Below are 57,671 nucleotides of genomic sequence, written 5' to 3' on the forward strand. Positions count from 1 at the left end.
GGCAATACTGGACCAACCGGAGACACTGGACCAACCGGCAATACTGGACCAACTGGAGACACTGGACCGACTGGCAATACTGGACCGACCGGACCTACTGGGCTACAATCAGCATTTAGAGCTTTTAACAACCAATCACAGCTTATAAGTGATGGAGTCCCTATAAAGGTTCTATTTCCACAAGTAGAATATGATTTAAACAATGAATATAATCCAATTACCTCTACATTTATCCCAGCTCAAGGTGGAGTTTATCTTATTCAAGCTACTATCGCTATGCAAAATCTTCCTAATTCTACGAGCTTAGAAATTCAAGTGGGTGGAGTTACAAGAGCTGTAGAAACAGGATTTTTTCCGGCAACTTCCTCACGTATACTTGTACTTACAGTTTCTGCCATCCTTCAATTACAGGCTGGAGTTCCTGTGGAAATTTTCGCAGCAAATACCCCAATTCAGAATACCGCTACCGGTCTAGGTTCATTTTTTGTTCACTTTGAAGCAGCAAGATTTCCTTCCCCAACTTCTTAATAAAACAAAATTATTTGTCTACTCTCCTATATCACTTACCATATGAATGTAAAGCCTCGAGGTAAATTGAATAGCAAAAAGTGTAGTTATTTCTTAACAAAATTCAAATTTGATTATTTATCAAAAACTTAAAATAGATGAATGTTACGTAAAACACTTGTTAAGATTGCTGTCATTCACACTATTTGTTTCTCCCGCGTTATATAATCAACTTGTAAGGTGTAAGGTGTCAGCTGATACAGAAAATAAGGGTTCTGTCTTACTTTTCATCATTCTAAGTCCTTTTTTGAGTGCTAGGAGCAATCCTAGCATTTTTTTATTTCTTCTTCCCGAGAAAGCGGTAATATACATCTAGCGGCAATATCGGTGCCCAAAAGAGAATAAATAGCGCTATCACAGCAGCAGGTGGAGCTGGTACTTTTTCAATCACTTGATCCAGCCCCTTATTTCTACACCAATAGCTGTAAAACGAACCGGGCATTAAATATATTCCTAATGCAGTTACAATCACTTTGCCACCCCCTGACTTTTCCCGAAAGCGACAGCTCTTTCGTTTATTCGTTTTAATATGCGGCTCACTTACACCTGCGATTTTCCGATTCGCTTACCGATGTTTTCTTGTCTCGAACCTGTCGAGTGCATATCCCATACAATCATTTCTTTATCTTGCAATGTCTGGACAAAGGAATTGACTAACATTTTCTTTTCAACTTCGTCTTCGATATTTTCATTTTCATCTTCTAACATTTTTTTAAAAGTAATATCCTCACCTTCACCGCTTCCCGAAGAGTAAATAATCTTATCTAGAGAAAGCGCTCCTGGTTGATAATCTTTAGCGATTCCAACGAGTTTCGGTTTTATTTCTAATACTTCGCTTATATGTTCCACTGATTCTTCGCCAAATTTATTTTTCAAAATCTTCCCCTTGGCATAATATACTGTCTTTCAATTTTCACCTTTTGCGTTTTATAAATTTCGTGACCAATTTCCCCGATTATTTTTGGCGTAGCAAAAGTAAGGAACTTAAACCCTAATTCCGGTTTGAACTGATCTCTCGCCTTTATAAGTGCAATCATGCCGCACTGTACTAAATCCTCAATTTCAAGCCCTGTATCACTTTTAATTGAATCTAACTTACTGCCGTATCTACATTGAATGAAAAAGTGTAAAAACTGTTCGTACTTCTTCACAAATTCACTATCCGACATCCCTTTCACATCAACAGTCTCAGCCATTTTCCCCACTCCTTTTGATTTCCCACATTAAAAATTGTATTTAATCGCTCTTTCCAAAAAGTATCTAACGCTTCTACTTTCTCGATTTGTTCAGTTACTATAGGTTTTAATTTTGGCGGTTCAGATTTCGTTTTCTCACTGTTTTGAGGTTGTGGTGATTGTTTTGTGTTCTGAGGGTTCTTAGATGTGCCTACACGCTTACTAGATGGTTGTTTTTCTTCGCGTCTTTTAGAAATGTGGTAATATAAATTCCCTTCTGTAACGCCAAACTCTGCCGCGATATTTCCCCAAGTCTATTTCTTTTCAGTAGAAGCACGTAACTTTTCAGCAGTCGCACAAATCTGATCCCAGTTTCTTTGTTCAGCCATTTCCTCATTTCTCCCCTTGTTTAGGCTTTCACCTAAGTTTTTTAACCTTCTCCCAACAGAACAATGTCGATGACAATATTTAATGCGTACATCTTCACTAGCACCTTTTGGAACATCCATCCATACATCCTTCACAGTTGTTATCTAAAAGCGCTAAAATTTCCGCTCTTATTTGCCGTTTCTTCTGTTTATTCAATCCATCACCCCATATGAGATTGAAAGGCAGGTAGTACAACGAAATTGTCATACTACCAACCTAATAAAAAAACTAGTAATAACATCCAAAAATAGTTATATTTAAATTTAAGGAGGTGTAACTTTATGAAAAATTTTATTTCTTTATTTGTAGGCGTAATAATTATTTATGGCATGTTTTTTTCCCAATACCATTTAAGCCCTAATACTGACAAAAGCTACAAAATTTTGTGGGTAGAATACAAATTTGAAGATTCCAAGGATGTCGTAATAAAAGATAACCTAAACTTCGTCGATGGCCTTCAAAATGGAACTACCTTATGGGGTAAATCTATTAAGAGTCTATTTGTAGGTGGTTGGGATTTATATGATTCCTTACGCTTATACGTATCCATGCTTAATATCAACTTTTGGCTTAAACTAGTTCTACATCTTGTAGTAATTTTTGCTAGCTTTGTAATAGCATTTCTTGCAATGTTCGCAGCACTAATAGTATTTTTCTACAAACTTTTATTCTTTAAAGCTTCAATTAGTTATTACATGGGATTTTGCGTATCATTCTTCGGCATAATGGCATTATCACAATTTACAGATGATTCCTCTTCTAAGAAAAGGACCTATGACAAAGCATCCTAATTCTTTTATGAGCTTAGCAGAGTCGTGCTAAGCTCATCTTATTCTTCAACATTATCTTCCTTGGGTTTCTCTTCTGCCTTTGGCTGCTCTGCTACATCCGGTTTCTTCTCTTTCCATTCGTGCCACTTAATCGCTAATGGAGCGACACGCTTACGGTACTCATCAATCACTTCAATAATTTGCCCGGATGACATATCCAATTCATTTGCAAGTTTCAAGTAAGACTCACCTTCAAGACGGCGCTTCACGATTTCGGGTAATTTATTTGGTATTCCCTCAAAACTTGGCGCTAAACCACTGATAATAAATGCATCAACAATATCACGATCCGTTTGCTCTTTTTCTTCGCATGTTTGGATTTTTTCTTATGGGATATCAAAATCAGCTTCCATTTGCTCATACGCTTGTTTCACTTCTTGCACAACGTCTTTGTCATCCACTTCATATTCCGTTAATGGTTTGTTTATTTTTGCATTTAGTAGCACATTATAATTCACGATAAGAAACTCTAACGAAACAGCTACTTTAATATCAATCATTTCAGAAAGTGCATCTAATTTTCCGTTTAATGAGCTATCCGTTACTTCCAAAACGATTTCTTTCTTACCATCAGGTTTAAGATTTACTTTCTGTAAAGTTGGTTTGAATTCGATATTAGATAACTTGCCGTTCTGGTAGCTTCGCACTACATTCCCCTCGTCATCGTAGTAAGCAATTTCCCAATAAGGATCTTTGAAAGTAGCACCGGAATACTAATCTCAATAAGGAACACAAAAGCCACGACACTCACACATCGCGGCTTAATATATACATGTAATTGGTCTTTTCGTCCTTTTGATTCTCCGTCCATTCCGACCGAGTAACGTTTTGATAAAAGGGCTATGATCATCGATTATGAGCGCATAGATACGTTATCCACACATTATTCTTTTTTCAAAGAACTGTATAGGTATAGCGTAATATTGTTTCTGTTTTGAACCCCCCCATTTTATCTCCTTATTTGTCGATAAAACCTCTATTTTACAATTACATATTTGTCTTTCGTGTTAAATTAGAAATTTTATCCGGCCTTTCAGTATTATTTGTATCTGCCATCTCAACATTTAAGATCTTACACAGATTCTCAATATCATTATAGACAGTAAATTGATTTACAATATTCATTGTTAAAAAAGTAACCTTTTTTCCTTTCCCACTAACTCTTTAGTATCTATTCATATTCCCCTTTATTTGCGCATTCATTAGATATGATTAGTAATTTCTTGGAGGTGAAGATGTGTCAAATAAAAAAGATAATAACGAATTAACGTCTAATCAACAATTATCTGCTGCCGCATTTGATCCGAATCTTATTGGGCCTACATTACCACCCATTCCACCATTCCAACTACCAACAGGTCCAACTGGCGACACTGGACCTACCGGCATTACCGGGCCTACAGGACCTCCTGCCCCACCACTCATTTGTGATGTATCTGGCAGTATTGGCGAATGTTCCTTTGAAGGGAGTCCAGTAGAGAATGGAAATTGTTCATTTGCTGAAGGATGTGGTACCACTGCAAATGGAGATTGCTCTCACGCTGAAGGATGTGGAACAGAAGCAAACGGAAATTGTTCTCATGCGGAAGGATGTTGTTCGGTCGCTAATGGCGACTGTTCTCATTCTGAAGGAAGCCAAACACTTGCTAATGCCATTGCCTCTCACTCAGAAGGAAGTGGCACAACAGCTAGTGGTGATTTTTCTCATGCAGAAGGTGAAGGTAACACTGCTAGTGGTAGAGCCGCTCACGTAGAAGGCGGTGGTGCGGATCCACTTTCTGGAAATTTTACTCCCAACCTAGCAAGTGGTGCTAGCTCCCATGCTGAAGGAGCTGGCACCATAGCAAGTGAATTTGCCTCCCATGCCGAAGGGCTTGGAACAATTGCAAGTGGTCTTTTCTCCCATGCGGAAGGAAATAATACGGAAGCAAGTGGGATCGTTTCCCACGCGGAAGGAATTGCAACAACAGCAAGTGAATTTGCCTCCCATGCCGAAGGGAATCTCACGCTTGCCGATGGGGCTCTTTCCCACACAGAAGGATTTAGAACATGTGCAAATGGGTTAACTGGTGTTCATGTTATGGGTCAAAATGGCGGACCTAATCCCGCAGTAGACCCTCCTTACTCATGGTATCTAGTCAATGGAGCAGCTCCATGTGATATCACTGGTGTAGTTGCGAAAATTTTAAGTAATGGATCTGCTTGTTTCGATAGTACCGTAACAGCTAGCTCCTATATAACTTCTGCTGGAGCTTGCGACTATGCTGAAATGTTTGAAACAATTGATGGTCAACCAATTGACGTTGGATATTTTGTTACTTTTGACGGCGCAAGTGATAAAGTAAGAAAAGCCAATACAAATGATGATTATATCGTAGGAATTACAAGTTCTCGCCCTGGAATTTTAGCGGATACTCAAGATCCTACATGTTCTAAATATTTGCTAGATGAATGGAATCGAGAAATATACGAAGAGGTTGTCGTAGAAGCCATAAAAGATAATGAAGGAAATGTAATTATGCCCGAACGCATAGAAACAAAGAAAAAACTCAATCCAGCATGGGACCCTAATATCTCTTGTAGCTCACGACTGGCTAGACCTGAATGGATAGCTGTAGGATTGGTCGGGAAACTACTTGTTCGTGATGATGGTACTTGTCAAGTAGGCAATTATTGCAAATCCAATGATGAGGGAATCGCTACAGCATCAACTAACGGATATCGTGTTATGAAACGTACAGGACCAAATCAAATAATGATTTTAGTTCGATAAAAATTAAAATGCATCTTAATTGTGTAAACTGCAAATTCAGCGATCTATTTTAAACAAATAAGCCCTGCCAGCGAGTAAGATGATTTACACGTATCATATAAAAATCTATCTCAACGGCACAAAAAGACATAATTTCATTTTCACAAGAATAAAACCACGTTCATATAATCCCTAAAGCAGTAGCTATCAAACGGATAGCTACTTTTTTATCCTCATAAAAATTATCACGTCTCATCATTAACTCGTTATAAACATAGGAATCTTTCACCTTCTCATTCCCTAAATACTTTAACTCAATAATCTGTCGCTGATCTTTCGTCCGTTCAATTTGTTTAAAACGTATCTCATGATTCTTATCGTCACCTTTCATTTTAGGAAAAAGAACGATGCCCCCAGCTTGAGCCAGTTCTTCTTGATTTTTCATCCGGACGCACAATGCTTGCTCCCTTAATTAAATACTCAAATTTATCCCCCCGTATATTTTTATAAATTGTATACAGTTCCATATGGAACCGTTGCAAAAGAAATTCCGTATGGGGTAATATGATGCATTGGGTAATAATATTCCGTAGATGAATAGTACGGTTGTATACCTTGCTGCATTTGCTGCTGTACTTGTAACGCTTGTTGAACAGCCTGAATTGCACTTTGTGCTCCGCTATACGTAATACCCGCCGTACCATACGGACGCATTCTAGCTCGGGTATCAAAATATGAATAAAACACTATTATTCAACTCACTTCCATATAAGTTATTACAAAGTATGTTACGATTCTTAATTTCAGTGAGGGTTAAAAACTGGCCCACTAGCCTTTATTCAAATAGCGTTTTTGTTATAGCCTTTTTAACTTGTCTTTTCCTTTAATCTTTACTTTCCAACCCAAGAATTTAATTGATTTAATTGATAGTACTTCCGCTTTTCTATCATTAGGAGCATAAATTTCATCTCCTACTTTAAAATCACCATCTTGTATCATTAACTCAAAATCATAGATCAATTTTTCCATTTAGTTCTCTTCCTTCTCAAATAAAGATTTTGTATTAAATCCACACAACCCTAAGAAGCATATATACGATAACATGTGGTATTCTTTTTCAATATTAATTTTGGTCAGAGAGCGCATTGGAAGCGCTCCTTTATGTTTAAATAAGGATTCTGTTCTGTTTTTTTATTTACGCTGTTTTCGTAAGAATTGTTGCTATCTTGACCATACTGATAAAAGGTTGACTTTCAACTAATGAATTGGGTTTAAAGGAGGGTTAACATGAAAGATGAATTAAGTATAAATATCTATTTAGATGAAACTGATACTCCGTTTTCAAGATATTATAGCTCAGATGATGTTCACCTAAGCTCTGACCTTGAAGATTTTATTTTGTCAAAGCTGCACAGTGGCAAAAGAAAAGAAGTAGAAATATTTTTTTCAGGTCAGAATGATTTTGACGAAAAGTCATTGAAGACTGCCACATTTAACACTTTTTCTAACCTCTTGAACGAAGAGGAATATACATATGCGAGAAATGTCAAAAAGGCTATTGTTTTGTTTGTGCTTGGTATTATTGTTGGGTTAATATTCTTGAAACTTTCAAGCACTCATGCCTATGTTGCAGGAGTATTAAGCATTGTGTGTTGGGTTTTTATTTGGGCAGGTACAGAGGTTTATTTTTTTGAAAATCAGCAAATCAAACGAAATATTAGAAAATGCAGAAATATTCTAAATAGTAATGTGCACAAAAAATAGAATTTTAGTAAATATTTATAAAGCTGATTTTCGGATTCTACCTTGTGCATTTATTTAGGTTATCGTTTGGACTTGGAAATCGTGTTGAAGATTAATATCGCCATACGAAGAAAGCTTTCATAAATACTTAAGACCTGGATTTAATCTAAGGTCTTATTTTCATCGTAAAAAAAACAACAATCTATACGAAAAGGGCCTTTATTTAAAATGCGGCAAGTAATTATCTTGATCATTACGCACGCCCTATCATGTCACCTATACAAAGGGCTCTTTTTTGTTTGTATAATTAATTAATGCTTATTTAAACTACAAATAGTTAGTCCTTTTCAAACACCAGCTTGCTTCCATTGTTGTTTCATTTTCCCTACATAAGAGGGGCTACGATCATCGATTATGAGCGCATAGATACGTTATCCACACATTATTCTTTTTTCAAAGAACTGTATAGGTATAGCGTAATATTGATTCTATTTTGAGAAATCCCCGGAAACGTCCCCTTTTCTCAAAAAAAGACCTGCATAAATGCAGGTCAAATATAAATTAGGGAATGTCCTTAGAAAAAATTACTGATGAAATTTCACATATCACTTATGCTTTTGGAGACGGAAATCTTGCAGCTTCAAAATGCGTACTATTTTCTACATTAGAAATAACTCCAGCTACGCTACTTTGTGCAAAAACCTCGACTAAATCCCCTGCATTCAACTGAATGATTGATGAAACAGCAACGACATTGGCAAAGTTTATTGGACCAAAAAAATCATTATCTATTGCAATTGCTGGATTTCCATTAACACGAATTTCTACCCGCGCTCTATAATTTACGTTTATGTTATTCGGAATAAAAGCAATCGTTCCAATAACAGAATAAACGCCTCTTGTCTTTGGAATAAAAATTGATGTAGCTGGATTATACTCATTCGCTAAATCAAATTGTTCATTTTGGAATAATACTTTAACAAAAGTATCAGCTGGAACATTTTGGTTCCCTGCTTTTATAGCTCTAAAAGCAGACGCTCTTACAAGTTTGTCCCCTTTATCATCACAACAATCCACTTTCACATGAATCCAAGGTTTTTCCTCATGCTTTTTATCACATTTTTTAAAATATCCATCATATTCGTTATAACACTTACTACTTTTACAACAATCATGATATTTCTTTTTGTAATCCTTACAGTGTTCACAATAGTAATAGGACATACTAACATCTCCTTTCAAACTTATTACTACATACTATGTAAGATAGATTTAAAAAGTTTGGACGAGCTGTTACTACTTTTAATAGAATTAAAAAAGCCCCACCATTTGGCCGGGGAAGGAAACAATAAACTATGTAAAGTAGAACAACCTCATCATACTCCAACTAAATTAAAGTACCAAATGTTAAATAAGTTTTTTACTAATACTTACCCTCATTCTAATTAACTTAAACCCTGGTGATTTAATTCAAATTGTACCTGTTGAAGTAATTGGTACAGTAGACATTCGTTCTGCAATTTTAACGGTTGCACAAATTCGTTAATAAAAACACAAAGCTAGCCAATTAACATTTAATTTTTCTTATACATGCCAAAATATATTTTTATAAATTTGACACACATTTAAATCGGACAAGCATATGATATTTTATGAGGTCCCCACTCATAGAAAACTATCTTTCTAATCTAAGAGCACGCATATATGTGTGCTCTTAGATTGTTTACAATGAATATTAATTTTCTCAATTCACTAATGGAAAAGCATTAATAAAAATATCTGCATATTTATCGAATATAGTTTTAAATTCTTATAAAACTATATAATTTTGGAGTTGGTTAATACGTTACAAAAAACTGACCGTGTAATCATTATGGTCCCTCCACTTTCAAAAGTGTTGGTTACATTTTTCTCATCATCAGGAGAACCTATTTCATCACAAGTTTTGTCTAATACATCTTCATACCCTGTATCAATGTTTGCACTTAATGAACTTGAAAGTGAATTATTTGAAGTCGAGTTAAAACCAATACCACTTCATTTAAACCACGAATAATGGAAGTCACTTTACTACTCACATAAGAAACTAAGGTAGTAGTCTTTTTAAAATCACTATTTTATTAAATTCCACATATACAATCGCTTGTCCATTTCGCTTTGCTCTATCATGGCCTTTACTATTAGTAACACGAATTTTTCAGAGGTGAATTATATTGGACAAGTTTTTATCCTCCGCTACATTAAATCCAGGTTCAATCGGACCTACACTCCCACCTATGTAACCCCCAGGTGTTACCAGGTCCACTGGCAACACTGGACCGACTGGCGATACTGGGCCTACCGGAATCACGGGATAGACTGGGCCAAACACAATAGAATCTGCATTTCGAGCTATACAAAACGATATTGATCAAGTTATAGCTACCCTTACCGACGTAATTGTTACCTTTGAAATCGAACCATTTGATTTTGCAAATGAATACAACAATGTTAATAACCTTAATTTTTCCATATAATTCTTACTTTTTTCATTTGTCTTGATCATCAAAAAACTATAAAAAAAGGTATTGTCTATACCTATGTATAGCAATACCTCTACTCTTTATCCAATTACATCTTTTACATCAGTATTCACTGGCCACTTTTCTAATGTATAAGCCATATCCCAAAATGAATATTCATATTGACTACTAATAATAAAATGTTGTTTCATACGATTACGATCTGCCTCTGTTACTGTCTCAGCTATAGCATCTAACCGAGCGATTTGTTCCTCAACTAACGTACGGAACCAATCAGATCCATAAGCAGAAATCCATTCTTGATAAATTGGCTCTTCAGGTTGACACACTTTTAAACGTTCACCAATTTCATAATATAACCAGTAGCAAGGTAAAATAGCTGCAATAATATCCCCTAAATGTCCTTCATATGCAGCACGATACATATGTGAAGTATACGCATATGCAGTTGGCGCAGGAATAAAATGATCTTTTTCTTCTTTTGTAATCCCTAGCTTTTTGGCAAAATTCTCATGTAATGATAATTCCGCCTCATACGTATTTTGAGCATGGTGCGCCATACGGGCAGTCGTTTCTAATTCAAGCGCTTTTGCAGCTCCTAAAGTTTGTACTCTAGCAAAATGACTCAAATAATATGAATCTTGAAGCACATAATAGCGAAAACTAGCTAAATCTAACGTTCCTTCGCCAAGTTTTTTTACAAAAGGATGATTAAAACTAGCTTCCCAAATTGAATCTACTTCTTTACGTAATGATTGTGAAAAAGTCATTTAAATCCCTCCAATAATTTATAAAACATACGTATTTATCCACAATTATTAAATCTATAAAACAAAAAAACTTTCTTTACAGGCGTAAAGAAAGTGAAATTGACAGTATTTATTCATTAAATAGCAACGTCTTTCCCACTTCCCTACGCTGGTATTAACCAGATCAGGTACTAAGAGTCTCAAAATTTCATTTGATCTCAGCCTATAAAAGGCCCCCCTAGTGGATAAATATTTAGTTATCGTATTGTAATTATCATAGCATACTTCGCGGAACTATCAAAAGTTTTAATTACACAATTATTTTAAAAACCTTCTTCTTTCCTTACTTTTAATGAAGTTTCAATTATCATATCTAATAGTTTACTATAATTAATCCCCGCAGCCTCTGCACTTTTTGGTAATAAACTTGATTTCGTCATCCCTGGTAATGTATTAATCTCCATTACATATGGAATTCCGTCCTTCACCATCATATCAACCCTTGCGTAAACACTACATTTTAATGCTTTATAACAAGCCAGTGACGCTTTATTTACACGTTCTTGTATTTCAGCTGGAAGTTCTATAACTTCTTCAATTGTACTAACATCATCATATTTTGCATTGTAGTCAAAAAACTCGGCTGCATGTCGAATTGAAATAATAGGTAACTGTTGCCCATCAAAAATGGAACATGTAATCTCTTCGCCTTTTATATACTTCTCAATTACTACTTCTGAATCCCATTCAAATACAGTTTCCAGCATTGTAATTAATTCATTTTTATCCTTGACGATCTTTACCCCAACACTCGAGCCGCCAGAGTTAGGTTTTACCACTAACGGAAATCCTAACTTCTCTAACTCTTCAAGATTTAGGTCCTCCATTTTTGTAAGTTCAATCCAATCGGGTGTTTCTACTCCTTCATAGCGCAAAATCTTTTTTGAAAGATTTTTGTCCATACAAATACCGCTAGACAACATATTGCTACCGCTATAAGGAATACCTAAACTCTCAAGCGTTCCTTGAACTGTCCCATCTTCTCCGTATTTTCCGTGTAATGCGAGCAGCGCAAAATCAATGTCTTTCGCTTTTTCAATTAAATCCATTTTTTCATTTAATGTAATTGGAACGATTTCATACTTACTTTTATCTAAATGTGCAATCATTTCATTCCCAGTCATAATTGAAACTTGTTTTTCAGAGGATACTCCTCCCATAATAACGCCAATTCTCATTTTCTCATCTCCAAATTTCATTTTTTAGTGTATCACCAATTATGTGAATCCCGCTAACTATTTCCTTTTCTTTCAAACGTGAAAAGCCTAATCTGAATGTATTCGCTCCCCCTCCATCAGAATAAAAAACATCTCCAGGAGAAAACGTTACGCCTTTCTCATAACACTTTTGTAAAAGTGTGCGGGCATTAATTTTTTCTTCTAACTCTATAAATAAATGAAGTCCACCATCTCCAGTCATTCTTTTAAACGGAATGTACTGATTACATGCCTCAACAGCTAACTCATATTTTTTCTTATAAACAGATCTTGCTTTTTTTAAATATTTTTCAAAATACCCTTCATGTAAATATTGATACAGAACAGCTTGATCTAACGTAGAAGTATGAATCGTTCTTGCTCTTTTTACACTTTCTAAATAATGTATCAGTTCTTTATCTGCAATGATCCAACCAACTCGTAAACCAGGGAAAAGTACCTTTGAAAAGCTACTAATATAAATTACATTATTACCAGCCCCAGCAAAAGTTAATAATGGTGCTAAATGTGAGCCTGAATAACGTAATTCTTCATTAAACCCATCTTCTATAATCGGAATCTTATATTTTGAAAATAATCTCATCAGTTCCGTTCTTTTCTCCGAACTCGTAACTATACCGGTTGGATTATGATAAGAAGGAATTAAATAAGCAAAATCAAAATCCTTTTCACGTAAACTCTTTTCTACTTCATTCGTATCAATACCATCCTCATTCATATTAATCCCATGAACTTCAAGTCCATGTAAGCGAAAAAGCTTTAGTGCAGCATGGTGAGTTGGATTCTCACAAATAACACGCCCTGATTTCTTCGATAAAGAAGATAGTACAATATCTAATCCTTCTGTAAATCCATTTGTAATTAAAATATCTTTGTTCGAAATATCTACACCTTTCATTTCCATGTAATGAAGTAGATAATTCATTAAAGGTCGATAACCTTTTGCATATCCGTAATTCAATACGATATCCCCTTCAATGGACATACGAGTAAGAAAAGCTCTTTTGAAATTTTCAACATCAAATAGCTTTTCGTCCGGGGCTATACTATTAAAAACAATCATTCCTTTTTCCCAGCGAACTCCATGTTTCATTAAATCTAATTCATCCGCTAATGCGGTAACTGTATTAAGTTTATTTTTCCAATCTATTTCAACAGACGAAGTGTTAGAAATATCCACCTTCGCAACAAAGTTCCCTTTTCCTTTAACTGCATAAATGAGCCCTTCTTGTTCTAAATCCGCATAAGCAGAGAGTACTGTATTTCTGCTCACTGATAATAATTCACTCAGTTCCCTTGTTGATGGGATTTTTTGGTTCTCTAACAAATGCCCTTTCATAATCATCTTTTTCAAATAATCCTTTAATTGAATATAAACGGGACGATCTTTTACAACTTTAAAATCCTTAAACAATTCCTTACCCCCTGCAATTATTTTTGCATATTTATTTCATTCTCAAAAGGTCCACTACATATGTATTTTTTATAATGGGCGGTATGGTCTTATAAAGTGAAACTTTAATTAGTGGGGGATATCCCCCCACTAACCGGTCTGCTCATAAATAGCGGGACAAATCTTTTCGGTATAAGTTAATTACATCTTTTAAAGCAGCCGCTGCAGCTCCGCGTGGATTAGATGCTCCACCAATTGTAGTAACTTGCCCCATCGTATCTGTAAAAAACGTTATTCCCTTTTCTGTCCCATTTACTTTTGCCAGTGGGTGTTCCTTTTCTATTTCATACGGTTCAACATTAAGGTTCACATTTCCATCCTTATCTTTATACGCTGATGCAATTAATTTAATAAATTTATTTTGTTCCTTAGCATTTCGTATTTGTTGTTTTGTAACGTTTTCGATTCCTTTTACATGTATATCTGTAAGCGTATTCTCTACTCTCATTAAACTGTTTGTCAAAAGTAACAATTTACATGCACTATCGGAACCACTTATATCTAATGTTGGGTTCGTCTCAGCAATCCCTTTATTTTGCGCTTCTTGTAAAGCCTCTTCAAATGTCATATCTGCTTCATACATTTTTGTAAGAATATAATTAGTCGTCCCGTTTAAAACTCCTTCTATTTTTTCAATATTGCAACCAGCTAAACTAAATTGTCCAATATCTAATGTCGGTAGTGCTGCGGCAGTTGCACCACTATATCGAATTCGTACATTCGCCTGCTTTGCTGCTTCCTTTATTTCTCTCCAGTTTGTAACAAGTGCTCCTTTTGAAATTGCAACTATATCCATATTTTTCTTAATTGCTTGTTTTATATATTGCTTCCCTGGATTTCCATCTTTAAGATTTGTAACAGTTGATTCTACCAATACAGAACCACTTATGCTATTTGTTGCACGTTCTTTCGGATGATGCTCTATATATTTTTCAATCGCAGCAGTACCGTCACCATACATCAATAAATGATGAATAGACAAACCTTCCTCATTATGTATTGCAACATTTCTACCTAATACGCCACTTACAACTAAATCTATTCCATATGTTTCATTTATATATAAATACTTTTCATTTAATAATTTTATAAACTCTCTTCCTACTGTTCCATATCCTGATAATACAATTTGAATTTTCATAATATCCCCCCATATTTTTCTACCAAATCCCTCTTTCAATATAATATAAAGCGCCCTTGAATTCCATCGAGGGGCTTTATCATTTTCTGTTATGGTAATGAGGAAACATACAGATTAAAAATAACAAATAATAATTACTAAAATAGTATGTAAAAAAGCTTAGAGTTTTAGGCTCTAAGCTTTTTTACATACTTCATTGCATTACAATTCCTTTTAAAGAGCGATACTTTTTATTCCGTATTAACGGACAGTAAGACTCCCAGCTAAAAATTCAGCAAATGCGAGGAATTTAGCTGGGAGATAACTTCCCGTAAATACCCAATTGGTGAAGGCTAATAATCAGTGGGGATAGTCCCCCACTGATTATTAGCCTTCACTTTATCCATTCTGATTTACTCAATATATAATGATTGTATAGTTCGTTTTCTATCGTCTGTTGACTCAAATAAGTAAACCCGCATTTTTCAATAACTTTATTTGATGATACGTTATGAATTAAAGCAATTGCGTTAATGATATCTATATTTGTATATTCAAACAAATAGTCAATCATTCCTTTAGTCGCTATTGTAGCGTAACCATTATTTTGATATTTATTTGAAACGGCATACATAATTTCTCGGTTTGGTGACGGAAGTTCTTCCTTCATACTTGTACAGCACCATCCAATAAATTCATTTGTATTTTTCATAAATATTCCTAGCTTTAAAAAATAGCCATCTATGTTAGATGTGGTTTTGACGGCGTCAAGAAATGCTTTATTTGCTGGTATTTCATAATTTGCAACCCAATTAACTCGTTGTTCTTTTGTTGATTTCCAGTCTGGCAAATACTTTTCTATCTCTGGTTGATTTGATATTTTATAAATACTCTCCGCATCTTTGATGGTAAACTCTTGTAAGTAAATATCTCCACAATCTATTCTAAATAACTTAGTCAAACTTTCTTCTCCCATAATAATCCCCCTTAATTATGTTTGAAATTGAAAATAATTATAGATACCTCCTAGCTAGAGGTACCCATAATTACATTAAAGCTCTTTTATCTGCTTCGTAAGTTCTATAAATCGTTCATCAAGTTCTTTATACCCTTTGTCCTTAGAAGTTAAAAAGCTTAATTTACCCAATACTTCTTGTCTCTCTGTTTCTAACGTTAAACGTAGCTCTTCAATGTCATCTCTTGTTTTAGTAGACTCTTCTAGCTGCTTTAGTATCGTGTTATTTGAAAACACTAATTTCGTATTAGTTGTTTTCTCCAGAAAATATCGATCATGAGAAACTATAACTAGTGTTCCATTATACTCGGCTAATGTATTTTCAAGCTGTTCACGTGAAGGAAGATCAAGGTGATTCGTCGGTTCATCTAAAATAAGTACATCTTTTTCATCTAAAATATAAGCCATTAACTTACACTTCACTCGTTCTCCCATGCTCATATGCTCAATCGGCTCTTTCCATTGAAAAGCTTGGAATCCTAAATGTTTCATTAGATTTTGGACTTTTCCTCTTTCCTCAAATGTCTCTTTAAAAAACAAATCTTCTGGTGTTTTATCCAGTGGTAAATCAAATACTTCTTGTGTTAAATAACCGATGTTTGCAGATGGTGAAATCCACATTTCTCCTTGAACGGTTTCCGTTTCCATAATCATCTTCAATAATGTTGTTTTCCCGCTACCGTTTGGTCCAATAATCGCAACTTTCTCACCGTGTTGGATTGTAAAATTAACGTTTTCAAATAATGTTCGTCCATTAAATTCTTTCCTCAATTGTTTCACTTCTAAAAAGCGTTTTCCTACTTTTTTATTCGCTTGAATAGAGAACTCAACTGAATACTCTTCTTTCACACGCTCTACTTTCGTTTTCTCAAGCTCTTTTTCGAGACGCTTTCGTTTTGACTTAACTTGCGCATCCATTCGCTTCGCTTTTACACGATAAAATTCTTTAACTCCTTCTTGTTTTGTTGACTGCGCGTGTGCCTTTTGTGACCATGAACTTAATTCTTTTATATTTGCTTCTACTTCTTCTATCTTTTTTTGTTGTTTTTCATATTCACGCTGCTGCGTCTTTCTTTTTTGCTCACGTGCTTTCATATAACTCGTATAATTACCACTATGCTCAATTAATTTCTTATCCTCAATTGACCATATTTTTGTTGCGACAACATCTAAAAAATATCGATCATGCGATACAACGATAACTGTACCTTTCATATTTTTTATCTGTTTAATAAGAAATTCCGTACTCATCTCATCCAAATGATTAGTCGGTTCGTCTAATATTAAGACATTAGGGTTTTCAGCAAATCCTTTTGCAAGTCGGACTTTCAGCTTTTCACCACCACTTAAAGTAAGAAAATCGTTCGTTGGCACTCCCCATTTCGCAAGAAGTTCTGCTTCTTTTGCAATCATATCACTACTAATAAAAGATTCTATTTCTTGTTCAACATATGCCGTTGTCATATTCATTTGCTGCCATTCAACAAGCCCTTTCGATGCTTCAATCTTCCCATTTATTAATTGAAGCAACGTTGATTTACCAGCACCATTTTTACCAATTAATCCGATAACATCCCCTTGTTTTACTGTCACATTCATTTTCTCTAGCAAAGTATTTTCCTTTATTTCAACATAAACATCATTTAATTTTAAAAGTTCTTTCATATTACCTTCCCTTTCATTAAGGGAGAACAAAAAAATCCTCCCAAAGTAATTTTGGCAGGATTAGTCGTTACATTATTTATACCCAAATAAGCTATTACGCAAAACAAATAGCAACACCGTTGTTTGGAATTGGGCAGACTAATCCTATTTTTTATAAATTGAAATTTATTTAATTTCAACATTTAAAAATAAGATTAGTTAATCATCGTCCACCCATCATTCCTTTCCGTCATTAGTAACCATATTGTACCATAATAGTACTGTATGAGTAAATGCAATTATATGTGCTGTATAAAGATTGCTTTCTTTTAGGTCTATTTATCATTTCTACACTTGATTTCGTTAAGCACAAACAACATTTGGTGTACTACTGACTTTAGATTTCCCTATATGTAACCTTCTATATACTTCTCCTTATATAATTTTTATATAAATTTATCATTAACAACTAATAAAGAATACATGGCTTATTTTCTGGTGACATTGCGTAAATAATATGGTTTTTATGAATTTAATACATAATATCTCTCCCTTTTCATATTAATCTACTATTACTAATTAGCTTTTTCATACAAGCTCCTCTTGAAATTTTAATGATATTTGCATGTAAAAAAGCACTTAGCTCATTTTGAAACATACACTCTTTACTATAACAGTTATAGAAAGGTGGTATCACTATGCCCCTTATTCCATACAACGAAAGTGATGTTGATTTACTAGCTCGTTTAATTCGTGCTGAGGCTGAAGGCGAAGGTCGGCAAGGCGAACAACTTGTTGGATGTGTTGTAGTAAACCGTGTATTTTGTGATTGCTTAGATTTTAAACAACTCCGTACCGTACCTGATGCTGTATATCAAAGCCCTGGTGGATTCGAAGCGGTTCAATACGGATACTTTTATCAACGTGCCCGTGAATCAGAAAAAGAAATCGCAAGAAAAGTTTTACAAGGTGAATGGCGCTGGCCGGCAAGGTGGGCTCTTTGGTATTTCCGTCCAGTCGGGGCTTGCCCGCCCCAGTGGTATAATCAGCCGTTTGTAGGACAATTTAAAAGCCATTGTTTTTATGAACCAAAAGGTGATGAATGTCCGAAAATGTATACTCGATAGCCAAAATAACCAACGTAAGTATTTATTCATTTAATTACTTGCGTTGGTTATTTGCTGTATTTTAGAAATCTAATAATGTGACGAATTTTTCGATACCTACCACATGTATTAATAATGGTATACGAGGGCCATTTGATTGATTCAAAATGAGCTTATATATAATAGTAAACAATTGTTTTTGATTTTCTTTCATTATTTTTTTATTTTCATGATGGCAAATCGGATACAATTGTTCCATTAAGTTAGCATAATCTTTATTAGAACGAAGTATTTTACAAACTTCTACTAGCCATTTTTTCTGCCTTTCCTCTAATGAGTTGTAAAACTCTGTATTTCTCTCTTGATTTACCGTAATCAATTTTTCAGATTGAAAGTTTCTTATCCAATACTCTGCACGATTACTTATCGCTATCATTTCAGGTAATGCATAGCTCCTATCTATTTTCTCTAATATACCTTGTAAAATAGATGAATCAAAATTTAATAATGGTAACGTTCCTGCTACTTGATTAAATTTCGGATATTCTTTAAATCCGCTATCGACTCTAGAAAGTTTAATTGCATCAAATAAATCTTCATTTTTCAGCGTTTTATTTTTATAACTGTCCTTCAATCGTTCATACTCTGTATAATTGCGAATCACATCTTCATCAAGACCGATATGAAAAGCTGCACCTGGCCTATATTTTGCAAACATAAAAAGAATTACTTCTGGTAAATACACTTTTAATAAGTCGCTAGGTGTAATACTATTTCCTGAAGAACTTGACATTTTTTCATGATTACCTTTAATACTAATAAAATCATAAGCAACGTAATGAGGCGCTTCACGATTGAATATTTCCCTTGCAATTTCTTTTGATACATTATAACTACCTGTTTCCGATGAATGATCTCTTCCGCCCGGTTCAAAAATAACATCCTCTGTCATCCATCTCATTGGCCAATCGATTTTCCAATTCAGTTTCATTTTATTTGTATTTAATACCGATAATTCATTTTCATTTCCGCACTTACAGTCATACCGAACTTTTTTTAATACTTCATCAAAATGTGAAATATTTGTTGTATCTTTCCCGCATTTCTCACAATACAATGTAGCTGGATAAAAGCTCTCTCGCTCTTCTTCACTACACTCTCCAGTTTTAAAACCCATGAAAATATCATATATTTCTTTTCTTTTATCCAAAGCATCTACTATGTTTCCGTTATACCTTCCGCTTCTATATTCAGCATGTTGATAAATGAATTCTACTTCAATTCCAAATGCTTGGAGCGATTTTTCAAACTCTTTTTCAAAATGCTCTGCATACGAGTTATGACAACCAAATGGATCTGGAATATCACAGTATGGCATACCAATATACTTTGCAAAAGATGGATCAATATTTTTAGGAACTTTTCTAAACCTGTCGTAATCATCCCATGAAAAAATGAAACGAGTCTTTTTCCCTAAATCTTGAAGAGCCCTTACAACGAAATAAGTCGTTACGATTTCACGGAAGTTCCCAATATGAACAGAACCTGATGGACTAATTCCAGATGCACAAACAAAAGTTTCTTTGTTTGGATGTTTCCTAATTAATTCATGTGCTACTTCATACGCCCAATGCATATTTTACTCACCTCAATTGTTTTTTGTTTTCACATTTTCAGTTTTATGCAATAAAAAAACTCCCACCCCCAAGATTATTCATCTTGAGGACGAGAGTTATTAGCTTCGCGGTACCACCTCAGTTTGTTAATACGTCACCGCATTAACCTCTTCAGGTACGACAAAATATGCTTATACCCTATCTCTATAACGGGAGATCCCGTCGCACCATCCCTAAATAAATTAGTTCCTTGCGCAGCTCCAAGTCTTTTTTCATTAAGATGTATACCGCTCTTTCTCAGCTACTAGAGCTCTCTGTACGTATTCGTTCTTAACTACTCTTCTCTTCAATGCCATTTTAAATGTTAGTTTTTTTATATGATAATTTATAATGCTTTTATTGTCAAACTTTTCCGAACGAAAATATATAGCTATCTAAAAAATGTTTTATCATTTCTAATTGAATTTTGTGGCTACATTCATCACAGCAATATATCCCTTTCGGTTTCTCTTTAAATCGCTTATATTCTTCACTTCCCTCGTATACACGGAATATATTTTTAGACGAAAGGCAAACAATCTCATAAAACATCATATGCATTTTCCTCTCCGTGTTTATACACTTTTTTTAATAATTCGAGAAGGTCGGTTTTCTACCTTACAAATCTTAATATTCTCTCACTAAAGGTTTACCTCTATTCTGATCGAATTATATAAGTAACTTATAAAATGAGGTGAACATCTTGTTCAGTAATATAGAATTAGTTTTAGCTGCTAAAGCTAGTTTAGCTGAAGGACCATGTTGGAATGAAAAGGAACAGCTCTTATACTGGGTTGATATTATGGAGAAAAAATTATGCATTTATAATCCTGCTAATAATACGAACAGAGTAATCGCCCTCGATCAGCAAATTGGCTGTGTTGTACCATATTTAGAGGATGTAGTACTTTTAGCAATGGAAAGCGGCTTTTATTCTCTTAATCTAAATACCGAAAAACTGACACATATTTTTGACCCCGAACCACACTTAGTTGAAAATCGTTTTAATGATGGAAAATGTGATCCAGCTGGTCGTTTCTGGGCAGGCACTACAGATACATACGGTATTAATGCTGCAGGTTCCTTGTATTGTTTAAATAATAATTGGAGCGTAGAGAAAAAAGTTTCACATGTAAATACATCAAATGGAATTGCTTGGTCACCTGATCATACATACTTTTACTTTATTGATACACCTACTAAAAAAGTAGTTCGTTTTCATTATGAAATAAGTACTGGAGAAATTTGCAATCCAAGCGATGTAATCCTTTTCTCTGAGAATGAAGGTTTACCTGATGGTATGACAATTGATGAAGAAGGTTGTTTATGGATTGCGCATTGGGGAGGTTCAAAGATTACTAGATGGAATCCTTTAACTGGCGAACAAATATTGAGTATTCCGATTCCAGCGTTATATGTAACGTCGTGTACATTTGGCGGGCCTAATTTAACAGATTTATATGTTACAACAGCCAGAACAAGAATGACGGATGACGAATTAAAGAAGTATCCACATGCTGGTGGTATCTTTCGAATTCAAACAAATGTTAAAGGTTGTCCTACCTATTCATTTTGCAATAAAAATATTGGAGCTGAAACAATATGAATCGTATCGAATACATAAGACAAGAAGAAAAGAAATATCACGATCTTTGCTATGAACAATATAAACTATTTGAAACTGGATCTTGGCTTAACAAACCGGTTAAAACGGTTATGGACTTAATGGACTACTTTGAAGGGCAAAACAATTTACAAGTACTTGACCTTGGATCCGGCGTCGGAAGAAATAGCATTCCAATTGCACAAAAGCTAAAAAACGCTAGCGGTACTGTTACATGTGTTGACTTACTTTATTCAGCTTTAACAAATTTACATGTTTATAGCAAAGAACATGGAGTATTTGAAATAATAAATACAGAACAAGCTGCAATTGAAAATTATCACATTACCTCTGACACGTATGATTATATCGTTGCAGTATCTAGTTTAGAACATATCAAATCAGAAGAAGATTTAAAAAACGTGCTCCATTCTATGAAAGAAGGAACAAAAAATGGTGGTATCAATTGTTTAATTATTAACTCTAACATACAAGAAATTGATTTAAAGACAAATGAAGAATTGGATGCTTTAATTGAAATTAATCTCCCTACTGAAGAAATGATATATATACTAAAAAGTATTTATAAGGGATGGAAAGAAATAAAAATGGAAATAAAAGAATTAGCATATGATATAGTTCGTAATGAAAAACACATTCAATTAAAGACAAATGCGATTACTTTTGTCGTTCAGAAATAAGATTAATTAACAAAATACAAGAAGCATGCTTTTACATCATCTAAAGCATGCTTCTTATTCGAGATACTATAAAACTACTCAATTATTAAGAGAGTTCATTAACTGGAAGAAATAATCAGGTTCATGAGTCTTATTTAAGTTATACCATGAATAAAGTGTATCCGGCGCAAGTACATCTAATTTTTTCATTACTTCCATAGCAAACATTAATTTTAACATTTCACACTACACTTATGGTTTAAAATTCCAAATATAAGAACCAAAAAGATTTATTATTACGAAAATAAAAGAGCGCTTGTTTCCGCAAGTGCTCTTTTAAGGGATTTTGAGATATCCTAGTGACAAAAATTAATGTTACTTAAAGTTAATAGGTATTTATAATATATGCTTGCCCTTTTTATTTGCGCGCAATTAATATATATCAATTATCGGCATTATTTAAAAACTTATACTTCTTTCTTACATGTTATCATTAAAAAATTGATTGAAGGTTTATTTTCCATGTTCTTATTTGGTTCGTCAATTTCTGAAACTTGTACTAATCCATATTTATTAAAATCTTGTTTTATAGAATCAAAATCATAGAAGAACATTTTTACGCCTTCCATTATCTCAAAATAATCTTGATCCAACTTTTCCCCTTTTCCGTACATCGGAGCTTTTTTAGAAACAGTTGTAAAAACCATATATCCGCCTGGTTTTAGCTGATTATAACACTCTTTAATAAATTTCTCTCGCTCATGCTTAGTCAACAAATGAAGAAGCGCATGACTAAATATCCCATCATACAGTTCACTATCAAAAGGCATATCGTTTACCGAACCATGATGTATACCAATACCTTCTAGTCCGTTTTGCTTTGCTAAATCAATGGCCGTTTTTGAAATTTCAATACCTGTTACATTTATACCATGATCGATAAAAACCTTTGCGTTTCTACCATATCCAATACCCGGAATTAAAATATCCTTAACGTTCTTTTCAAGGAAAAAATCCTTTGTCAAAATTGCAGAATCTGTAGGTTCAAATCCCCACATCATTTGTTTCTCGATAAAACTTGATTCCCAAAATTCCATTATGTTCTATCTCCTTATTCTTTATATAATTTTAAATCATTAATTGTACAAACTATTCGTTGGTATATGTAAATCCTAGAGCACTCTCACATTTTATGTACAAAATACAAAAAACTCCTCTACAAGGATATTTGTTCCGTTAATCTAAATGTAATCTTCACTTCCATACACCTTGTTTCACTAATCTTAATCATTCTAGCTTCATTGAATATAGCATATTAATATGGCTATATCTAATTTAAAGATTGTTTTAAAAATCGATGCGTTATCCATCCACCCTTCTATTTAATTTCACTTTTTAATAATCCAAATAAACTGTGCGAAAACATTTCTTTTCACCTAACTTAACATAAAAGAATAAAAGAGCACTTGTTTCCGCAAGTGCTCTTTCTAGGGATTTTGAGATACCCCCTAACGAAAGTTAAGTGGATATGGACAATATATGCTTGTCCTTTTTATTCGTGAATAATTTTTATATTATAATTTGAGTTTAAATATACAAACTATTCCCTATTCATTTGTAGATGAAAAAAGCCAAAAATACAATTCCAGTTTTGACTTTTTCTTTATTACTTTTTCATATTATATTGATCTAAAACTTGTTCTAACATTTCCAACGTTATCGGTTGTACTTTAGTTGTTAACTGATATCCAATTCGCCCATTTGGTTCTGCTGTAACTTGCTGTAAACCCTTTAAATCATGAATCCCTTTTTCTCTTAATTGCATATATAATTGTTGTTCTGACATTTTTGCTTGTGATAAGCCGCCTTTAATAATTTCTCCGTTTTCAACAATAACGATGCTGCTTCCATTTAAAAATTCTTCCACTTTTCGTGATTTCAATTCTAAAAAATGAATGAGGAGTAAAATGCTTGAAAATATAACAGCAGTAACAATAGATGGTATCACTTTCCTACTTAAAACTGGTTCTACAATAATACGTCCAATAGAAACAACAATAATAATTTCAGCCCGAGTCATTTGGCTAACAGATATACTTCCTGTCATTTTTAAAACAAAAATCCCAGTCAAAATTAAAATAATACTTTCAAATAGTATAGTCATTATCGTTCAATCCTTTAATGTTGAATATTAGTAGTGTTCTCCATTAAAGGATGAATTATATATTTTTTACACAATCAATGAATTTTTACACCCTTCAGACCATGAAGGATATAAAGGTGACACGTGCTTTATCATTTGGAGCTCCTTTTTTATTAACATTGGCAATAAAGAACGTCCTATTCCCCCCGTTGCACCTGCCACAAATATTTTCATATATGTTCCTCCTCATTTAGTAATCATAAAAGTGACGAAATATATATGAGATATGTGACAAGTAATTGATAGATTTATCTGTTATTCATATGAAACGAACACTTTTAAAGGATTTATAATCCCTTCACTCAATTCCTCAAAACATTGTTCAAGTGTAGTATAATGAATTTCATGTTGAAAAATCTCTTCTATAAATGGTGTTTGCTCTATTTGACTAAAAAACCAATCTGCATGTTTTTGATAATCATATCCGTCACTTGACCCAATGATCTGCAATTCTTTCTCATAAAATTCGGCGGTTAATGTTAGTTCTTCTTTATTACCATCAGAAAGTATACATATTACACCGTTACTATTTAGAGCATTTTGCAATGTACGAAATCCACTATTTGTAGCAGAACATTCGAAACCATAACTATATGTTTCTATTATTTTCTCTTCTGAATCATATATGTTTTTCACACCAAATTTCTTTGCAAATTCTCTTCTAGTTCTATTAGGTTCAACAACATCCACATGATCAACACCTGCATAGTATTTCAAGAAATAACAAGCGAGCAAACCCATAACTCCCAATCCAGTTATAAGTACTTTTTTATTTTTACCTGGATTTAGTTTTAATACCCCTTTAGCAGCATCACATGAAAGGATGGATAATAAGGCAACTTTAGGTTTTATACAACTAGGTACTTGAATAACTTTATGTCCCTTAACTATCCCTATCGTTTGATGCCCATAAAAGGAAACTACTTTATCACCTATTTTTAAATTTGTTACTTTATTACCAACTTGGATAACTTCACCATAACTTTCATATCCAGTTTTTCTTGGATAAAAAGGATTAATATCTGTAACATCTGATTCTTTATACTGTGGTAACTCGGCCCCAATGCTTATTGCACCTGCAATTGTTTTAACGATAATTTCATCATCCTGAATGGTCCTAATTTCACATGGTTGCCACTTTAGTTGTTTAAGTCCTTCTAAAACTAATTTATATTGTTTCATTCATACCCTCTCTTTTTATGAAAATGTATTCAAATTAGCTTTTGAACTATTTTTAATAATAAATGTACATATTCCATCTATATCTGTAAAAACATACCCTCTTCTTAATTCCGACGAACTAATTGTACGGTCTGTTTTTTCATGAATATTTGAATCGCTTGCGTCCAACGAAGAAAGGAGTTTCTGATGCTATAAAATGACAATACAATACCTAAAATAAGCATAATCCCGTTCCGATATTAAGAATGGGGTTAAAATATAATTAATTAAATTTATTTAGCATTGAAACCCATACCTCGTTGTTCAACGGCGTGGTTCATACTTTTCTGCTCGAAATCAGCACATCTAAATAGTGCTGATTGTACATAATGCCTAATATATTTCCGAAGGGATCGACTAAGGAAGCGGTGATGAATCCCTCGCCGCGCTCTGTAGGTGCCTCATACTCTTTCGCTCCCATAGACAGCAACTTATTGAAAGTTGCTGTTACATCATCAACGTGCCAGTACACAATAGCACCAGATGGTCCGGTCACTGAACCATCTGGCGCATAACGGCTATCGATTAAACCTAGCTCGTGTTGGTAGTCGCCAAGGCGAAATTCGGCATATCCTGGACGTTCGAAATATGGTTCGCTACCTAATAGCTCAGCATACCACTTCTTTGCTGCTTCTAAATCATCCGCCCAAAAACTAACTGTGGTTAGTCCTCGTAATGTCTTTGTATCGTTCATAATCGATTCCCTCCATACTATTGAGTAGTACTTCTCAATACTAAACGAAATAACATTTTCTGAATTAATTTCGATTTCCTTATAAATAATCCTATCTCTTATTCTAGAAAATGACCTTTTAATGACATATTACGGCTGAGATTTTTAAGTATCTTCATTGTAAATGTTTCCGGTATCATTTGTAATTTAACAATTTTATAGTGACTTCACAACAATACATACAAGGCTATTATTTTTCATTTCATAACAAACCTCCTTTTAAGTATTATTCTATTTTAAATTGAAAATCTAGACGTCCCGATTGTTTTACTTCCTCAATTAGTTTACGAATACCTTCTTCAATCTTATCTTCTTTTACATTGGATACGTTTAACTTTAACAACTTTTCTTTATGAAAATCATTTAAATAATTTCTATCAATTGAATCGATACTTATTTGATTTTCTCTTAATTTTTTTATAAATGTTTCTGTAACTATGTTTTTCTGTATTTCTAGACAAGTGTGTATTCCAAATATTTTTTGCTTTTTAAACGTAAATAAAAGTGGGTTTTCATTATGCACTTTTTCTAATGTTTCTGCTAGTTTTATTGATCTATTGTAGTAGGAAGAATTAATTTTACTTTTATGACGTTCAAACATACCGCTCTTTATATAAATTTCTAAAGCAGCTTGAGATATCATTGGACTATCAATATCTAAAATTTTTTTATATTTATGAAAAGCATTTGCAATAGCCGGTGGAATAACTGCTGCACCGACTCTTAAACCTGGAAAAATAATCTTCGAATAACTTTTCAAATATATTACATGGTTACAATCATCTAAGCTATATAACGGATCCGCTTTTGAATCAGTTTCTAAATCTGCTAAATAGTCATCTTCCACTATAAATACATTATATTTTTTAGCCAACAGGACGATTTTTTCTTTCTCATCCTTTGAATAAGACGTTCCGAGCGGATGATGATATCTCGGTATCGTATAAAAGAATTTTATTTTTCCTGTTCGAAATATACGTTCCAATTCACTCAAGTCAATCCCTTCATTTGTACGCTTAATACCGAGTACAGGAATGTTATTTATTTCTAGGTATTCAATATACAAATGATACGTTGGCTGTTCAATTAATATCGTTTCATTTTTATTCGGAAATGGTATAGAAGTTAATATAGCAAGCGCCTGCTGCACACCTGACGTTATAAAAATATTTTCTTCTTTTGTAAAGACTTGATAGTTTGCCAGCTGTTTTTGAATAACCGTAATTAAAGATGGTAAACCTTTCGGCGTTCCATATACAAATAAATCATTTTTATATGTATCAATGGCCTTATTAATACAATGTTGAAAATCTAAGTACGGAAATACATCTGGATCTGGTGCTGAAGAAGCGAAATCAATTATCTCGTTATTTTCTATGGTACTCCCTGATTTTTTAACAACGTAGTATCCACTTTGAGGAACGGAATAAATAATATGACGCTTTTCTAATTCATGAAATGCACGTATAACTGTCGCCTTATTACATTCATATTGCGTAACGAGTGTCCGGATAGACGGTAGTTTCTTCCCTTCTTTTATCTCTCCATTTTGAATCATATTTTCTATGTTGTTTAAAACATGTAAATACTTATACATCTCACACCTTCTTCAGCAATTTTGTATTGTTACAGCTTATATTTATGAACATACTTTTTCGAATTTCTATTTAGATTTTTTATTCAATTATATATTACTTCACAATTTCTCCACTTAACAAAGGAATTATAATTCATGAATAGAATATCTCCATGAATAAATAAAAAGTGAGGGATATATAATGCAGCGCTTAAATACGATTGATATTAGTAATGTAATTGAATTAGAAAAAGCTCTTTCGACTTTATTAAATGAAGTGATTTCCTCAAAACAAGACCTTGAAAATTGGTTAAAAGAGCAATCTAAATTAATTTGGGAAATTGAAGAACAATTAAAATCACACTATATTGCCTTTCAATGTAATACAAATAATAAAGAAATAAAAGATACTTTTGAACATGATCAGCAGTTTATAAGACCTCTTTTAAAACGTTATCAACATTTATTTAATAATAAATACTTACAGTCACCTTTTCGAATGGAATTAGATTCTAAAGTATATGGTTTATTAGATGTGAAAATAAAAAATGCTCAAACGTTATTTTGCGAGGAAAATATAGAATTAGAAATTAAAGAAGACAAATTAGTAACAGAGTACTTTGAAATTACAGGAGGGTTAAGTGGAATTTGGGATGGCGAAGAAAAAACAATTACGGAATTACAATCATATTTACAAGATCCAAATCGTGATATCCGTAAAAAGGCAAAAACAATTATTTCTGAACAGTTTTTATCTGTTGAAAAAGAACTTCAAAACATACTAAATCAATTAATTGAAATTCGCCATCAAAAGGCAAAAAACATTCAAGTAGAGAATTATCGTGATTATATGTTCAAAAAATATGAGCGTTTTGATTATACAGCAGCAGATTGCTATGAACTTGCTGAATCAATACGTAAATACGTTGTGCCACTTAAAGATAAAATATTACAAGAGAAAAAAGAGAAACTACAAGTGGATACGCTTCGTCCATGGGATGTAACAGCTGTAGCCCCTGATCAAAAAGTACTTAAACCTATTACAAATGAAAATGATTTAATTGAAAAAAGCACTCGCATATTCAATAAACTAGATGTTGAATTTTCAGCACTTTTAAACCGAATGCATGAACATGATTGTCTCGATTTAATAAGCCGCAAAGGAAAAGCATCTGGTGGATTTTGTGAGTACTTACCTACTTCTCAATTATCTTATATTTTTATGAACCTTAACTATACGCAAGATGATATTGTTACTTTCATACATGAAATGGGTCATAGCATTCATAACGAACTCATCAAACCATTAGATTTACGACAATATATAGAAATTCCCGCTGAAACAGCTGAACTAGCTAGTATGACAATGGAATTATTCTCAATTGATTACTGGGATACTTTCTATACAAACAAAACAGATTTAAAACAAGCGAAAATCAACTTCTTTAAAGATGTTATTTCATATTTACCTGTTATGCTTATCGTAGATCAATTTCAACACTGGCTTTATGAAAATCCGAATCATACTTCTGGAGAAAGAAATGAAAAATACTTACAACTTCAAAAAATTTATCAGTCTAGCGTCATACATATTGATGGTTACGAAAACTGGATAGCAACGAGTTGGTTACCTGTACTCCATATTTTTGAAGTGCCATTTTATTATATTGAATATGCTATCGCCCAGCTTGGTGCACTGCAAATGTATAAACAATATAAAGAAAATCCGAACCAAGCTCTAGTAAATTATAAAAAATCTCTATCGCTAGGAAGCTCAAAATCCATAAAAGAAGTATATGAGACAGCTGGCATTCGTTTTGATTTTTCAGGTGAAACAATTAAAGAACTAATGGCATTTGTAGAAAAAGAATTGCAATTACTTGAACAAATATAAAAAAAAGCTGTACCTATATTTTAGGTGCAGCTTTTTTCTTTATTTTATTAATCAATTCTATGTACTGAAAATCTCCATATCCGATTGTTGGAAAAAGATGGAATAAATTTGTTAATAATTTTTGCGTTGATAAATTTTTATTTTCGGAAATGAATTTTATTACATCATTATCTTCTTTTAACATTTCTAAATATAAGTTTACAGCCTGATACATTACTGGAAGTAACTCTGCAGATTGTTTCCTATGATTCACTAACACTTCTGTAAATACAGAGTGATAGTTTCCTAACTTAATTTCAATTTGATTGACTTTGAATTCATCCTCTTTGAAGCTATTTAAAACCACTCTTCCCTCATATCCTGACTGTTCAAGGTATGAAAGTATTGTAAATAGGTTCATTTGACAAAACATATCTTCACCAAACCATAAGACAATACATTCATATTTGTTCTTAAAAAGATTATTTAATGGATCTATAACTTTTTTTATATAATCCTCAACTGAACTATTATGCCCCGTTGCTCTTGTTTTAATAAATTCTTCATCAAAAACTTGTGTAGTAACGAGATTTACACACATCGCTTCGTTAAATGGTGCATAATCAGACTCACCCATTAGCTTTTCATTTTTAAACTCTTCATACATCATTTGACCGTTTAATATGTGAAGTACATCTTTATCAAACAGCTCACTCTTCGTATTTCGTAACTGCTCAACCTCTACTTTTCTAGAAATATTCATTTTACACTCCCCTTCTATATTGAGTTTAACGAATGATTGAATAGGCATTTTGTTTAGTTGAAATTCTCTTGGATATATTCCAAAAACATTTTTAAAAGCTCTACTCTATCAATTTTAAAGGATTTCAAAAATTAAAACACGAATTTTGTAAGTTAAGAGATTATTAGTTTTCCAATTGAAAATTTATGCTTAGAAAGGAAGTTACAATGAACGAGTTAGAAAAAGAGATACTCCACTTAATAAATGAACAATATCCATTAAATTTTATTAACATTAAATCCATAACGAACGAGATGTATCAATGTCTCGCGGAAGAAGGTACTTACTTCATTAGAATTACAAACTATAAAACGTATAAAGAACAGTTAGAAGAAGTTACATTTACAAATTTTTTATATCAAAATGGCTTAGGTGTTCCTCCCGTAATACCTTCACTAACTGGGAATTCAGTTGAGAAATTAACATTAGACAAGGAGATTTTTGCCGTAGTATATAAAGCTGCTCCTGGCATACATTTACCAAGAAGTGAATGGAATGCTAATGTATTTAAAAAACTTGGTCAACAGATTGGTAAATTGCATCGTATATCTAACAACTTTGAAAATACCGAGCCAGTAAAACATATTAACGATTGGTATGAAAATGAAGAATATAATTTTCTTAAGTATATTCCTAAAGAAGAGACTATTATTAGAGAAATTGCATCTGATGTTTTATCTTCCATAAAAAAACTACCAAAAACAGCTACGAATTACGGTCTGATCCATGGAGATTTATGGCTAGAAAACATTTTAATTGATAATGATTCAAACTTAACAATGATTGATTTTCAAGACTGTGAAAAACATTTTTACATATTCGATTTAGCAGTTCCAATCTATAGCGCGATAGAATACTCATTTGCCGGCAATGGAAATATTGTGGACTATGAGAATTTAATTACAAAAGCAATATTTGATGGGTATCAAGAAGAAAATGAATTACCTAAAGAAATAATAGACAAGCTTCCATTGTTCATAAAATTAAAGGAGATATTTGAATATAGTTTAATGCATATGTATTGGAATAAAGAAGAATTAACTGAGGAACAAGTACGGATAATGAATCTTTATAGAATGAAACTTGAAAATAAACATTCCTTAATCAATATGTAAAGCAGATGTTGTTTAACTACATTATGACTATCGTTAAACAACATCGTATATTAGTCTACTAAGTGGTATCGTTTAATTACACATATTCACAAAAAACTTACCACTTTCTATCCTAAATAGAAAGTGGTAAGTTTAATTGTTTAGGAATATCGGAATGAAACTCTGGTGTATGCAAGACAGTAAATGAATATCCCTGTTGAATAAACGATACTTCATTACGCTTATATTCAAACGGAGCACTATTTTTCTTAAAATTATTTTGGATTCGTTGTAAAAATGCTTCATCTGGTGTTCCGAAAGAAACGTGTATTTTCGGTGGTAAAGCTTTCATCGCAATTGGAATCCAAGGTCGCTGCCACCAAGTCGCAACGATGTATGCAGTGCCACCTATAACAAAGTTGAAAATGTCCCCATCTTCCATCGTTTTCATATCTAGATTTGATTTCAACCATTCCGTAAATATAGGTACACTTTTAACGGGAAGACCGATTTCCCTTACGTATAAAATATTTAACGGTGAATGCGGTACTAATACATCTTCTTTAACATAGTTATGTGCGATAATTTCGAGAAGATTTCCATCACCGTCTTTAAAGTATAAATTGAATAGGCCGTTCTCCTCACCAATTGTATTTCCATCTTTCCACTTCACAATGAGTAGTCCAGATCCTTCAAGCCATCTTGCTGTTTCATGAAATTTTGAGTATGGAATCTCAAATGCGAAATGCGCAGGTGCAATTGGTTCATATGCTTCCTGAAAACTAATTGTTGTGTATGGTGTTACTTCAAATTGAATAAATAATGCTGTTTCTTTTTTTATGGAAAAAGATAAAATATCCTTATAAACTTGTTTTACCCCTTCTATTGAAACCGTTTGTAGTTTTATATCTGAAATATGTGTAATCATTTTACATCCCCCCTATTTCAAACTATCTATTCGTATTGTATTACACTTCAAAATAGATAAAATCAAACAGAAGGATGGGATTTTCATATAGAAACTACCACTTTAGTATGAATATGTTAGCTCCAATTACTTTTTATTTCTGCTATAACAACTTCTGGTTTATCCCAGTGTAACAAGTGTGTAGTATTAGGAATTATTTTTACTATACTGTCTGTTTTCTCTTTAAAAATATTTACTGTTTTATCTCGATAATCCGTCCAAATTTGTAGAACTGTAGCTCGAAGTAAAACAATATTCCACGGTTCTCTTGACCACGAGCCTCTACACCCTCATCGTCAAGGGACTTTCGCGGCATAAATGCATAAGACTTAGTGATTCCCCCAAATAGAAACTACTTTTAGTAGTTTCGAGATCGTAACTGCTGATAGCAGGAAAAATCATTTATGATTGATATAGCTTTGTACGTTGTTTTACTTGATTAAAATAAAATCCTACAAGTTGAAGGCAATCTCCTCTTTTTTCTTAAATTCTGGAAGCCACTCTCCATGTGCCTCTATTAAATCATCACAAAGGGAAACAATATCATCCAATGACAATTCTGCGGCCGTGTGAGGATCTAGCATCGCCGCCTGGTAAATATATTCTCGATTACATGTAATGGCAGCTTCAATGGTTAGCAGCTGCGTATTAATATTAGTACGGTTTAATGCAGCAAGCTGCTCTGGGAGATCTCCAACATACGTTGGAGTTATGCCACTTCGATCCGCTATACACGTAACTTCCACACAGGCTTTTTCAGGTAAGTTGCTAATCAATCTTCCGGTATTTAGTATATTTCCATTAAATTTAAATGGGATATTCGTTTCAATGGCTTCAATGATACCTGAACCATATTCTTTTGAGCGTACATGGTCTAATGCCTTATTATTGACTAATTCCTCCCGCATGGTTTCCCACCTCTTGATTTGCTGTTCACAGCGGCGCGGATATTCATCAAGGGGAATATTGTATTTTTCGATTAACTCCGGATATCTAGATTTGATAAAGTACGGATGATACTCGGCGTTATGCTCAGATGATTCGGTCACATAATATCCAAACTTATCCATCAATTCAAATCTCACCATGTCATGATGTTTTGTTTTTTGCTTTTCTCTTGCCCTTCTTTTAATTTCTGGATAGAGATTCTCACCATTTCTTGTTACTTCCAATAGCCATGCCATATGGTTAATTCCTGCAATCTTTTCTTGAACACCTTCAGAATTCATGCCCAATGATTTGAATAGTTCGCTTGTACAACTTTGAACGCTGTGACATAGGCCCACTGTTTTAATTGCTGTAAAACGATTCATCACGCCTGTTAATACCGCCATAGGATTGGTGTAATTTAGAAAGAGGGCATTAGGACAAACCTCTTCCATGTCTTTTGCAAAATCTAGCAGCACAGGAATGGTTCGGAGATTACGAAAGATACCGCCTATCCCTACCGTGTCAGCAATCGTCTGCTGTAAACCATATTTCTTAGGAATTTCAAAATCAATCACTGTACTTGGCTTATAACCACCCACTTGAATAGCATTAATGACGTATTTTGCGTCCTTAAGCGCTTCCTTTCGATCTAAATAGGCTTTAATTTGAATATTTTTATTCAAGTTTTCTTTCAAGTTGGTCAACATATTCTCGGAATCTTTTAACCTTTGCACATCAATGTCATATAGTGCGAATTCAAATCCCTCTAACGCTGGAACAAGCATACAATCACCAAGAATATTTTTCGCAAATACCGTGCTACCCGCACCTATAAATGTAATTTTCGACATTTTTATCCTCCTTATGAACCATTTTAATTTATTATTTATCGCAACTAGGAACGACTTTTTAGAATAAAAATCCGTGAAAAAAATCGTCTCATTGCAGTGTTCCTAAAAACAGTTTGTTCTAGTTGAATACCAGCATTCATTAATGTGAAGCCATAATCCGATTTAGGACTTTCTAAAAATTAGAACTCCAGATTTCTCTGTCTCCATCTTATGTAACCCTTTGGATAGATCGGTTTTATGTTTTCGGATTAATTTTCCAGTACAGCTGTATGTCTCAATTGTTATATTGACAAGATCTTTTTCTAAATCTAGGATGAACTCCTCGTTTAAAGTGCCATTTACAATAATAAATTCCTCGGGAATATTGGTACCAGTCTTAATACAAACATCTGCGTAAATGGCGATTAGTTTGGTTGAGTCATTCACAGTTTCTACTATCGGGTAAAGTAATTCTGGTGCAGTAGGCTTTAAATCACCATTCAATAATACGTCTTGGTATTTTTTCGAAAACCCTAGCCAAAACTTTGCCATTTCAAAATGATCTTTATTTAATCTTTCAAAACGCATGGAAAATTGCGGTACACCAAAAATAACATTGATTAATTGCAGTGCCGCATTTTCAGTCGTATCTTCTGGACTCCACATAATCATATCGGAATGAACAGCAGTGTCTCCTGATAGCAAGCGTAGATCCATAATACCAACACGGTTTGTAATTGCATCATTCGGGCAATCTCCTACCCTGAAAATATTTCCATATTTCCTCATATAAGGTCCGATATATCTTTGTCTGAATTCAACCATAATGGATGGCTTAATTAATTTTAAACTTTCCATAATATCAGTAAATAGACAATCCACCGCTTCCTGTACGGATTCATAATCCCGTTCTGGATCAAATTGAATTGCTTGTCCCTTCGCTCGATTTAAATCAAATAAATCAATAAAATCAAATTTAAATCCGTCTAGATCCCACTCTTTCAGAGCTTTTTCGTAAGTAGATATCAAATATTCTCTGACTTCTGGGTAACGTGGATCCAAAACTCCTGCCTGGAGATTATCACTGAAATATAAAATTTTACTTCGGAATCGCTCCCATGTCTTTGAATAGATTCCTACAAATGGTACACTATACCACAATAAATATTTCATCCCCAAATCATGTACTCTCTCAACATGTTCCCTCATGCCCACGATTCTTTTAGGAGACACTTCCCAATCTCCACAATAAGCATAACCACGATGATCATCTTCTGTCTGCCAGCCATCGTCAACGATAACAGCCCCACAACCTAACTGTTTCGCAATCTCACATTGTTTCTCGATTTCATCATCAGATATGTCCTGATGGAAGCTATACCATGTCGAATACATAGGAAGCTTCGCAGTTTCAGGAACAAAGGATGGCCCATATCCATCCATTTCCTCATACCACACGGAAATATCTTGGATTGCTTGATAATAAGGAATATCCCTCATATCGACTCGAATCACTCCATCATAGGATGATTGAACTTTGGATGGCTCTGTAAATAATGTGATTTGTGCTTTCATCGTTCCAGTTTCTTCGTGGACGCCCAAATTAAAATTAACAGTATCCATCGCATTGGAATATGCTACAGCAAGCCTGTTTTGTCCTTCTTGATTATAGAAACAGCCAACCGGGGCTAATACTGTTGCTTTAGAAGAAAAACCTCCATCCCAATCCACACCGAAACTTTTACTACGGGAGGATCCTGGATGCCAATATGATTGAATATCAACAATTGGGTGATGCCAAACTAAATTAACTTTTGGGAATTGAATGGGTTGTTCTGACCCTATATGGATATGAACAAATAAAACTCCATTTTCTTCTCTTTGGTCAATTTTGACTTTGACACTATCTTCATGAACGGCCTCAATGTTTACCTTTTGTGTGATCATAGCCTCTCCTCCTCTTTTTATTTTTTAGAATATTGAATTATAGAGCTACACCTTTTAAGCGAGCAAAAATATTTTTTGTAAACAATACGATGACTAGTGCAATACCACTACCACCAAACATGAAAAATAGACCTGGATATATTAAAAAAAGAAGTGACATCAAAATGAGAGTGATGATGATCAAGATCGTTTTTATCGGATTTGCTATGCCTATAAATGTGGCATATTTAAAATAATGAAATGTTTTTACTTCAAAATGATTAAATGTCTGAATAATATAGAGTAAATTCACTACATAAAATAAAAGCATTGACAAAATCATTAGGGAAAGAACCCTACTTACCAAGGTGTCATACATTTGAAAAAAATAAAGATCCGTCATAAGTATCGAGCCTATTAAAACGATGAAAAACCCCATTTTGTTCGATTTTTTAAAATTAGATTGATAGGAATTCCAAAAAGTTGCTACCATTTTTGTATCCTTTTTGTTAATCAAATCCATTATTAATTGGAACATAGCAACAGTCGATGGGAATAATCCAAACACTCCAAAACCAATCAATGTAAATCCAATCCACAATAAATTAAGGAATAACAATTTCATGACCCATTCTAATAAATGATAAATCCTTGCGATCACGGCCCACTTCCTCCTTTCTGTCTTCCTTGATCAGGTAGGAAATAAACATTATTTGATACCTGTATTTTGAACACCATCCAGGATAAAGCGCTGTGCTACAAAAAATACTATAATGGGAGGAATACAAATTAATAGAGTCGAAGCCATGATAGAAGTCATATCAACTCCAAACATCCCTTTGAATTGCATGAGTCCCAACGTTAAAGTGTATTTACTTTGATCGTTCAGAAAAATTAATGGTCCTAAATAATCATTCCATGAGCCTAACATTTGAAACACACCGACAACCACCAATACTGGAGCCATTAACGGAATGAATATCCGATAAAAAATTTGAAAATGGTTCGCCCCGTCTATGAGCGCTGCTTCTTCCATTTCTTTAGGAACTCCTAATAAAAATTGGCGAAGTAAAAAAATGAAATAGGGTGATCCGAAAAAGGTAGGAACAATCAGTGGTTTTAGAGTATTAATCCAGCCCAACTGATTAAATTCCATATATAAGGGAATTGCAGTTACATCCCAGGGAATCATCATTCCTGTTAGTAAAATTAGAAAAAGAACGTCCCTTCCTTTAAAATTGAATCTGGCAAATCCATAAGCTACTAAAGAAGATGATAATAGTTGTCCGATGATTCCTAATCCTGTAACAATCAAAGAATTTTTCAGAAATGTTGTAAAAGGTAAAACTGTCCAGGCTGTATAAAAATTACTAAATTCAAACTGAGACGGAATTAGTTTCGGAGGAAATACAAATGTCTCAGCAGGGGTTTTTACAGCTGTAATGAACATCCAAAGAAATGGTGCGATAAAAAATAAACAAAAAATAATCAGTATTGTATGTACAATGACCTTCGTTGTTATACTTCTCATAATCATCATATTCCTCCTTTCCTATTTTTGTTTCTTTTTCATTTCATTTTCATAGTAAACCCAAGTATTAGATGTTTTGAAAACCAGTAATGTCAGAGCCAAAATAATTAAGAACATAAACCAAGCATTTGCGGATGCATAACCCATTTTAAAATACTTGAAAGCATTTTCATAAACATACATCGCATAGAAATACGTCTTTCTTAAAGGTCCTCCACCTGTTAGAACAAGCGCGAGTGTTAACTGTTGAAATGCTGAAATGATAGCAGTAATGACATTAAACAGAATGGTCGGACTCAGCATCGGAAGTGTTATTTTACTGAACTTGTGCCATTTACTTGCACCATCTATATCTGCAGCTTCATATAGGTCTTTCGGTATATTTTTTAAACCGGCTAAGAATATCAGCATCATAGTCCCTTGCCCCCAAATACCTGCAAACACGATTGCAAAAAGTGACCAGGTTGGATCATTTAGCCAGTTTGGTCCATTAATGCCTATTAATGATAGTAGATAGTTTAGTAAACCGTATTCTCCGTCGTACATCCATGACCAAATCATTGAAAGGGCTACTCCCGAAACAACCGTAGGAAGATAGAATATCGTTCTATAGCCTGAAAGCCATTTTACTTTTTGATTTAATAATATAGCTAGCAAGAGAGCAATACCGATGTTTAACGGTACTAAAATAGCAGCAAACTTAAAGGTAACTCCTAAAGATTGCCAAAACACTGGGTCATTTGTAAACATATCAACATAATTTTTGAAACCAATAAACGTTGGGGTTCCAACAGTAGGCCAATCAAAAAAGCTTATGATAAGAGAAAAAATCAAGGGTCCGAACGTAAAACAGATGAAACCAATGATCCAAGGAGAAATGAATAGATAGGGAGTAAGGTCTCCCCATCTAATCTTTGATAGAATGGATATGGGTCGTTCGGGAACCGTTTGAGTTATTTTATTTTCAGTTTTTATAATCATGAAATGATCCCCTTCTTTCTCTTAAACTATTTTTTCAATGCAGGCTCTGTCAATTTAACCGCTTCATTCAAGGCTTTATCTGCTGAATTTTGCCCTAATAATACACTGCTAATTGCATAATCTAGTTTTTTGTCAACTTCTGTCCATTTGTTTGTAAGTAAAAATCCTGGAGTATCTGATGATCTTTCAAGCATAGTATAGAATGTACTTAATAACTGATCATTTTTATGACTTTGTTCGGAAACCACACTCTTAAGTACTGGCATATCAGTCTTTCTCATTTCTGCTGCTTCTGCTGATACAAAGTATTTGATAAATTTCCAAGCTAGGTCTTTTTCTTTAGAGTCTTTGGCCATTGCAATTCCTGCAGAATGGATAACACCCTTTGAAGGTTGTCCATGAAAGGATGGAATTTCTGCAGTTCCAAAATCCATGCCAGCCTTTTTAAAATCTTCTAAAGGCCAAATGCCGTTCTCGATCATAGCGATTTTCCCTGATTTGAAACTTTCAGTGACTTTATCAGACACAATAGCACTATTTTCATCAATCATATGTTGAAAGCCATTAAGGATTTCTTTTGTTTTTGAACTATTCATATATCCATCTACCTTTTTGCCATCAGGACTAATGAAACTACTCCCATTACTCCATACATATTCTTGGAATGCATATGAATTTTTTTTGGAAGAGAGAACAAACCCATATTGTTTCTTTTCAGGATTGGATAACTTTTTCGCTGCATCACTGAACTGCTCCCAAGTCCAACCAGAAGTCGGAAGAGGTACCCCTGCTTCTTGGAAAAGTTTTTTATTGTAGTAAATGACGCGAGTGGTAAAACCAACTGGAAATCCATAGGTAGTATTTTTAAATTTGTGATAGTTTACAATATTCGTATAAAAATCATCAAAAGTAGTTTTAAAACTACTGTCTTTATTTACGTAGTCATCAAGTGGTTCCAGAGATTTATAGTAATCTGGATAATTCCACATATACATGACATCAGGGGGATTTTTTGCTCCGAAAGAAGCAGCCAGCTTATCCTCAAACCCGTCAGCATATGCTTCAACTTGCACTTTCACTCCTGGATTCGCCTTTTCAAACTTTTTCGCAATATCTTGTTGGTATTTGAGACTCTCTCCAGTATCCCATGTAGCAAAGCGTAATACTTTCTCCCCATTTTTACCTTGACTAGAAGATTTCTCACTGTTCCCGCAAGCAGAAAGCAGCATTGCAAAAGAAATAGCTAAAATTAATAATAACGATATTCTTTTTTTCAACATAAATCCCCCTATCATTTTTTGAAGATCAATTTTGTCTTTTGTAAAACAATCTTTAGACCTAACTTTAAGAATACGCTTTCATTCCTTCTTAAAAATTTTTTAAATCCCCTCACCTCCACAACTTTTTCTAACAATCAAACTAGTCGGAACCACCACTTTTAATGGCAATGTTCTCCCATCAATGCGTTCAACTAGAAGATTTACTGCTACTTTCCCCATCTCCTCGGTATGAACTTTTACAGTGGATAATGGAGGAGTAACAAATTCGCATAATTCAATCCCATCAAATCCAAAGATTGCGATATCATCAGGAACTTTTAATCCTGAATCCGTTAAAGCTTTCAAAGCACCAATGGCCATAGGGTCACTTCCAATGAAAAAGGCGGTAGGGAGATTCCCTGAATGGATCGCTTCCTCCATTAGCGTTAAGCCATCTTTTGTTGTCCATTTTCCAATATAAGTATATTTTGGGTTATATAATCCCTGTTCCGTTAGCATTTTTTCATATGTTCTTTTTCGTACATCATGAATCTCTAATTTTCCAGATAATCCACCAATGGTATATGATTGACCACCAATATAGCCTATTTTTTTGTGTCCTAAATCCAATAAGTATTGAATAACCTTTTCAGTAGCTTTTTCAGAATCTATCACCACTGAATCATATAGTTGTTCGTCAGGAGATACATCGACAAACACTAAATGTTGTACTTGCTTTACTTGATTTTCCACTTCTTCTTGACCTATGACTCCTACTACTATTAATCCATCCAATCCTTCTAGATCCTTTTTATTGAAAGGAGGTCTCAACACTTTCGATAGTTCAATTCCCAATTCAATCATCCTCTTTTCAATTCCATTACGAATGGCCAAAAAATATGGATCATCAAATTCCGATTCTTGAGAAAGATACATCAAAAGCCCAATTTTTCCGTACTGCTTAGGATTGGTAATTTTTTTTTCTATATTTCGTTGCTTTTTAGGTATGTAATCTAACTCTTCTGCAGCCTGAAGGATTTTTTTCCGAGTCTCTTCTGTAACGGATAAAGTTTGATCCTCATTTAACACTCTTGATACAGTCGTTTTTGATATCTGTGCCTTTTTGGCAATTTCATTTAATGTTACCAATATGATTACCTCTTTTTCTATTTTTAGTAAATAAAAGTAATAATTTAGTGAATTTTCACTTAAATATAATATATCAGAGGTGAAAAGTGAGCGCAATATTAATTTTCATAATTTTCAATTTAATTTTTCCGCCACTATTCACCCATATTGAGATTCAAGGATCCGAAGATTTTAATGACTATTAACATTCACTCATTTTTATTACGATATAAAGGGCGAAAAAGTCCAGTGAATAAATCAATTAATTCAGTAAACTAAAATAAAAATTTACTGAAGAAACATTCAGCCTCTTCAACTGTAATTGCATTAACCTCATTGCTATTCGGGTAGCGAGTGCCATCAAAGGAGTTAATAAAAATAATGAGTTTTACTGCCCACAAATAGCTGGATAAATAGTTTAATGAATATATCACAGTACTCACAAACTGTTTTTCTCCTTTATCGTTATTTTTATACTGTAATAATTGTATAACATATCAAGCATTGAACCATTTTATTTTCCAATCTTTTAACTCTTTGTCTTAGTATAAAATAACATGTGTAGGAAATAAAAATATTTAAAGGTCCAATTTCTTAATTTTCACATTAAGAAATTGGACCCTCTTTCATTACTTTGGAATATTCATAACACGTTATTACATTTATTATTAAGAATATACGCTTTATATTAACTGCTTCAGTTGAGCTAGTCTTTTTAATAACACATAAACTAGTTAAATTTTACTTATTAAGCTCCAAACATTCATAAACCGCCATCATATCTCGTTTATCCAATTCACGAATACGATTAAAAATAGGTATATCCTCAACAGCTTCCGTTCGTAAGCTTTCATCCACAACATCACTAACTTTTCCAATTAACCATGTTTGCACATCTATGCCCTCAACAATTTCTTTAAGCCCTTCATCATTGATACCAGTTGCATTACAAGTTACACATGGAATTGTTAATTTAAACACGCCGTCATGTATATTATCTTCTGTTATAACTTTCTTTCCTTTACAGAATGGGCATGGGTTGCTTTTTTTAATTTTATTAATTTGCGTAACTAATTTTTTGTAACCAAATGCTTCATACACATATGTTAGTTTTTTATATTTACCATTTGTGAAGTACTTATCTATAATGTTTTCTCTTGTTTCATAAACATTAGGGAAATCACAAACAGTTATTTGATTATTAACACTGATGGATTCTATATTTCCTTTTATTTCATCCCAAAATGGTAAAGCATTTTGTAACACCATTTCATAGTTTGAAAAGCTTGCCTGCTCTAATTCAACCATTTTTAGTGCAGCTTGTAGTTTTCTTAGCAATAAAGAAACATCTTCTGTCAATCTCATATCGCCACCAACAATAGATTTTAATTTATGAAGTACAGGTAAATCACCGACTATTTTCAACACTTCATCAACTGTTTGATTGATAATTTCACGAATATCGAAGTTATCAAATTTAAGCGGTTTATGATGATTTAAAACTGTCCCCTCACAAATTGGACATACAATCATTTCTTTAGATTCTTTAATTTCTTCTTTAATGGCTGCTTTTGAAATAACGATATATCCGCCAATGATCGTATTAAATCCTACCCATGTTCTACGTGTCTTTCCTTTTTTATCATAAAATGATTTTTCAAAATATCCGTACCAAAATGTATGTTTTTCTTCTTCTGACATATCATTATAGCTCTTTGATAAATCGTGACCAAGTTCATTTTTAATTTCTTCAAATAGAAATTCTATTTTTTCATATTGATAAAATTTTAATACTTTCATGATTTCCGGATCGAATAGACCATCCCAAAATGGAACGTTTTTATTTTGAATTGTAATATCTTTATCGAAAACTTCAATTTGAAGGCGACCAGAGCAAGATGGACAATGATTGTCCTGCGAATAAAAATCAAAACTTCTCGTATCTTTATTAGTCGGATGAGCAGCTACAATATGATTAATTAGTCCACCGATCTCATATAAGAAACTATATTGACTATATAAATGTCTTTCAAGATTAATCGCAACAACCGGTGCAATTGTATCCGATTCATATTCACCATAAATTAAACGGGCCATTGATGATAAACTTTTTAAAATACCACCCTTATAAATATTTTCGGCATTTTTAAAATAGTTAATATGATTTTCTTTTAAATAATGAACGCCTTCTTTATGCTTAAGTGTCGAAGGAATATGTATTTGCTCAGCATTATTCACACTGCTTTTTTGACGACAATAATTCTCATGACTGACAACATCCAGATGCTCTACAGATTCATTCTGCCTTTTCCCGAAATCAACAATATAATCAGAGCTTTCTAACATGTAACTATTATGCTCAATCATAATAATAGAAACTGATTCATCTTGCAAAATCCCTCTAATACTATCTATAAATTGATTTAAAATATTTTGTGATAAACCTTTTGAAGGCTCATCAAAAATAAATAATGTATGTGGATTTCTTGTTTTTGCAAATAACTCAGAAACTAAATGAACACATTGAAACTCCCCTGTTGATAATGTTTGTGTTTTTCGTTCTAATGTTAAATAGCCAAGTCCTAATTTGATTAATAGGCTTAAACGTTTATACGCAATATCTTCACTTGGAATCTCATCAATAATATCCTCAATCGAGCGCTCAAAAATATCATCGATTTCTTCACTATATTTTGTCAGTTTCTTTTTAATATCAAGGAAAGTTGCAACGGTTGATCGACTTGTAATTGATTGGTTTCGATCCTGTCCTACCATAACTAGTTTATCTTTTTGATATCGTTTTAAGAAATCTGTAGCTATACATTCATTGACAAGTGTAGATTTCCCACATCCAGATTCTCCTGTAACAGTTACAAGCCTATTTTTAGGAATCTGAAACTCTGCTATTTGGATATTACGGCAATATAAATCATGGAATGTATAATAGTCTGTTGGTACTTCTTTGTTTCGATCCCAAATTATTGGTTTTGGTCTTGGTGATTCTTTTACGATTTTCCCACCATATTTTCCGCTACCAGGGCCGAAGAACAATTGCTCATCAGTTGTATCTAGTACTGTATCTGAATGATCAATAAGCCAAATTTGATTTTTACACCCTAATTGTTTAATCTCTTCTAATATTTGTAATAATGTTTCATGATCAAGTCCAACTGAAATCTCATCAATAATAATCACAGCATTTTCACTTACTGCCATGAATTCAGCCAAGTATAGCCTTGTTAACTCTCCACCTGACAACGTACCCATAATTCGATTTAATGTTAAATAACCAATGTTCATATTAATAATATTTTGCAAAATATGTTGTTTTGCTTCACTAATATTTAATTCTTTTGCTAATGAAAGAATAGATTCAATACTTAAATCATTAATATCTGAAATGGTATGTGGTTTAGCGAACAAGTCAATTACATGTTGTTCAATTTCGTCACTATAACGTTTTCCCTTACATTTTTTACACTCAATATTTTTAGTAGTACCACGGCCTTTGCAGCCAGCACACCAGCCTAACTGATTATTAAACGAAAATACCTCAGGAGAAAGGTTGAATTCTTCAGCAAGTTTTTCACGAACCTCTGTAAAAACACCAGTATGAGTACCAATTGTTGAACGCGGATTAGATGAAATCGATGATTTTCCTAGAAAAAGTACTAAAGGCATTTCTTCCATCTTAATAGCACTAAAATTCGTTTCCATAATGTTAGGAAATAAATATTGATATTCAGCCTTTGGTAATAAAGAAACTAATCGTTTTTTTGATTCTTCGCCAATCGTTTGGCAAAGTGTAGTTTTACCAGATCCAGACAAACCAGCAATTCCAAACGATTTATTTGCCAATATTTCTGCATCCAATTTATTAATATTATTCGCAATTAATTGATTTACTTTCATATTAACCTCTATTCTTATAGTTGTTAAAAAACGTTTTTATAAGATAATAATTACATAATAAATATAGATTATATAACATCTATCCATTCAATTCATCGGTCTTAACCTTATATTTATCAAACCAATATTTCCATTCATCTTTTGAAAACTCTTTTTCTTCTCCTTGTAAAACAGAAGAAAAAAGATCTAGACAAATATGCCAACCGGCTATATCTTTCGGTGTATGATCTGTTAATTCATGAATGAATTCTTTAAGTATTAATATGGATCCATTTTTCTCTTTATGTATTTCAAATCGAACACGATCTTTATCCCACGTGAATTCTAATGTTGAATTTATTTTACAATCTAAAATATCAATATTTAAAAACGAACCATCCATCATGTCGAATTTAATAATTCCACCTGTTTTAAGATTTTCTATTTGCAAGTTAGACATCCACTTTTTCAATTTATTATTATCTGTTAACACAGACCATACTTCTTCTATCGAATATGGAAAATGCCGCTCAAATTGTACTACGTATTCATTATTTTGTTTATCTATTATAGCAATCATTATTCATACGCCTCCTTCTGCTTCCAACAGAATATATGTTCTCTTTTATTATTTTACTTGATTTTGCTAAAAAAATAAATCTCAATCAACATACTTTTTACGATATTTTAACAATAAAGGGCTTTGTTATTATTTAACCATTTACTATAATCATCCCATACAGGTTGTTCTTTGAAAACTGAAGATATGAGGTTGGTACGAGAAAAAATTCGTACCGTAAAATCTTCAATCACTCGCCATCATACCAAAAGAGCGAAAACCAAGCCATGACGTTGGTATGGATAAAACAATCATAATCACTAAAATGCGGTGGGTTCTTGCGAAGGACAAAAAGAAAATGGTGCTTTTTTATGTGTATACACCAACGGGTCATTATTGACTAATTATCTCCTCCTTATTTTCATGACAAAAAGAAAAAGCAGAAAGAATACTCCCTTCTGCTTTTATAATAGATGGTACATTTCATATTGTGCTAAAGCGTTCTTTTCAAATCCACATTTCTTCAAATACCCCTGAAGTAACCCATTATTAGGAAGCCCAATTGATAAACTTGATAACTTTAATTCTTCACTTGCTACTTGTAATAATCGCGTCGCAATACCAATATTTCTATAGTCCTTATCTACGAATATATAGCTAATTTTCCCATGTTCATTTACACATAACGAGCCTTTTAATTCATTATCAACATATGCACCATAAAATGTATTATTTGTTTTTTCAATATAATCAATATCATTTTGCCAATTTATATGAAAGTTCAACCATTCTTGAATTCCAACTTTAAATGTTGGAAATTCTAATCTTTTTACTTCAATATTTTCATTATCTTTATTTGTTAGTTTAGTTACATCATTTAAATTATAATAAGAAAGATCATACACTTTTTCATAACCTAGTGTATTATAAAATTTAATCGCCCGATTATTACCTACAATGACCTCAAGAAAAAGTTGTTTGCATCCATTTTGAATCGCCTCTTCTTTATGCAGTTCAAATAAATGCTGACTTACACCAATCCCTCGATACTCTGGCTGAACAGCTAGTGTTCCGCAACGCATCGTTTTTATCGTTTCATAAACCTTTATTCCACCAAGTATCACACCAACAGATTTGTCACCGTCTAAAGCAAGAAAAGAGTTTTCTAGCGAGTTACCTTCTGGCCCCAAAAATCTTTTAATAAAATCTTCTTTTGAAACATCCATTTTAATGATGTAATCTGAAAATCCATCTTTAAAAGCTTCATATACTAAATCTATACTTACTTCACTACATCTTTTGTATTGAATCATATAAGGATAATCCTCCGCTTTGGCTTGTTATATACTACATTCGAACACATGAAATGAATTCCCTTCACCATATCCATCCTTTATTTCATGAATAACAACTTGATTAAATCCATTTGCAATAAGTATATTTTCAAATTCTTTTAAATCATATAGTCTTATAGGAAAATCCATAATCTCAGTTTGTACTATTTTTTCATCATGAATAATTTCATACTTTAGTTTAATATTCAAAAGCTTTTGCACATCATCATATGATACTTTTCTATATTCAACAATCAATTCATTGTTAATTTCTTTTCTATTTGTTTCAATCCAGTCGAGAATCTCTTCCACTTCATTCCCTCCTAATACAACGGTAAGAAGGAATTTTCCATTTTCATTTAAGTTATTTTTCATATTTTGGAGACTAATATCTACTAAATTATCAGGTAAAAGTGAAAATGATCCAATTGGTATCATAATAAGATCATATTTTTTATTACCATGAAATTTTTCAATTCTTTCTTGAGATACAACGGGTTTCAAATTGAGTTGTTCTGCTTTCTCTTTACACATTTTAAGCATTTCTACTGACAGGTCGAACCCTTCTATATCAATACCATTTTGCATGAACGGAATTAACATTCTGCCATTCCCACACATCGGTTCTAACACTTTCATATTTTTATCTTTTGCAAAAGAAAGATAAAAATCCAATTCTTTTCCGGCCGCCATTGATTTATCACTTTCATATATCTTTGTACAAAGTTCTCCATAATACGTATGCAATTGTAATTCACCTCTTAATTTGAAATGTATAGGATATTTCCTCTCTTGTTATCTATTGTTAACTACAGTAATCTCATAAACACGTAAAAAAGCAATTAAATGTTCACACGCTCTTTCACATGCTAACATTTTAAAGATTTTTTGTTCTTCTTTCGTTTTATCATTCGCTTGATCTGAAGTAGCTTTTAAACATAAAAAAGGTTTTTTATTTACATGACAAACATAAGCGAACGCTGCCACTTCTTGATCAACAGCCAATGCTCCGTATACAGTATGCAGTAAATATCTCATTTCCGAACTACGAATACGCTGATCTCCAGATAAGAACGTACCGAAATGAACAGGATCATAAGAACGTATTTTTTTTATTCTTCTTACAAGTGATTTTGTTGTTTCAATAGGTGTCGTTCTACCATCATATAAATTAAAAACGTCTTCACCTGAACCAGCAGCCGTAACATCGTGCTGTATTGCATTGAGTGCCACTACAATATGACCATTTTTTACCTTGTTTGATAGACTCCCGCAAATCCCCGTCATAAATAATTCATCTGGCTGAAACTCACTTATTAACAATTGTACACAGCTAGCGCAACTTACTTTACCGACACCAGTTACAACTGATATAATTTCCAACTCATTAATAGTGTGAAAATGAAATTCCCAAGCCGCTCTTTTTTCAACCCGTTCACTTGGATAATGTTGATGCAAATACGTAAGTTCTGGTTCCCATGCAGATACAATTGCGATACGTTTCATTACACGTTTCACTTCCCCTATTCTCATTTAAATAAGTCATCTATACTTTCTCGTTCATAATCTGGAATCCACTCTTTATATTTCTCATATAAATTGCGTATTCTTTCTTTATTCTTCGCAATTACTTCACATCCTCTATCATCGTAAATAAACATGATAATATCTTTCGTCGCATTTATGAGAAATACATCAGGATAACAAATTTCTTTCTTGCTCCCAAAACGTGGGTACAACTCTGGAAAATCTTCATGATTAGCAGCTTGAATAAGTGGCTCATGCTTAATATCATCAGCAAGACATTTTAATGAAAATTGATATGTACAAAACAAATCTGATTCCTCATCCTCAAATAAAAATCGTAGCGTTTCTTGTCTTATATGAAACTTCAAAGCACTCTTTTTAATAAATCGATTATATATATTTATTTTCTGCGGATTTTTCATTTTTCCCTTTTTAAATCGATAAACATTTGTCACTAAAAACACTGTATCTTTTTTCGAGAATATATCATGAAATACTTCTTTATTGTACTGATATAACTGATTAAAATAATCCATATTATATTCATCTGTTCCCTCTTTAAATTGACATTTATTTTTCCCAAAATCAAAATGTAGATGATTTTCCCACTGTGAGTATATGTACGGTACTAATGTAACACCTGGAAATGTTTGATTCATATATTCTTTTAATTGCATTTTCATATCATATCCTTTCCACTCTACAATTTTCTTTAATGTATCTTAATAAAAAAGCTTTTATATCCTGTTCTATTTTTCCGAATATGTTTCATTGTATGACACGCTAATCTCCTCCTGATTACTATTATTCAATATAATATGAAATTCAAATAACCCTTCTATTTTAAATTCGTTATGAATGTTTTAATACCTTTTTTATACGTTACATGAAATTTTATATTGAATCATTGCTACAAAGTGCATAAATGTTTGCTATTATAGTAATGTTGATGATTTGTAAGGAAAGGAACTAAGAAAATGAATAAAAATATATTAATTATTGATGATGATAAAGAAATTGTTGAATTACTTGCTGTTTATTTACGAAATGAAGGCTATAACATTTATAAAGCATATGATGGCGATGAAGCCTTGCACATGGTATCTACATATGAAGTGGATCTTATGATTTTGGATATTATGATGCCAAAACGAAACGGTCTAGAAGTTTGCCAAGAAGTTCGTGAAAATAATACTGTACCTATTCTTATGCTTAGTGCCAAAGCTGAAGATATGGATAAAATATTAGGGCTTATGACAGGGGCAGATGATTATATGATTAAACCATTCAATCCACTAGAACTAGTGGCTAGAGTGAAAGCTTTGTTGAGAAGATCCTCTTTCCAAAACACTGCTCCCCAAAAGAAAGAAGATGGTATCATTCGCATTCGAACGGCTGAGATCCATAAGCATAATCATACCGTTAAAGTAAATGGAGAATTTATTAAACTCACCTCAATTGAATTTGATATATTATATTTACTTGCAAGCAATACAGGGAGAGTATTTAGTTCTGAAGAAATATTTGAACGTGTCTGGAAAGAAGATGGTTATGGTTCTAACAAAACTGTAATGGTCCATATTAGCAATTTACGAGATAAACTTGAAACAGTTATGAATGGGGAAAAATTTATTCATACTGTTTGGGGAGTGGGCTATAAAATTGAGAAATGAGGCATTTGATATATTAAAAGATATTCCAAAATGGAAAATTATTTTTTGGCTCTTATTATCTATTATTCTTACTCCAATTACCGAATTAATTATATATCGCCTCATTACGAGTGTAATTGAGAGTTCACTTACTTTAAGCGAACTCGGTAAAGAATTCATTAGAATTTTCGGCTATGAAAAATATAAAGGACTCAAGGAATCTCTCTGGATGATGATTGTATCTTATTTATTTCTATTCTCTATATTCTCATCCTATCTATACATTTTTTATCGTCATGAAAGAAAGCTTTACTATAAAACTTGTATAGAAAAAATGATTGAAGAGATTCGTTATATTGCAAGTGGAAATTTCAATCATAAAGTTTCCATCGCAAATCATAACTATCTAGAAGAGCTAGCAACTGGAGTCAATCAAATTGTAGAACAATTAAAAGTCTCGATTGATGAAGAAAGACAGGCGGAACAAGCAAAAAGTGAGCTGATTACAAATGTATCACATGATTTACGTACTCCCCTTACATCTATAGTTGGATACGTGAATTTAATCCATCATGATAATTATAGAGATGAAGTGGAATTGCGTCATTATATACAAGTCATTTACGGTAAAGTAACACGTCTAAATGCATTAATGAATGACTTGTTTGAATATACACGTGTTCAAAATAAAGAGTTAAGTTTATATTCTGCTCCTATTGATATCGTAGAGCTACTTGGACAATTAACTGTTCAATTCCGCATACAGGTTCAAGAAGCTAATATAGAATGTCGACCTTCTTTCCCATCTCAAAAACTCATGGTATTAGCTGATGGAGACAAATTAGTGCGTGTATTTGAAAATCTTATTATAAACGCTATTGCTTATGGAAACGATGGTGGCTATATTGATCTTACTGTTTATGAGAGCAATAATCTGATTGCAGTTGATATAACAAATTACGGACAACCTATTCCTAGTACAGATTTACCTCATATTTTTGAGCGCTTTTATCGCGTTGAAAAATCGCGTTCAACAAACACTGGTGGATCTGGACTCGGATTAGCAATCGCCAAAAGTATTGTCGAACTGCATAATGGAACAATTGAAGTATATAGTGATGATAACAAAACGACTTTCACAGTAAAACTACTTCCATATAAATGTTAATACAACATAATTTTAGGTTCAATTTCTTATCTTATAAGAAATTGAACCTTTTATTTTCCATCAATAACCAAAATTAAATAATCCTTTATAATTCTTTAGAAATTCTTTACCTTTTCTTTCTTCCTAATTAAGCATTCCTTTTTACAATAATATTATTGATGTCATAGTAGGAGGATCGCTTATGCAATTCTTAAAAAAAATAACAGTTTTATTATTATCTTTTCTCATTACCACACTTATCGTTTTATATTGTTACCTTTTTGTAAATGGTCCAATTGTTCAAGCTAAATCAGCTATATTAATAGATGCTAATTCAGGTAAAGTTATTTATAAAAAAAATGAAGAAACTCCTATACAATCAGCTACTTTGTCTAAATTAATGACAGAGTATATCGTATTGGAACAACTGAATGACGGAAAAATTCAGTTAGATGAATTAGTAAAAATACGTAACGAAGTATTCCAAGTAGAAACAAGCCCTATACAAGTAACATCGAAGGATAAAACGACGGTACGTGATTTACTTCATGCATTGCTTTTAACAGGAAATAATCGTTCTGCGCTCGCACTAGCAGAACACATTGCTGGAAATGAAGATAACTTTACAATGTTAATGAACGAAAAAGCAAAACAACTAAAGTTGACACAACCATCTCCATTTTTAAACTCTACTGGTGTTAATAACGAGAAAAATAAACAACCTAGTGCAACTGCGATAGACACCGCTAAACTAGCAACACAATTAGTAAAAGATTTTCCTGATGTATTGAATATTACGAAACTAACCTCTTATCAATTTACCTTCAAAAATTCCCAAGTTTTCAACACAAATAAAATGATTTATTCCCTTAATGAAAAAATTAAACTTCAAGGGGTCGATGGCTTGCAAACTAGTTTTTCAACGAATGGTAATTATAGTTTTGTCGGTACAGCAAAACTAGGAGATACTAGACTTATTTCAGTAATATTAGAAGCCGATGAAGAAAACAGTGCTTTTATCGAAACAAAAAAGTTGCTACAGTACGGTTTTGATCCTTCCTCGTACTCTACACTCCAAGCTTTTAAAGATGCTCTTACATCTTGGACAATATTGCTGCAATTTAAAAATTTGATCATACAAACAGTTATCATCTTTTTCATCATTACAATCTCAATGTTTTTACATATACGCCAGAAAAAATCCAAGGATTTCAACTAAGAATTCCTCTTATATATAAAAACAGACTTGTTGGTTGAGCAATCGATATTTTTTGTTGAAATGTCAATATACCTTAAAAAGGAGCTCTCCTTATCAAGAGAGCTCCTTTTCTTATTTCTTCTTCTTTTCTGTCGGTTGGCTTTGTTTAGCGAAATTAGATGAATCATCGAAATTCGGTTGTTTTTTACCAGCATTATTACTTCTACCTTTTCCCATATGTAATGCACCTCCTCTACCCCTTACTATTCCCCCCCAAAAAAACCTCTTGCATCCAAGAGAATTTTTTTATTGGGCTCTTATTAATAATGCCCAACCGTGCCCATAGTACTCCCAACACTTCCAGCCCTGCCACACCATATTGGATGCTATTGATCATGAATTAGTTATGTATAATATGTATCACCTCTTATTTTTTATGGCTTTTTACGATTTAGGTCTTGATAACGAAAAGCCAGTATGCCTGAACAATACGAAGGAATTAGAGAAATACTGAATGATTTGAATAAAGTACCTAAACCAATTGTAACTGAAGATATGAAAGAACAACTGCAAATATGGTTTGTGCAATCACTACAAAACAAAGAGGAAATATTGATTTCATACTATCATAACCGGATGGTCCACGACATGTACATAAATGTATTACATATTAAGTTGTTCACATCACTTAAACTATTCTTCTCTTACTTGCCAATTATATTGAAATAAAGTGTACACGCTAATCTCTCCTCTACCCCAATTATCCACTTAACAGCATCTATAATATGATGCTGTTCATCCGTTTGTTAACATAATATAATTATAAAAAACTATTATTTTTTATTGTTCCATTCATATTCTAACATACTCATTTCCCATAAATTCCAATACGTATCTCCTACTTTTTTTGACTCTCTTAATAAACCTTCTTTTACAAATCCTATTTTTTCATAGCATGAAATGGCTGACGTATTAAAATCATAAACACCAAGAGTTACTCTATGTAGTTTCAATTCTTCAAAAGCAATATAGAGTACTGCTTTCATCATTTGTTTTCCTATAGAACGTCCTCTCATTTTCATATCACCAACTAATACTTTTCCAATTCTAGCAGACATATTTCTATTATCTATTTGCCCAAGTGAAATATGACCAATTACTTCTTCAGTCTTTTCATCTATTACTTTGAAAGCGAGTGTATCTGCACTTTCTATATATTTATCTAATTGCTGTTCGTTTAAAGGATGTGTAAATGCATTTCCTGACCATTGTATTAAAAATTCTTCGGAATTAATCCAATTTATTAATTGTTTGAAATCCGTTCGTTTAAGGGGCTCTAGTCTAATCACTCCCATTCTCCTTTCGTACACCATTATTTCTAGACTCAACCTTAATTCTATATAAAGAATATATTCTCCTTTTATACAAAGTTAAAATAAAGCCATTCATACGAATGGCTTTACAAAAAAACAGCATAATTATGCTTTGTTTGCTACGTCAATACCATTTAAATCAAAATCTGTAGTAACGGTTGTAACAGGTGGTATAATCGCTACGATTTTACAAAGAGAAATAATTGCTGCAACTGAACCTGGAATAGCAGCTAATTTAACAACATCACAAGTTACCGAAGAAACAATACCTACATAAGTACGTCCTTCTGTTTGAATTTGCACTGTTCGATTAACTAATTTTTTTAGCTCATCTCTAATACCTTGTACACAAGAGTTGTCACATTTCTCATTCTGTTCTTTTTTGCACTCTTCAAAAGCGTCCCAACAATCATCATGTTTACACGTACATTTTTTTCTACAATTATTAAATCGAGAACCCAAAACCTCACCCCCTAATCCTTTTTACTAGTAAAGTATGTCCACTAGCTTAAAAGTGTACGAGGCAAAAACATAGAAAAGAAAAAACAAACTTTTGTACTAAATCTTTTTATTGGTTTCAAAACACATTCATTACCGTTTCAACCTCTAATTTAAATACTTAAAATATCTGCAATCACAAAATAGTTTTTTCCTTTAATAATTTTAACTCTAGAAAAAATATAAAACTGGCTCCAACAACTAGGTGCCAGTTTGTTCCTTTAAAATTATCATTTAAATCTATATTTTAGTAAGATCTATCAATTTGCTATTTAAATCCATTTCGAATTTTCTTTCTATTGAAATAAACAAAAAATGCTACCTACTAATTGTGATTTTTCCGCATATACCGTTTCAAAAGTTATCACATTTACATTTACTATTATTAATAAGTAGAATAGGAGGTGTAAATAGAATGTCTTGTATTATTACAGGATTAACACAGCCGCTTTGTTTAACACTTGTTTATAATGTTTCATCGGGTATACTAATATCTTCTACTGTTGATTGTGGGGAATGTACTTTAGAAACAGAATTCGATTATACTAGTAAAAATCTAGTTATAAGAGTACCATTTACTGGTGAAGGTACTCTTATATTCAATGACAAATTCCAAGCAAGTTGCGTTACAACGAATTTAACTCAACCTTAATCTAAGTAATTTTTTAGGGGAAAATAGAATTATAACTTCTAATTCCCCTCTCTCCTTCCTAAATTAACAAACAAAACCTACATTTTGTTTCCATTAAAAATTTACAATTCAAATCATGTTGTACATTATTTTTTATTTCTACACTACTATCTAATCTCTTCATCCTTTCCAAAGATCGAATCCGTTACATTTCTTATTAATAGAAAAGGAGGTCGAAATACAATGCCTTGTGTCTTACCAGGATTAACTCAACCAGTTTGTTTAACCATTGTTTATAACATTTTATCTGGCACACTTATATCTTCTTCAGTTAATTGCGGTGAATGCGAACAAGAAATTGGATTTGATTATGTGAGTAAGAATCTAACAATTGTAATGCCATTCACCGTTGAGGGTTCACTTACATTTAATGATAAATTTTTAGCTAGTTGCATTACAACGAACATAACTCAACCTTAATTAAATCTAAAAATTTTTAAGAGAAGTGGAATGCATTTTGTATTTTCTAATTTAATGAATTTCGGTTTGGTATAGCCAAAAACTTTTGATAAACTAGCTATATGAAGTTCTTTGATAACTTGATATAGAACGTTGCAGGAAGAAAATAGCGTGCGAAAACCAAGCCATTCGGTTCCTGCGTAAAATATCAACCGTATAAAGAGAGCATCCAATCGTTGGACATCTAGGGGTGGAACGCCCCGAAGTAACGCTCAGGGAGACGAAAGGTTACATTCGTCGTAGAACTGAGAAGCTCCCACTTCAAGCTTTGCTAAGTGGCGAGTAGTTCACGATATACAAAATACCTATATAATCAGATTTCAGTAAAAAGCATCATAGTTTAACTTCCACCTTCTATTTCTTCACTTCTTTTCATCTTCTGCTTGGCTCTTATATTTTTTTATACAAAAAATGAGCTCTAATTAAATAGAGCTCATACCTAATTTTATAGTTTACTAGACTGTAACCCTTGAATAAATGGAACTACTTCAGGATTTACAAGTGACGATAAATCTCCTAACTCTTTTCCTAAGTAAGCTGCTTTAATGACACGTCGCATTACTTTAGAATTACGTGTTTTTGGTAAATCCTCTACAACGTGAATATCTTTAGGACATAATGCTTTTCCGATATGAGAATTTACTAAACTCATTAATTCTTTCTTTAATTCTGCTGTAAATATTACACCATCTCGTAATACTACAAAACAATGACAAACCTCACCTTTTACATCGTCAGGTACACCAATTGCAGCTGCTTCTATTACATTATTATGTTTCACAAGAATAGATTCATATTCAGCAGGCCCAATACGTTTTCCAGCAATGTTTAACGTATCATCTGAACGCCCCGTAATAATATATTGCTCACCGTCATAAACAACCCAATCACCATGAACCCACTTATTTTCAAAACGTGACCAGTATGTGTTTACATAACGCTCATCGTCTTCCCAGAAACTCTTTGTCATTCCAACCCAAGGTTTCTCTAAACATAGTTCTCCGACTTCATCACGAATTGGTTTACCTTGATCATCAAGTACAACCGCTGCCATTCCTGGTAAGGATGCGTTAAAACTAATTGGTGCAATTGGCTTAATAAGCACATTACCAAAAATCCCTCCAGAAATTTCAGTTCCTCCTGAATAGTTACAGATTGGGACTTTTCCTTTTCCAACCGTTTCAAACAGCCACATCCACGGATCCGGATTCCAAGGTTCTCCTGTTGATGCGAATACTTCTAAACTCTTGAGCGAGTGTTTATTTACATACTCATCACCTTTTGCCATTAACGCACGAATTAATGTTGGTGAAATACCGAGATGTGTGATTTCATATTTATCAACCGTCTCCCATAAGCGGTCTGCTTCTGGGAAGTCTGGCACACCTTCGTACATAACCATCGTTGCTCCATTAATTAAAGAGCCGAATAGTAAAAATGGTCCCATCATCCAGCCCATATCAGTTACCCATAATACACGGTCGCCTTGTTTTATATTCATTCCAAACCCTGCATCAAATGCAGATTTTAAAGGGAAACCAGCATGCGTGTGTACTGTCCCTTTCGGCTTACCAGTCGTTCCTGATGTATAAATGAGCATTAATGGATCATCACTATGCATTTCTTCAGCATGTATAAATGGTTTTTCTTTTTCTAACGTACTCCATGAAAAATCGTAATTATGCGGTGTAAAATCATTTCCAGCATGCCGAACAATTACCACCTTTTCAACAGTTGGACAATGTTCACAAGCTTTATCTACTTCATCTTTTAAAGAAACAATTTTCCCCCGGCGTGAAAATCCATCTGCGGTAATAATCATTTTTGAACCCGCTGCTTGTACACGTGTCATTACTGCATCAGACGCAAAACCTGAGAATATCGGTGAAATAATCGCTCCAATTTTCATTACTGCTAACATAGCAACAACTGTTTCAGGAATCATCGGCATGTAAATTGTTACACGAT

At 33.1% G+C, this 57,671-nt stretch carries 53 protein-coding genes, 7 pseudogenes, 1 riboswitch and 1 other annotated feature (1 of these 62 running past the window's edge); of the genes and pseudogenes, 15 read left to right on the plus strand and 45 right to left on the minus strand.

The genetic code is table 11. The features are described from left to right. Positions 1 to 528: pseudogene (locus COC96_RS27405) on the plus strand (hypothetical protein); the annotation flags it as partial. A gap of 316 nt (positions 529 to 844) precedes the next feature. Here COC96_RS27405 and COC96_RS00010 read toward each other — a convergent pair. From COC96_RS00010 to COC96_RS27790, 4 genes are all read right to left on the minus strand, one after another. After that, positions 845 to 1,039: a hypothetical protein gene (locus COC96_RS00010; RefSeq protein WP_098266901.1), complete on the minus strand. Its 195-nt coding sequence runs from the start codon at positions 1,037 to 1,039 to the stop codon at positions 845 to 847. 68 nt (positions 1,040 to 1,107) lie between these two features. Beyond that, complete coding sequence (locus tag COC96_RS27780) at positions 1,108 to 1,443, minus strand: hypothetical protein (RefSeq protein WP_255287912.1); 336 nt, start codon at positions 1,441 to 1,443, stop codon at positions 1,108 to 1,110. Continuing rightward, positions 1,440 to 1,763, minus strand: a complete 324-nt coding sequence (locus COC96_RS27785; protein WP_144492157.1) for a sigma-70 family RNA polymerase sigma factor — start codon at positions 1,761 to 1,763, stop codon at positions 1,440 to 1,442. The genes COC96_RS27780 and COC96_RS27785 overlap by 4 nt, the downstream gene beginning before the upstream one ends. Before the next feature lie 293 nt (positions 1,764 to 2,056). Then, the gene (locus COC96_RS27790) at positions 2,057 to 2,251 is read right to left on the minus strand and encodes a zinc-finger domain-containing protein (protein WP_225316030.1); all 195 of its coding nucleotides are present in this window, start codon (positions 2,249 to 2,251) and stop codon (positions 2,057 to 2,059) included. A 201-nt stretch (positions 2,252 to 2,452) separates the two neighbouring features. Between COC96_RS27790 and COC96_RS00025 the strand changes: the two genes are divergently transcribed. Further along, the gene (locus COC96_RS00025) at positions 2,453 to 2,962 is read left to right on the plus strand and encodes a hypothetical protein (RefSeq protein ID WP_098768072.1); all 510 of its coding nucleotides are present in this window, start codon (positions 2,453 to 2,455) and stop codon (positions 2,960 to 2,962) included. Positions 2,963 to 3,000: 38 nt separating this feature from the next. On the opposite strand, the pseudogene COC96_RS28310 reads toward COC96_RS00025, so the two are convergent. Then, positions 3,001 to 3,648 (minus strand): annotated as a pseudogene (locus tag COC96_RS28310) (2-methylcitrate dehydratase). Positions 3,649 to 4,238: 590 nt separating this feature from the next. On the opposite strand from COC96_RS28310, the gene COC96_RS28315 reads away from it, so the two are divergent. Beyond that, positions 4,239 to 5,774 carry a peptidase G2 autoproteolytic cleavage domain-containing protein gene (locus COC96_RS28315; RefSeq protein WP_098266899.1) on the plus strand — a complete coding sequence of 512 codons (1,536 nt, stop codon included), beginning with the start codon at positions 4,239 to 4,241 and terminating at the stop codon, positions 5,772 to 5,774. A gap of 160 nt (positions 5,775 to 5,934) precedes the next feature. Here the strand turns inward: COC96_RS28315 and COC96_RS00040 are convergent, their stop codons facing one another. The 3 genes from COC96_RS00040 to COC96_RS27410 form a co-directional block, all read right to left on the minus strand. Further along, a complete protein-coding gene (locus tag COC96_RS00040; protein ID WP_098266953.1) occupies positions 5,935 to 6,198 on the minus strand; it encodes an ArpU family transcriptional regulator in 264 nt (87 codons plus the stop codon). Between the two features lie 59 nt (positions 6,199 to 6,257). Further along, a complete protein-coding gene (locus tag COC96_RS00045; protein ID WP_098266898.1) occupies positions 6,258 to 6,500 on the minus strand; it encodes a DUF3947 family protein in 243 nt (80 codons plus the stop codon). 108 nt (positions 6,501 to 6,608) lie between these two features. Beyond that, a complete protein-coding gene (locus tag COC96_RS27410) occupies positions 6,609 to 6,782 on the minus strand; it encodes a hypothetical protein (protein ID WP_176538762.1) in 174 nt (57 codons plus the stop codon). Positions 6,783 to 7,040: 258 nt separating this feature from the next. Between COC96_RS27410 and COC96_RS00050 the strand changes: the two genes are divergently transcribed. Continuing rightward, positions 7,041 to 7,517, plus strand: coding sequence for a hypothetical protein (locus tag COC96_RS00050; RefSeq protein ID WP_098266897.1), 477 nt, complete (start codon positions 7,041 to 7,043; stop codon positions 7,515 to 7,517). A 588-nt stretch (positions 7,518 to 8,105) separates the two neighbouring features. Here the strand turns inward: COC96_RS00050 and COC96_RS00055 are convergent. Beyond that, positions 8,106 to 8,720 carry an ABC transporter permease gene (locus COC96_RS00055; protein ID WP_098768073.1) on the minus strand — a complete coding sequence of 205 codons (615 nt, stop codon included), beginning with the start codon at positions 8,718 to 8,720 and terminating at the stop codon, positions 8,106 to 8,108. 989 nt (positions 8,721 to 9,709) lie between these two features. On the opposite strand from COC96_RS00055, the gene COC96_RS00070 reads away from it, so the two are divergent. After that, complete coding sequence (locus COC96_RS00070; RefSeq protein WP_098266952.1) at positions 9,710 to 9,778, plus strand: exosporium leader peptide-containing protein; 69 nt, start codon at positions 9,710 to 9,712, stop codon at positions 9,776 to 9,778. 320 nt (positions 9,779 to 10,098) lie between these two features. On the opposite strand, the gene tenA is transcribed toward COC96_RS00070, so the two are convergent. The 6 genes from tenA to abc-f form a co-directional block, all read right to left on the minus strand. Further along, entirely contained in the window at positions 10,099 to 10,788 is a 690-nt protein-coding gene (tenA, locus tag COC96_RS00075) for a thiaminase II (protein ID WP_098266894.1), read from the minus strand. 123 nt (positions 10,789 to 10,911) lie between these two features. Further along, positions 10,912 to 11,017: riboswitch (TPP riboswitch) on the minus strand. A 73-nt stretch (positions 11,018 to 11,090) separates the two neighbouring features. After that, positions 11,091 to 12,005 (minus strand): D-alanine--D-alanine ligase, encoded by a 915-nt coding sequence (locus COC96_RS00080; protein ID WP_098266951.1) that lies wholly within the window; start codon positions 12,003 to 12,005, stop codon positions 11,091 to 11,093. Between the two features lie 4 nt (positions 12,006 to 12,009). Continuing rightward, positions 12,010 to 13,458 (minus strand): MocR-like pyridoxine biosynthesis transcription factor PdxR, encoded by a 1,449-nt coding sequence (gene pdxR / locus COC96_RS00085; protein WP_098266893.1) that lies wholly within the window; start codon positions 13,456 to 13,458, stop codon positions 12,010 to 12,012. A gap of 142 nt (positions 13,459 to 13,600) precedes the next feature. Continuing rightward, the gene (locus COC96_RS00090) at positions 13,601 to 14,638 is read right to left on the minus strand and encodes a homoserine dehydrogenase (protein WP_186305832.1); all 1,038 of its coding nucleotides are present in this window, start codon (positions 14,636 to 14,638) and stop codon (positions 13,601 to 13,603) included. A gap of 373 nt (positions 14,639 to 15,011) precedes the next feature. Continuing rightward, a complete protein-coding gene (locus COC96_RS00095) occupies positions 15,012 to 15,593 on the minus strand; it encodes a GNAT family N-acetyltransferase (RefSeq protein WP_098266891.1) in 582 nt (193 codons plus the stop codon). Positions 15,594 to 15,668: 75 nt separating this feature from the next. After that, complete coding sequence (abc-f, locus tag COC96_RS00100; RefSeq protein WP_098768276.1) at positions 15,669 to 17,297, minus strand: ribosomal protection-like ABC-F family protein; 1,629 nt, start codon at positions 17,295 to 17,297, stop codon at positions 15,669 to 15,671. A 677-nt stretch (positions 17,298 to 17,974) separates the two neighbouring features. Here abc-f and COC96_RS00110 point away from each other — a divergent pair. Next, positions 17,975 to 18,403 (plus strand): cell wall hydrolase, encoded by a 429-nt coding sequence (locus COC96_RS00110; RefSeq protein ID WP_088229171.1) that lies wholly within the window; start codon positions 17,975 to 17,977, stop codon positions 18,401 to 18,403. Between the two features lie 61 nt (positions 18,404 to 18,464). On the opposite strand, the gene lysS is transcribed toward COC96_RS00110, so the two are convergent. After that, positions 18,465 to 20,018: a lysine--tRNA ligase gene (gene lysS, locus COC96_RS00115; RefSeq protein ID WP_098266889.1), complete on the minus strand. Its 1,554-nt coding sequence runs from the start codon at positions 20,016 to 20,018 to the stop codon at positions 18,465 to 18,467. A gap of 82 nt (positions 20,019 to 20,100) precedes the next feature. Next, positions 20,101 to 20,357 (minus strand) — a binding site (T-box leader). Positions 20,358 to 20,400: 43 nt separating this feature from the next. Beyond that, positions 20,401 to 20,598 (minus strand): DUF2197 domain-containing protein, encoded by a 198-nt coding sequence (locus tag COC96_RS00120; protein WP_098266888.1) that lies wholly within the window; start codon positions 20,596 to 20,598, stop codon positions 20,401 to 20,403. Between the two features lie 142 nt (positions 20,599 to 20,740). Here COC96_RS00120 and COC96_RS00125 point away from each other — a divergent pair, with 142 nt between their 5' ends. Next, complete coding sequence (locus COC96_RS00125) at positions 20,741 to 21,643, plus strand: SMP-30/gluconolactonase/LRE family protein (RefSeq protein WP_098768075.1); 903 nt, start codon at positions 20,741 to 20,743, stop codon at positions 21,641 to 21,643. After that, complete coding sequence (locus COC96_RS00130) at positions 21,640 to 22,341, plus strand: class I SAM-dependent methyltransferase (RefSeq protein WP_098266886.1); 702 nt, start codon at positions 21,640 to 21,642, stop codon at positions 22,339 to 22,341. Before COC96_RS00125 ends, COC96_RS00130 begins: the two co-directional genes overlap by 4 nt. Before the next feature lie 78 nt (positions 22,342 to 22,419). On the opposite strand, the pseudogene COC96_RS00135 reads toward COC96_RS00130, so the two are convergent. The 8 genes and pseudogenes from COC96_RS00135 to COC96_RS00165 form a co-directional block, all read right to left on the minus strand. Then, positions 22,420 to 22,551, minus strand: a pseudogene (locus tag COC96_RS00135) (glutamine amidotransferase); the annotation flags it as partial. Positions 22,552 to 22,787: 236 nt separating this feature from the next. Further along, positions 22,788 to 23,417, minus strand: a complete 630-nt coding sequence (locus tag COC96_RS00140; RefSeq protein WP_098266885.1) for a class I SAM-dependent methyltransferase — start codon at positions 23,415 to 23,417, stop codon at positions 22,788 to 22,790. Between the two features lie 569 nt (positions 23,418 to 23,986). Next, positions 23,987 to 24,484, minus strand: a complete 498-nt coding sequence (locus COC96_RS00145) for a DUF421 domain-containing protein (RefSeq protein WP_098266884.1) — start codon at positions 24,482 to 24,484, stop codon at positions 23,987 to 23,989. 147 nt (positions 24,485 to 24,631) lie between these two features. Continuing rightward, positions 24,632 to 24,697, minus strand: a pseudogene (locus COC96_RS28640) (NmrA family NAD(P)-binding protein); the annotation flags it as partial. An 81-nt stretch (positions 24,698 to 24,778) separates the two neighbouring features. Then, positions 24,779 to 25,705, minus strand: a complete 927-nt coding sequence (locus COC96_RS00150; RefSeq protein WP_098266883.1) for a zinc-binding dehydrogenase — start codon at positions 25,703 to 25,705, stop codon at positions 24,779 to 24,781. A gap of 15 nt (positions 25,706 to 25,720) precedes the next feature. Continuing rightward, a pseudogene (locus COC96_RS27815) lies at positions 25,721 to 25,904 on the minus strand (hypothetical protein); the annotation flags it as partial. Between the two features lie 117 nt (positions 25,905 to 26,021). Next, complete coding sequence (locus COC96_RS00160; RefSeq protein WP_088229164.1) at positions 26,022 to 26,438, minus strand: VOC family protein; 417 nt, start codon at positions 26,436 to 26,438, stop codon at positions 26,022 to 26,024. Positions 26,439 to 26,703: 265 nt separating this feature from the next. After that, positions 26,704 to 28,074 (minus strand): aminotransferase-like domain-containing protein, encoded by a 1,371-nt coding sequence (locus COC96_RS00165; protein ID WP_098266882.1) that lies wholly within the window; start codon positions 28,072 to 28,074, stop codon positions 26,704 to 26,706. 181 nt (positions 28,075 to 28,255) lie between these two features. On the opposite strand from COC96_RS00165, the gene COC96_RS00170 reads away from it, so the two are divergent. Beyond that, positions 28,256 to 29,947, plus strand: a complete 1,692-nt coding sequence (locus tag COC96_RS00170) for a M3 family oligoendopeptidase (RefSeq protein ID WP_098266881.1) — start codon at positions 28,256 to 28,258, stop codon at positions 29,945 to 29,947. Positions 29,948 to 29,960: 13 nt separating this feature from the next. Here COC96_RS00170 and COC96_RS00175 read toward each other — a convergent pair whose 3' ends face one another. After that, positions 29,961 to 30,767: an AraC family transcriptional regulator gene (locus COC96_RS00175; RefSeq protein ID WP_098266880.1), complete on the minus strand. Its 807-nt coding sequence runs from the start codon at positions 30,765 to 30,767 to the stop codon at positions 29,961 to 29,963. A gap of 107 nt (positions 30,768 to 30,874) precedes the next feature. Here COC96_RS00175 and COC96_RS00180 point away from each other — a divergent pair, with 107 nt between their 5' ends. After that, positions 30,875 to 31,843 carry a phosphotransferase enzyme family protein gene (locus COC96_RS00180; RefSeq protein WP_098266879.1) on the plus strand — a complete coding sequence of 323 codons (969 nt, stop codon included), beginning with the start codon at positions 30,875 to 30,877 and terminating at the stop codon, positions 31,841 to 31,843. Positions 31,844 to 31,955: 112 nt separating this feature from the next. On the opposite strand, the gene COC96_RS00185 is transcribed toward COC96_RS00180, so the two are convergent. The 16 genes and pseudogenes from COC96_RS00185 to COC96_RS00250 form a co-directional block, all read right to left on the minus strand. Then, a complete protein-coding gene (locus tag COC96_RS00185; protein ID WP_098266878.1) occupies positions 31,956 to 32,750 on the minus strand; it encodes a VOC family protein in 795 nt (264 codons plus the stop codon). A 116-nt stretch (positions 32,751 to 32,866) separates the two neighbouring features. Then, a pseudogene (locus COC96_RS27020) lies at positions 32,867 to 33,052 on the minus strand (alpha/beta hydrolase); the annotation flags it as partial. A 189-nt stretch (positions 33,053 to 33,241) separates the two neighbouring features. Continuing rightward, on the minus strand, positions 33,242 to 34,570 hold the full coding sequence (locus COC96_RS00190; RefSeq protein ID WP_098266877.1) for an alpha-glucosidase/alpha-galactosidase: 1,329 nt from the start codon (positions 34,568 to 34,570) through the stop codon (positions 33,242 to 33,244). A gap of 162 nt (positions 34,571 to 34,732) precedes the next feature. Further along, positions 34,733 to 36,496 (minus strand): glycoside hydrolase family 36 protein, encoded by a 1,764-nt coding sequence (locus tag COC96_RS00195; protein ID WP_098266876.1) that lies wholly within the window; start codon positions 36,494 to 36,496, stop codon positions 34,733 to 34,735. A gap of 37 nt (positions 36,497 to 36,533) precedes the next feature. Then, a complete protein-coding gene (locus tag COC96_RS00200; protein WP_088229155.1) occupies positions 36,534 to 37,136 on the minus strand; it encodes a YesL family protein in 603 nt (200 codons plus the stop codon). A 48-nt stretch (positions 37,137 to 37,184) separates the two neighbouring features. After that, positions 37,185 to 38,012, minus strand: a complete 828-nt coding sequence (locus COC96_RS00205; RefSeq protein WP_088229154.1) for a carbohydrate ABC transporter permease — start codon at positions 38,010 to 38,012, stop codon at positions 37,185 to 37,187. Positions 38,013 to 38,027: 15 nt separating this feature from the next. After that, a complete protein-coding gene (locus COC96_RS00210) occupies positions 38,028 to 38,987 on the minus strand; it encodes a carbohydrate ABC transporter permease (RefSeq protein WP_088229153.1) in 960 nt (319 codons plus the stop codon). Positions 38,988 to 39,013: 26 nt separating this feature from the next. Beyond that, positions 39,014 to 40,264: an ABC transporter substrate-binding protein gene (locus COC96_RS00215; protein WP_098266875.1), complete on the minus strand. Its 1,251-nt coding sequence runs from the start codon at positions 40,262 to 40,264 to the stop codon at positions 39,014 to 39,016. Between the two features lie 102 nt (positions 40,265 to 40,366). Further along, positions 40,367 to 41,395, minus strand: a complete 1,029-nt coding sequence (locus COC96_RS00220; protein ID WP_098266874.1) for a LacI family DNA-binding transcriptional regulator — start codon at positions 41,393 to 41,395, stop codon at positions 40,367 to 40,369. Positions 41,396 to 41,649: 254 nt separating this feature from the next. Continuing rightward, positions 41,650 to 41,817, minus strand: coding sequence for a hypothetical protein (locus tag COC96_RS27420; RefSeq protein WP_176538767.1), 168 nt, complete (start codon positions 41,815 to 41,817; stop codon positions 41,650 to 41,652). A gap of 298 nt (positions 41,818 to 42,115) precedes the next feature. Then, positions 42,116 to 45,286 carry an ATP-binding cassette domain-containing protein gene (locus tag COC96_RS00225; protein ID WP_098768076.1) on the minus strand — a complete coding sequence of 1,057 codons (3,171 nt, stop codon included), beginning with the start codon at positions 45,284 to 45,286 and terminating at the stop codon, positions 42,116 to 42,118. A 79-nt stretch (positions 45,287 to 45,365) separates the two neighbouring features. Beyond that, positions 45,366 to 45,845, minus strand: a complete 480-nt coding sequence (locus COC96_RS00230) for an SRPBCC family protein (protein WP_098266872.1) — start codon at positions 45,843 to 45,845, stop codon at positions 45,366 to 45,368. Between the two features lie 443 nt (positions 45,846 to 46,288). Then, positions 46,289 to 47,137, minus strand: coding sequence for a GNAT family N-acetyltransferase (locus COC96_RS00235; protein WP_098266871.1), 849 nt, complete (start codon positions 47,135 to 47,137; stop codon positions 46,289 to 46,291). A 27-nt stretch (positions 47,138 to 47,164) separates the two neighbouring features. Beyond that, a complete protein-coding gene (locus tag COC96_RS00240) occupies positions 47,165 to 47,905 on the minus strand; it encodes a class I SAM-dependent methyltransferase (protein WP_098266870.1) in 741 nt (246 codons plus the stop codon). A 48-nt stretch (positions 47,906 to 47,953) separates the two neighbouring features. Next, the gene (mtnN, locus tag COC96_RS00245; RefSeq protein ID WP_142339932.1) at positions 47,954 to 48,691 is read right to left on the minus strand and encodes a 5'-methylthioadenosine/S-adenosylhomocysteine nucleosidase; all 738 of its coding nucleotides are present in this window, start codon (positions 48,689 to 48,691) and stop codon (positions 47,954 to 47,956) included. Then, entirely contained in the window at positions 48,688 to 49,362 is a 675-nt protein-coding gene (locus tag COC96_RS00250; protein ID WP_098266869.1) for a DUF3885 domain-containing protein, read from the minus strand. Before COC96_RS00250 ends, mtnN begins: the two co-directional genes overlap by 4 nt. A gap of 300 nt (positions 49,363 to 49,662) precedes the next feature. On the opposite strand from COC96_RS00250, the gene COC96_RS00255 reads away from it, so the two are divergent. The 4 genes and pseudogenes from COC96_RS00255 to COC96_RS00270 form a co-directional block, all read left to right on the plus strand. Further along, on the plus strand, positions 49,663 to 50,358 hold the full coding sequence (locus COC96_RS00255) for a response regulator transcription factor (RefSeq protein ID WP_098266868.1): 696 nt from the start codon (positions 49,663 to 49,665) through the stop codon (positions 50,356 to 50,358). Then, a complete protein-coding gene (locus COC96_RS00260; protein WP_098266867.1) occupies positions 50,348 to 51,505 on the plus strand; it encodes a sensor histidine kinase in 1,158 nt (385 codons plus the stop codon). The genes COC96_RS00255 and COC96_RS00260 overlap by 11 nt, the downstream gene beginning before the upstream one ends. Positions 51,506 to 51,686: 181 nt before the next feature. After that, positions 51,687 to 52,703 carry a D-alanyl-D-alanine carboxypeptidase family protein gene (locus tag COC96_RS00265; protein WP_098266866.1) on the plus strand — a complete coding sequence of 339 codons (1,017 nt, stop codon included), beginning with the start codon at positions 51,687 to 51,689 and terminating at the stop codon, positions 52,701 to 52,703. A gap of 456 nt (positions 52,704 to 53,159) precedes the next feature. Further along, a pseudogene (locus tag COC96_RS00270) lies at positions 53,160 to 53,357 on the plus strand (YolD-like family protein); the annotation flags it as partial. A gap of 158 nt (positions 53,358 to 53,515) precedes the next feature. Here COC96_RS00270 and COC96_RS00280 read toward each other — a convergent pair. Next, the gene (locus COC96_RS00280) at positions 53,516 to 54,055 is read right to left on the minus strand and encodes a GNAT family N-acetyltransferase (protein WP_098266948.1); all 540 of its coding nucleotides are present in this window, start codon (positions 54,053 to 54,055) and stop codon (positions 53,516 to 53,518) included. Positions 54,056 to 54,160: 105 nt separating this feature from the next. Further along, positions 54,161 to 54,517 (minus strand): hypothetical protein, encoded by a 357-nt coding sequence (locus tag COC96_RS00285; protein WP_098266864.1) that lies wholly within the window; start codon positions 54,515 to 54,517, stop codon positions 54,161 to 54,163. 451 nt (positions 54,518 to 54,968) lie between these two features. Between COC96_RS00285 and COC96_RS00290 the strand changes: the two genes are divergently transcribed. Then, a complete protein-coding gene (locus COC96_RS00290) occupies positions 54,969 to 55,205 on the plus strand; it encodes a hypothetical protein (protein ID WP_098266863.1) in 237 nt (78 codons plus the stop codon). A 943-nt stretch (positions 55,206 to 56,148) separates the two neighbouring features. Here COC96_RS00290 and COC96_RS00305 read toward each other — a convergent pair. Beyond that, on the minus strand, positions 56,149 to 57,671 hold the 3' portion of the coding sequence (locus tag COC96_RS00305) for an AMP-binding protein (RefSeq protein WP_098266861.1). The gene runs 418 nt beyond the window's last position; 1,523 of the gene's 1,941 nt are visible here — the last part of the coding sequence; the start codon falls outside the window, past its right edge; its stop codon occupies positions 56,149 to 56,151.

This window comes from Bacillus cereus (genome assembly GCF_002577405.1).
Taxonomy (GTDB): Bacteria; Bacillota; Bacilli; order Bacillales; family Bacillaceae_G; genus Bacillus_A; species Bacillus_A cereus_AU.

What these genes read in the sequence shown, in the direction of transcription:
- COC96_RS27785 (WP_144492157.1), bottom strand. Translation starts at nt 1,763, where the DNA reads ATGGCTGAGACTGTTGATGTGAAAGGGATGTCGGATAGTGAATTTGTG.
- COC96_RS27790 (WP_225316030.1), bottom strand. Translation starts at nt 2,251, where the DNA reads ATGGATGTTCCAAAAGGTGCTAGTGAAGATGTACGCATTAAATATTGT.
- COC96_RS00025 (WP_098768072.1), top strand. Translation starts at nt 2,453, where the DNA reads ATGAAAAATTTTATTTCTTTATTTGTAGGCGTAATAATTATTTATGGC.
- COC96_RS00040 (WP_098266953.1), bottom strand. Translation starts at nt 6,198, where the DNA reads ATGAAAAATCAAGAAGAACTGGCTCAAGCTGGGGGCATCGTTCTTTTT.
- COC96_RS27410 (WP_176538762.1), bottom strand. Translation starts at nt 6,782, where the DNA reads ATGGAAAAATTGATCTATGATTTTGAGTTAATGATACAAGATGGTGAT.
- COC96_RS00050 (WP_098266897.1), top strand. Translation starts at nt 7,041, where the DNA reads ATGAAAGATGAATTAAGTATAAATATCTATTTAGATGAAACTGATACT.
- COC96_RS00055 (WP_098768073.1), bottom strand. Translation starts at nt 8,720, where the DNA reads ATGTCCTATTACTATTGTGAACACTGTAAGGATTACAAAAAGAAATAT.
- tenA (WP_098266894.1), bottom strand. Translation starts at nt 10,788, where the DNA reads ATGACTTTTTCACAATCATTACGTAAAGAAGTAGATTCAATTTGGGAA.
- COC96_RS00080 (WP_098266951.1), bottom strand. Translation starts at nt 12,005, where the DNA reads ATGAGAATTGGCGTTATTATGGGAGGAGTATCCTCTGAAAAACAAGTT.
- COC96_RS00090 (WP_186305832.1), bottom strand. Translation starts at nt 14,638, where the DNA reads ATGAAAATTCAAATTGTATTATCAGGATATGGAACAGTAGGAAGAGAG.
- COC96_RS00095 (WP_098266891.1), bottom strand. Translation starts at nt 15,593, where the DNA reads ATGGGAGAAGAAAGTTTGACTAAGTTATTTAGAATAGATTGTGGAGAT.
- abc-f (WP_098768276.1), bottom strand. Translation starts at nt 17,297, where the DNA reads ATGAAAGAACTTTTAAAATTAAATGATGTTTATGTTGAAATAAAGGAA.
- COC96_RS00110 (WP_088229171.1), top strand. Translation starts at nt 17,975, where the DNA reads ATGCCCCTTATTCCATACAACGAAAGTGATGTTGATTTACTAGCTCGT.
- lysS (WP_098266889.1), bottom strand. Translation starts at nt 20,018, where the DNA reads ATGCATTGGGCGTATGAAGTAGCACATGAATTAATTAGGAAACATCCA.
- COC96_RS00120 (WP_098266888.1), bottom strand. Translation starts at nt 20,598, where the DNA reads ATGCATATGATGTTTTATGAGATTGTTTGCCTTTCGTCTAAAAATATA.
- COC96_RS00130 (WP_098266886.1), top strand. Translation starts at nt 21,640, where the DNA reads ATGAATCGTATCGAATACATAAGACAAGAAGAAAAGAAATATCACGAT.
- COC96_RS00140 (WP_098266885.1), bottom strand. Translation starts at nt 23,417, where the DNA reads ATGGAATTTTGGGAATCAAGTTTTATCGAGAAACAAATGATGTGGGGA.
- COC96_RS00145 (WP_098266884.1), bottom strand. Translation starts at nt 24,484, where the DNA reads ATGACTATACTATTTGAAAGTATTATTTTAATTTTGACTGGGATTTTT.
- COC96_RS00150 (WP_098266883.1), bottom strand. Translation starts at nt 25,705, where the DNA reads ATGAAACAATATAAATTAGTTTTAGAAGGACTTAAACAACTAAAGTGG.
- COC96_RS00160 (WP_088229164.1), bottom strand. Translation starts at nt 26,438, where the DNA reads ATGAACGATACAAAGACATTACGAGGACTAACCACAGTTAGTTTTTGG.
- COC96_RS00165 (WP_098266882.1), bottom strand. Translation starts at nt 28,074, where the DNA reads ATGTATAAGTATTTACATGTTTTAAACAACATAGAAAATATGATTCAA.
- COC96_RS00170 (WP_098266881.1), top strand. Translation starts at nt 28,256, where the DNA reads ATGCAGCGCTTAAATACGATTGATATTAGTAATGTAATTGAATTAGAA.
- COC96_RS00180 (WP_098266879.1), top strand. Translation starts at nt 30,875, where the DNA reads ATGCTTAGAAAGGAAGTTACAATGAACGAGTTAGAAAAAGAGATACTC.
- COC96_RS00185 (WP_098266878.1), bottom strand. Translation starts at nt 32,750, where the DNA reads ATGATTACACATATTTCAGATATAAAACTACAAACGGTTTCAATAGAA.
- COC96_RS00190 (WP_098266877.1), bottom strand. Translation starts at nt 34,570, where the DNA reads ATGTCGAAAATTACATTTATAGGTGCGGGTAGCACGGTATTTGCGAAA.
- COC96_RS00195 (WP_098266876.1), bottom strand. Translation starts at nt 36,496, where the DNA reads ATGATCACACAAAAGGTAAACATTGAGGCCGTTCATGAAGATAGTGTC.
- COC96_RS00205 (WP_088229154.1), bottom strand. Translation starts at nt 38,012, where the DNA reads ATGATTATGAGAAGTATAACAACGAAGGTCATTGTACATACAATACTG.
- COC96_RS00210 (WP_088229153.1), bottom strand. Translation starts at nt 38,987, where the DNA reads ATGATTATAAAAACTGAAAATAAAATAACTCAAACGGTTCCCGAACGA.
- COC96_RS00225 (WP_098768076.1), bottom strand. Translation starts at nt 45,286, where the DNA reads ATGAAAGTAAATCAATTAATTGCGAATAATATTAATAAATTGGATGCA.
- COC96_RS00230 (WP_098266872.1), bottom strand. Translation starts at nt 45,845, where the DNA reads ATGATTGCTATAATAGATAAACAAAATAATGAATACGTAGTACAATTT.
- COC96_RS00235 (WP_098266871.1), bottom strand. Translation starts at nt 47,137, where the DNA reads ATGATTCAATACAAAAGATGTAGTGAAGTAAGTATAGATTTAGTATAT.
- mtnN (WP_142339932.1), bottom strand. Translation starts at nt 48,691, where the DNA reads ATGAGAATAGGGGAAGTGAAACGTGTAATGAAACGTATCGCAATTGTA.
- COC96_RS00250 (WP_098266869.1), bottom strand. Translation starts at nt 49,362, where the DNA reads ATGCAATTAAAAGAATATATGAATCAAACATTTCCAGGTGTTACATTA.
- COC96_RS00255 (WP_098266868.1), top strand. Translation starts at nt 49,663, where the DNA reads ATGAATAAAAATATATTAATTATTGATGATGATAAAGAAATTGTTGAA.
- COC96_RS00265 (WP_098266866.1), top strand. Translation starts at nt 51,687, where the DNA reads ATGCAATTCTTAAAAAAAATAACAGTTTTATTATTATCTTTTCTCATT.
- COC96_RS00280 (WP_098266948.1), bottom strand. Translation starts at nt 54,055, where the DNA reads ATGGTGTACGAAAGGAGAATGGGAGTGATTAGACTAGAGCCCCTTAAA.
- COC96_RS00290 (WP_098266863.1), top strand. Translation starts at nt 54,969, where the DNA reads ATGTCTTGTATTATTACAGGATTAACACAGCCGCTTTGTTTAACACTT.